At 65.5% G+C, this 57404-nt stretch carries 52 protein-coding genes and 1 pseudogene (1 of these 53 running past the window's edge); 36 read left to right on the top strand and 17 right to left on the bottom strand.

The window, feature by feature from the left end; all coding sequences use genetic code 11:
• Together QM712_RS25360 and QM712_RS25355 are read left to right on the top strand one after the other, a co-directional pair.
• A protein-coding gene (locus QM712_RS25360) for a sulfatase-like hydrolase/transferase (RefSeq protein ID WP_415025886.1) crosses the window boundary here: on the top strand, positions 1–1523 show its 3' portion. 190 nt of this gene lie to the left of the window's left edge; the window shows 1523 of its 1713 coding nt (coding positions 191–1713); its start codon lies beyond the left edge, outside the window; its stop codon occupies positions 1521–1523.
• Positions 1524–1663: 140 nt separating this feature from the next.
• Complete coding sequence (locus QM712_RS25355) at positions 1664–2056, top strand: rhodanese-like domain-containing protein (RefSeq protein ID WP_415025885.1); 393 nt, start codon at positions 1664–1666, stop codon at positions 2054–2056.
• Positions 2057–2100: 44 nt separating this feature from the next.
• Here the strand turns inward: QM712_RS25355 and QM712_RS25350 are convergent, their stop codons facing one another.
• Together QM712_RS25350 and QM712_RS25345 are read right to left on the bottom strand one after the other, a co-directional pair.
• Positions 2101–3660 carry a glycine betaine ABC transporter substrate-binding protein gene (locus QM712_RS25350; RefSeq protein WP_415025884.1) on the bottom strand — a complete coding sequence of 520 codons (1560 nt, stop codon included), beginning with the start codon at positions 3658–3660 and terminating at the stop codon, positions 2101–2103.
• Entirely contained in the window at positions 3657–4439 is a 783-nt protein-coding gene (locus QM712_RS25345; protein ID WP_415025883.1) for an ATP-binding cassette domain-containing protein, read from the bottom strand. Before QM712_RS25345 ends, QM712_RS25350 begins: the two co-directional genes overlap by 4 nt.
• 134 nt (positions 4440–4573) lie before the next feature.
• Between QM712_RS25345 and QM712_RS25340 the strand changes: the two genes are divergently transcribed.
• Both QM712_RS25340 and QM712_RS25335 read left to right on the top strand, forming a co-directional pair.
• Positions 4574–5389, top strand: a complete 816-nt coding sequence (locus QM712_RS25340) for an ABC transporter ATP-binding protein (RefSeq protein ID WP_415025882.1) — start codon at positions 4574–4576, stop codon at positions 5387–5389.
• Positions 5389–6177: an ABC transporter permease gene (locus QM712_RS25335; RefSeq protein ID WP_415025881.1), complete on the top strand. Its 789-nt coding sequence runs from the start codon at positions 5389–5391 to the stop codon at positions 6175–6177. Before QM712_RS25340 ends, QM712_RS25335 begins: the two co-directional genes overlap by 1 nt.
• 48 nt (positions 6178–6225) lie before the next feature.
• On the opposite strand, the gene QM712_RS25330 is transcribed toward QM712_RS25335, so the two are convergent.
• A complete protein-coding gene (locus tag QM712_RS25330) occupies positions 6226–6675 on the bottom strand; it encodes a cupin domain-containing protein (protein ID WP_415025880.1) in 450 nt (149 codons plus the stop codon).
• A 135-nt stretch (positions 6676–6810) separates the two neighbouring features.
• Between QM712_RS25330 and QM712_RS25325 the strand changes: the two genes are divergently transcribed.
• From QM712_RS25325 to QM712_RS25235, 19 genes and pseudogenes are all read left to right on the top strand, one after another.
• Positions 6811–7836 (top strand): ABC transporter substrate-binding protein, encoded by a 1026-nt coding sequence (locus QM712_RS25325; protein ID WP_415025879.1) that lies wholly within the window; start codon positions 6811–6813, stop codon positions 7834–7836.
• A 29-nt stretch (positions 7837–7865) separates the two neighbouring features.
• Positions 7866–8570, top strand: a complete 705-nt coding sequence (locus tag QM712_RS25320) for an NUDIX hydrolase (RefSeq protein ID WP_415025878.1) — start codon at positions 7866–7868, stop codon at positions 8568–8570.
• Between the two features lie 220 nt (positions 8571–8790).
• Entirely contained in the window at positions 8791–9558 is a 768-nt protein-coding gene (locus tag QM712_RS25315) for an ABC transporter ATP-binding protein (RefSeq protein WP_415025877.1), read from the top strand.
• 6 nt (positions 9559–9564) lie between these two features.
• Complete coding sequence (locus QM712_RS25310; RefSeq protein ID WP_415025876.1) at positions 9565–10269, top strand: ABC transporter ATP-binding protein; 705 nt, start codon at positions 9565–9567, stop codon at positions 10267–10269.
• A gap of 18 nt (positions 10270–10287) precedes the next feature.
• Positions 10288–11169 carry a branched-chain amino acid ABC transporter permease gene (locus QM712_RS25305; protein WP_415025875.1) on the top strand — a complete coding sequence of 294 codons (882 nt, stop codon included), beginning with the start codon at positions 10288–10290 and terminating at the stop codon, positions 11167–11169.
• Positions 11166–12183 (top strand): annotated as a pseudogene (locus tag QM712_RS25300) (branched-chain amino acid ABC transporter permease); the annotation flags it as partial. The gene QM712_RS25305 and the pseudogene QM712_RS25300, both read left to right, overlap by 4 nt.
• Entirely contained in the window at positions 12146–13069 is a 924-nt protein-coding gene (locus QM712_RS25295; protein ID WP_415025874.1) for a polyphosphate kinase 2 family protein, read from the top strand. The pseudogene QM712_RS25300 and the gene QM712_RS25295, both read left to right, overlap by 38 nt.
• Before the next feature lie 100 nt (positions 13070–13169).
• Positions 13170–13433, top strand: a complete 264-nt coding sequence (locus QM712_RS25290) for a DUF3551 domain-containing protein (RefSeq protein ID WP_415025873.1) — start codon at positions 13170–13172, stop codon at positions 13431–13433.
• A 658-nt stretch (positions 13434–14091) separates the two neighbouring features.
• Entirely contained in the window at positions 14092–16431 is a 2340-nt protein-coding gene (locus QM712_RS25285; RefSeq protein ID WP_415025872.1) for a mechanosensitive ion channel domain-containing protein, read from the top strand.
• Between the two features lie 102 nt (positions 16432–16533).
• Positions 16534–17544, top strand: a complete 1011-nt coding sequence (locus QM712_RS25280; protein WP_415025889.1) for a tripartite tricarboxylate transporter substrate-binding protein — start codon at positions 16534–16536, stop codon at positions 17542–17544.
• Positions 17545–17696: 152 nt separating this feature from the next.
• Positions 17697–19349: an NAD-dependent malic enzyme gene (locus QM712_RS25275; protein WP_415025871.1), complete on the top strand. Its 1653-nt coding sequence runs from the start codon at positions 17697–17699 to the stop codon at positions 19347–19349.
• Positions 19350–19662: 313 nt separating this feature from the next.
• Complete coding sequence (locus tag QM712_RS25270; RefSeq protein WP_415025870.1) at positions 19663–20055, top strand: BlaI/MecI/CopY family transcriptional regulator; 393 nt, start codon at positions 19663–19665, stop codon at positions 20053–20055.
• On the top strand, positions 20052–22568 hold the full coding sequence (locus QM712_RS25265) for a M56 family metallopeptidase (protein ID WP_415025869.1): 2517 nt from the start codon (positions 20052–20054) through the stop codon (positions 22566–22568). The genes QM712_RS25270 and QM712_RS25265 overlap by 4 nt, the downstream gene beginning before the upstream one ends.
• Positions 22508–24640: a serine hydrolase gene (locus tag QM712_RS25260; RefSeq protein WP_415025868.1), complete on the top strand. Its 2133-nt coding sequence runs from the start codon at positions 22508–22510 to the stop codon at positions 24638–24640. The genes QM712_RS25265 and QM712_RS25260 overlap by 61 nt, the downstream gene beginning before the upstream one ends.
• 182 nt (positions 24641–24822) lie before the next feature.
• Positions 24823–26304, top strand: coding sequence for a DUF1800 domain-containing protein (locus QM712_RS25255; protein WP_415025867.1), 1482 nt, complete (start codon positions 24823–24825; stop codon positions 26302–26304).
• A gap of 2 nt (positions 26305–26306) precedes the next feature.
• Positions 26307–27557 (top strand): DUF1501 domain-containing protein, encoded by a 1251-nt coding sequence (locus QM712_RS25250; protein WP_415025866.1) that lies wholly within the window; start codon positions 26307–26309, stop codon positions 27555–27557.
• 33 nt (positions 27558–27590) lie between these two features.
• Complete coding sequence (locus QM712_RS25245) at positions 27591–27758, top strand: hypothetical protein (protein ID WP_415025865.1); 168 nt, start codon at positions 27591–27593, stop codon at positions 27756–27758.
• 152 nt (positions 27759–27910) lie between these two features.
• The gene (locus tag QM712_RS25240) at positions 27911–28453 is read left to right on the top strand and encodes a septal ring lytic transglycosylase RlpA family protein (RefSeq protein ID WP_415025864.1); all 543 of its coding nucleotides are present in this window, start codon (positions 27911–27913) and stop codon (positions 28451–28453) included.
• A 108-nt stretch (positions 28454–28561) separates the two neighbouring features.
• The gene (locus QM712_RS25235) at positions 28562–28717 is read left to right on the top strand and encodes a hypothetical protein (protein ID WP_415025863.1); all 156 of its coding nucleotides are present in this window, start codon (positions 28562–28564) and stop codon (positions 28715–28717) included.
• Positions 28718–28977: 260 nt separating this feature from the next.
• On the opposite strand, the gene QM712_RS25230 is transcribed toward QM712_RS25235, so the two are convergent.
• The 3 genes from QM712_RS25230 to QM712_RS25220 all read right to left on the bottom strand — a co-directional run bounded on the left by QM712_RS25230 (position 28978) and on the right by QM712_RS25220 (position 32475).
• On the bottom strand, positions 28978–29283 hold the full coding sequence (locus QM712_RS25230) for a hypothetical protein (RefSeq protein ID WP_415025862.1): 306 nt from the start codon (positions 29281–29283) through the stop codon (positions 28978–28980).
• A 100-nt stretch (positions 29284–29383) separates the two neighbouring features.
• Positions 29384–29659: a hypothetical protein gene (locus QM712_RS25225; RefSeq protein WP_415025861.1), complete on the bottom strand. Its 276-nt coding sequence runs from the start codon at positions 29657–29659 to the stop codon at positions 29384–29386.
• A gap of 125 nt (positions 29660–29784) precedes the next feature.
• Entirely contained in the window at positions 29785–32475 is a 2691-nt protein-coding gene (locus QM712_RS25220; protein ID WP_415025860.1) for a flavin-containing monooxygenase, read from the bottom strand.
• A 228-nt stretch (positions 32476–32703) separates the two neighbouring features.
• Here QM712_RS25220 and QM712_RS25215 point away from each other — a divergent pair, with 228 nt between their 5' ends.
• A complete protein-coding gene (locus tag QM712_RS25215) occupies positions 32704–32913 on the top strand; it encodes a hypothetical protein (protein ID WP_415025859.1) in 210 nt (69 codons plus the stop codon).
• Positions 32914–32983: 70 nt separating this feature from the next.
• On the top strand, positions 32984–34444 hold the full coding sequence (locus QM712_RS25210) for a carboxylesterase/lipase family protein (RefSeq protein ID WP_415025858.1): 1461 nt from the start codon (positions 32984–32986) through the stop codon (positions 34442–34444).
• 22 nt (positions 34445–34466) lie between these two features.
• Here QM712_RS25210 and QM712_RS25205 read toward each other — a convergent pair whose 3' ends face one another.
• Positions 34467–34664: a hypothetical protein gene (locus QM712_RS25205; protein ID WP_415025857.1), complete on the bottom strand. Its 198-nt coding sequence runs from the start codon at positions 34662–34664 to the stop codon at positions 34467–34469.
• 141 nt (positions 34665–34805) lie between these two features.
• Between QM712_RS25205 and QM712_RS25200 the strand changes: the two genes are divergently transcribed.
• On the top strand, positions 34806–35603 hold the full coding sequence (locus tag QM712_RS25200; protein WP_415025856.1) for a DODA-type extradiol aromatic ring-opening family dioxygenase: 798 nt from the start codon (positions 34806–34808) through the stop codon (positions 35601–35603).
• 215 nt (positions 35604–35818) lie between these two features.
• On the opposite strand, the gene QM712_RS25195 is transcribed toward QM712_RS25200, so the two are convergent.
• The 3 genes from QM712_RS25195 to glgC are packed head-to-tail and all read right to left on the bottom strand — an operon-like array spanning position 35819 to position 38833.
• A complete protein-coding gene (locus tag QM712_RS25195) occupies positions 35819–36079 on the bottom strand; it encodes a SemiSWEET transporter (protein WP_415025855.1) in 261 nt (86 codons plus the stop codon).
• Positions 36080–36116: 37 nt separating this feature from the next.
• The gene (gene glgA, locus QM712_RS25190) at positions 36117–37574 is read right to left on the bottom strand and encodes a glycogen synthase GlgA (RefSeq protein ID WP_415025854.1); all 1458 of its coding nucleotides are present in this window, start codon (positions 37572–37574) and stop codon (positions 36117–36119) included.
• On the bottom strand, positions 37571–38833 hold the full coding sequence (gene glgC / locus QM712_RS25185) for a glucose-1-phosphate adenylyltransferase (protein WP_415025853.1): 1263 nt from the start codon (positions 38831–38833) through the stop codon (positions 37571–37573). The genes glgA and glgC overlap by 4 nt, the downstream gene beginning before the upstream one ends.
• Positions 38834–39199: 366 nt before the next feature.
• Here glgC and QM712_RS25180 point away from each other — a divergent pair, with 366 nt between their 5' ends.
• Positions 39200–39649, top strand: a complete 450-nt coding sequence (locus QM712_RS25180) for a hypothetical protein (protein WP_415025852.1) — start codon at positions 39200–39202, stop codon at positions 39647–39649.
• A 126-nt stretch (positions 39650–39775) separates the two neighbouring features.
• On the opposite strand, the gene QM712_RS25175 is transcribed toward QM712_RS25180, so the two are convergent.
• Positions 39776–40765 carry an ABC transporter substrate-binding protein gene (locus QM712_RS25175; protein ID WP_415025851.1) on the bottom strand — a complete coding sequence of 330 codons (990 nt, stop codon included), beginning with the start codon at positions 40763–40765 and terminating at the stop codon, positions 39776–39778.
• Positions 40766–41336: 571 nt separating this feature from the next.
• Here QM712_RS25175 and QM712_RS25170 point away from each other — a divergent pair.
• The 9 genes from QM712_RS25170 (at position 41337) to QM712_RS25130 (ending at position 50424) form a co-directional block, all read left to right on the top strand.
• On the top strand, positions 41337–42437 hold the full coding sequence (locus QM712_RS25170; protein WP_415025850.1) for an ABC transporter substrate-binding protein: 1101 nt from the start codon (positions 41337–41339) through the stop codon (positions 42435–42437).
• Positions 42415–43437 (top strand): ABC transporter permease, encoded by a 1023-nt coding sequence (locus QM712_RS25165; RefSeq protein WP_415025849.1) that lies wholly within the window; start codon positions 42415–42417, stop codon positions 43435–43437. Before QM712_RS25170 ends, QM712_RS25165 begins: the two co-directional genes overlap by 23 nt.
• On the top strand, positions 43431–44231 hold the full coding sequence (locus tag QM712_RS25160) for an ABC transporter ATP-binding protein (RefSeq protein WP_415025848.1): 801 nt from the start codon (positions 43431–43433) through the stop codon (positions 44229–44231). The genes QM712_RS25165 and QM712_RS25160 overlap by 7 nt, the downstream gene beginning before the upstream one ends.
• A complete protein-coding gene (locus QM712_RS25155) occupies positions 44225–45397 on the top strand; it encodes an acyl-CoA dehydrogenase family protein (RefSeq protein WP_415025847.1) in 1173 nt (390 codons plus the stop codon). The genes QM712_RS25160 and QM712_RS25155 overlap by 7 nt, the downstream gene beginning before the upstream one ends.
• 21 nt (positions 45398–45418) lie before the next feature.
• Positions 45419–46519: an LLM class flavin-dependent oxidoreductase gene (locus QM712_RS25150; RefSeq protein WP_415025846.1), complete on the top strand. Its 1101-nt coding sequence runs from the start codon at positions 45419–45421 to the stop codon at positions 46517–46519.
• A complete protein-coding gene (locus QM712_RS25145) occupies positions 46516–47454 on the top strand; it encodes an ABC transporter substrate-binding protein (protein ID WP_415025845.1) in 939 nt (312 codons plus the stop codon). Before QM712_RS25150 ends, QM712_RS25145 begins: the two co-directional genes overlap by 4 nt.
• 322 nt (positions 47455–47776) lie before the next feature.
• Complete coding sequence (locus QM712_RS25140; protein ID WP_415025844.1) at positions 47777–48622, top strand: CmcJ/NvfI family oxidoreductase; 846 nt, start codon at positions 47777–47779, stop codon at positions 48620–48622.
• 103 nt (positions 48623–48725) lie between these two features.
• Positions 48726–49037, top strand: a complete 312-nt coding sequence (locus QM712_RS25135) for a septal ring lytic transglycosylase RlpA family protein (RefSeq protein ID WP_415025843.1) — start codon at positions 48726–48728, stop codon at positions 49035–49037.
• 217 nt (positions 49038–49254) lie between these two features.
• Entirely contained in the window at positions 49255–50424 is a 1170-nt protein-coding gene (locus QM712_RS25130; protein ID WP_415025842.1) for a Gfo/Idh/MocA family protein, read from the top strand.
• 298 nt (positions 50425–50722) lie between these two features.
• Here QM712_RS25130 and QM712_RS25125 read toward each other — a convergent pair whose 3' ends face one another.
• The 6 genes from QM712_RS25125 to QM712_RS25100 form a co-directional block, all read right to left on the bottom strand.
• Positions 50723–52033, bottom strand: a complete 1311-nt coding sequence (locus QM712_RS25125; protein WP_415025841.1) for an ABC transporter substrate-binding protein — start codon at positions 52031–52033, stop codon at positions 50723–50725.
• Positions 52034–52218: 185 nt separating this feature from the next.
• Positions 52219–53460 (bottom strand): ABC transporter substrate-binding protein, encoded by a 1242-nt coding sequence (locus tag QM712_RS25120; RefSeq protein ID WP_415025840.1) that lies wholly within the window; start codon positions 53458–53460, stop codon positions 52219–52221.
• Between the two features lie 40 nt (positions 53461–53500).
• Positions 53501–54982, bottom strand: coding sequence for an ATP-binding cassette domain-containing protein (locus QM712_RS25115; RefSeq protein WP_415025839.1), 1482 nt, complete (start codon positions 54980–54982; stop codon positions 53501–53503).
• Complete coding sequence (locus QM712_RS25110) at positions 54982–55908, bottom strand: branched-chain amino acid ABC transporter permease (RefSeq protein ID WP_415025838.1); 927 nt, start codon at positions 55906–55908, stop codon at positions 54982–54984. Before QM712_RS25110 ends, QM712_RS25115 begins: the two co-directional genes overlap by 1 nt.
• A 1-nt stretch (position 55909) precedes the next feature.
• Positions 55910–56785 carry a branched-chain amino acid ABC transporter permease gene (locus tag QM712_RS25105; RefSeq protein WP_415025837.1) on the bottom strand — a complete coding sequence of 292 codons (876 nt, stop codon included), beginning with the start codon at positions 56783–56785 and terminating at the stop codon, positions 55910–55912.
• Positions 56786–56887: 102 nt separating this feature from the next.
• A partial coding sequence (locus QM712_RS25100) for an ABC transporter substrate-binding protein (RefSeq protein ID WP_415025836.1) occupies positions 56888–57404 on the bottom strand: 517 nt, incomplete at its 5' end.

Here is a 57404-nt window from a genome sequence, read left to right as displayed (position 1 = left end):
TCTGGATCACGCTGCTGCGGCGACCCGCCTTGTCGGGCGCGCTGTCGCTGACCATGGTCGTCGTCCTGGTGCTGCTGTCGCGCCTCAAGCACGACGTGGTGCAGATGACGGTGAACTTCATCGATCTGATGATGATCGACCGCGACACCGTCGCCTTCCTGTTCACGATCTTTCCGAACCTGCGCTGGTCGGTGATCGGAGCGGGCCTGGTCACGCTGCCGCTGATGTATGCGTTGTGGTGGCTCGATCCGTTTCGCATCCGCCGCCTGCCGGCGCTCGCGTCCATGCTGGCGTGCCTCGCCGCGCTCGTCGGCTATTCGATCAGCCATCCCGACGAGGCCTGGCGCGGCTATTACGACGACGGCTACCTCTCGAAATTCTTCCGCTCCGGCGTCACCGCGGTCGCCGACTTCGCGCAATTCGGCTTCATGGAGTCGGCCGCCTCGACCAACGAGTACCTCAACGTGCCCTTGGTCGACGCCTGCCATCCCGCCGGCCGCCGGCCCAACATCGTCATGATCCATGATGAATCCAGCTTCGACATCCGGGCCGCGCAGGGCATCAAGGTGCCGCCCGGCTATGGCAGCCATTTCAAGTCCTATGACGGCAGGGAGCGCGCCTTCCTTGCCGAGAGCAATGGCGGACCGAGCTGGTTCACCGAATACAACGTGCTCGCGGGCCTCTCCTCGCGCTCGTTCGGCCGCTTCGCCTATTTCGTGACGCGCATCGCATCGGGCCGCGTCGAGCGTGGCCTGCCGCTGGCGCTTCGCCGCTGCGGCTACGACACCGCATCGCTCTATCCCGCAAATGGCGGCTTCATGGGCGCACGCAGCTTCCAGACGACGACGGGGATCGAGCGCTTCTTCGATTCGAAGGATCTCGGCGCGAAGGATGTCGAACCGGACTCCTTCTTCTACGACAAGGCGCTCCAGTTGATGGGGCAGCAGCCGTCGAACAAGCCGCTGTTCACCTTCATCTATCTCGGCGCCAATCATTTTCCTTGGGAGACTCGTTTCCGTCCGGACTTGATGCGGAACTGGCGCGCGCCGGGCAATACACCGGCGATCGACGAATATCTGCGCCGCCAGGCGATGAGCGCCGAGCAGTACAAGGCCTTCGTCGCGGATCTGAAGAAGGCGTTTCCCGGAAAACCCTTCCTGATCGTGCGCTATGGCGACCATCAGCCGGAATTCGCGCCGCAGATTCTCGAGCCCGGGCTCGATGAAGGCGCCATCGGCAAGAAGCTCGACGATTACGATCCCCGCCTCTATGCGACCTATTACGCGATCGATGCCGTCAATTTCGAGCCGGTGAAGAGCGACGCCGTGATGGATACGATCGACGGTCCCTATCTGCCGCTGGTGATCCAGGAAGCCGCCGGCATTCCGCTCGATCCGTCCTTCGCCGAGCAGAAGGAGATCATGCTTCGCTGCAAGGGCATCTTCTACGGCTGCAAGGACGGCGCGGAGGCGCGGCGGCTGAACCGGTTGCTGATCAATGCGGGGATGATCCGGGGGCTTTAGCCGCCCGACGAGGGTCGATGCGTGCCGGGTGTCGATGCCGCATCTTCGCGCTCTCCTCATCCGAACGAAGGACGCGAAGCCGAGGCGATGCCGGTTAAGGGGAGGCATTCGACCAACCCGCGATCCTAAGGAGAATTTCATTGGCAATTTCCGTGAAGCAGATGCTAGAGGCCGCCAACGCCGTCGTGCGGAAGATCACGCCGGACGAGGCAAAGGAGATGATCTGGAACGGCAGCGTTCTCGTGCTCGACGTGCGCGATGCGCCGGAGATCGAGAAAAGCGGCAAGGTTCAGGGCGCGCTGAATGTCTCCCGCGGCATGCTGGAGTTTCGTGCTGATCCCGACTCGCCCTATCACGACAAGGCCTTCGCCAAGGACAAGGCCGTGATCCTCTATTGTGCCTCCGGCGGCCGTTCCGCCCTGGCCGGCAAGCTGCTTCAGGACATGGGCTACAGCCGCGTCTACAATGTCGGCGGCTTCAAGGATTGGGTCGACGCAGGCGGCGCCGTCGAGAAGCCGGCCGGGCAGGGATAAAGGGCGCGCAAGAGCAGTACGCCGGCGCCGGGGACAGGAGTATCCTAGCGCCGGCCGATCTTCTCCCACAGCCATCTCGCCACCAGATCCGGTGACGAATTCGCGTCGTTGCCGCTGGCCCGCAGATTGGCTTCGCGCATCGTGGCGATGTCGATGCTGCCGAGCAGCGGTCTCAGCGCCGCCTGCAACCGCTCGTCGCCGGCGCGCTTCGGCGCCAGCAGCAGGATGGCGTCATAGGGCGGGATCGCGTGCCGGGGATCGTCGAGCGCGACGAGATCGTATTTCGCGATCAGCCCGTCGCTGGTGTAGCCCGCGATCACGTCGACATCGCCGCTGGCGACGGCCGCATACATGAAGTCCGGCTGCATCTGGCGTTGCGCGCGGAACTGAAGGCCGTAGGTCTTCTGCAGGGCGGCCCATTCGGGACGCGAGAAGAATTCGTAGTCGCCTGCGATCGACAGCGTCGATGCGTTCGTGGCGAGGTCGGCGATGCTGCGGATGCCGAGCGCTTCGGCGCGCTTCCTGGGGATCACCAACGCATAGGCATTCTCGAAGCCGAGTTCGCCGAGCAGGGTGATGTTCTCCCGGGCGAGCGTGGCCTTCAATTCCGCAAGCAACTCCGCGCGCGGCTTGATGTCGGCCCGGTGCAACTGGTTGGCCCAGAGCGTGCCGGAGTAATCGACATAGAGATCGATATCGCCGGCCTTCAGCGCCTCGAAGATCACGCTCGAGCCGAGGCCTGCGCGCGTGGTGGCGGAGAGTCCGGCCGCCTGCAGACGCTCCCTGAGCAGAGCGGACAGCACATATTGCTCGGCGAACGTCTTGGCGCCGACGACATAGCTCTGCGACGTGCGTGCCATCGTCGGCACCAGCGTCGCGGCGACCAGCGCCGCGATCCCGGCCACGCCGAGCCCGGTGCGCAGGCAGCTGCGGCGGTGCAGCCCGTTCTCGATCAGGCCGAGCAATTGATCGACGGCGAGTGCGAGCAGGGCGGATGCAAGACAGCCGAACAGCACGAACACCCAGTTCTGGGTCTGCAGGCCGGCGAAGATGTAGTTGCCGAGGCTGGTCTGCCCGATCGGCGTCGACAGCGTCGCGGTACCGATGACCCAGACCGCGGCGGTGCGGATGCCAGCCATCATCACCGGCAGCGCCAGCGGCAGCTCGACCATCACGAGCGACTGGCGCGGCGTCATTCCGACGCCCTTGGCTGCCTCGATCAGGGCTGGGTCGATGCCGTTCAACCCGGTGATGCCGTTGCGCAGGACCGGCAGCATCGAGTAGAGCGCGAGCGCCAGCATCGCCGGCAGGAAACCGAAGGCGGAGAAGGAGAAGCCGAACCAGGCGAGCGTGACCGAGGCCGTCGCCAGCAGCAGCGGATAGAACAGCGCCAGCAGCGCCAGTCCCGGCACGGTCTGCACGATACTTGCGAGAGCGAGCAGGACGGCGCGCGGCGTGGGACGGTTACGCGTCAGGATCGCGAGCGGCAGGCTGACGACGAGGCCGAGCGCGAGCGCGGCCAGACTCACGCGCACGTGGTTGCCGAGATAATCGGGCAGGTGCGACAGCGCCTCGCTCCAGCGCGGATCGGTCAGCAGGCTCATGCCGGACCGCTCTGCGGCAGCAATGTGTTCAATCGCTCGACCTGCCGGCGCGGCGTGCGCAACAGCTCCAGCACATAGTCGTCGCGGCTCTTCGACAACTCGGCCGGCGTGCCGAGCCCGAGCAGTCGCCCGCCGCGCATCACCGCGATGCGGTCGGCGAGCAGGATCGCTTCCGTCATGTCATGGGTGATCATCACGGTGGTCAGGCCGAGCTTGCGATGCAATTCGCGAAAATCCTCGCCGAGCGCATCACGGGTGAGGGGATCGAGCGCCCCGAACGGCTCGTCCATCAGAACGATGCGGGGCCCGGCCGCCAGCGCGCGCGCCACGCCGACGCGCTGGCGCTGGCCGCCGGACAGCGCCTCGGGCAGCCGGTCGCGATGTGCATCACGATCGAGCTGAACGAGCGCCAGCAGCTCGTCGACGCGCTTGGCGATGTTCGCGGCCGGCATGCCCAGCAGTCGGGGCGTGATCCCGATATTGTCGGCAACGCTCAGATGCGGGAACAGGCCGCCGCTCTGGAAGACGTAACCGATCCGGCGCCGCAGGGCGACCGGATCGAGGGTGGCGATATCCTCACCCTCGACCGTGATGGTGCCGCCGTCCGCCTCGATCAAACGATTGGCCAGGCGCAGCAGCGTCGTCTTGCCCGAGCCCGATCCGCCGACGATGGCCAGAAACTCGCTCTCGGCGATGTCGAGGGACACGTCGTCCACGGCCTTCACCGGCCCGAAGCTCTTTCTGACATGCGCGTAGCCGATCATCGGTTTGGAAGGCATCGGGCGGGGCTCTCTTGCTCACCTTCGGGAGGCGAGTGAAAGGGATGACGAGCCCCATGCCTAGCACGCCCGGCCGGTTGATTGAACTTGGCCGCGTGAGAGGCTAAGGCATCCTCCGGGTTTGGAGGAAGCACATGACGACGCCCACGGCGGTGGCGCTGCAAGATGCCAAGGTTGCGTTCCGGCTGGGGGACGGTCGGGTCTATACGGCGGTCGAGAAGGCACATCTCACGGTCGCGCAGGGCGAGTTCGTCGCCATTGTCGGTCCAACGGGCTGCGGAAAATCCACACTCCTGAACGTCGCAGCGGGCCTCCTGACGCCGGCCGCCGGCAGCGTGACGATATTCGACCGGCCGCTTGCCGGTCTCAACCGGGATGCCGGCTACCTGTTCCAGGCCGACGCCTTGTTCCCCTGGAAAACCGCGCTGGACAATGTCGCGATCGGGCTCGAGATCAAGGGCACGCCGCGCGCCGAGGCGCTGCCGCGCGCGCAGAAATGGCTTGCTTCCGTCGGTCTCGGCGCCTTCGCGGGACGCTATCCGCACATGCTCTCAGGCGGCCAGCGCAAGCGCGTGGCGCTGGCGCAGGTGCTGATCCGTGATCCGAAGATCCTGCTGATGGACGAGCCATTCGGGCCGCTCGACGCGCAGACCCGGCAGGTGATGGGCAATCTGCTGCTCGATCTCTGGAATGCCGACCGCAAGGCGGTGCTGTTCGTGACCCATGATCTCGAAGAGGCGATCGCGCTCGCCGACAGGGTCGTGATCATGTCGGCCGGGCCATCGTCGCGCATCATCGGCGACTGGCGCGTGACGCTGCCGCGCCCACGCGACATCTTCGAGGTCCGGCTGGACAAGGATTTCCATGCGCTCCACCGCGAGATCTGGGGCGTACTCAAGGACGAGGTGATGAAGGGCTACGCGCAATCCACCCAGGCGGAGGCAATATGATGTCGCGCGTGACACTGCTTGCGTTGCAAGTGCTGGTCGCCGTCGTCGGCATCGCGATGTGGCAGGTGCTGTCGAGCGTACCGGTGTTCGGCAAGATCCTGCTGCCGCCGTTCTTCTTCTCCAATCCGGTCGACGTGTTCAGCCAGATCGTGAAGTGGTTCGCGAGCGGCGTGATCTGGAAGCATTTGGCGATCACGCTCTGGGAATCCATCCTTGCCTTCGTGATCGGTTCGGTCGGCGGCGTGCTGGTCGGCTTCTGGTTCGCGCGCCAGCCGCTGGTCGCCGCGGTGTTCGATCCCTACGTGAAGATGGCGAACGCTCTGCCGCGGGTCGTGCTCGCGCCGATCTTCGCGCTGTGGCTTGGCCTCGGCATCTGGTCCAAGGTCGCTCTCGGCGTGACGCTGGTGTTCTTCATCGTATTCTTCAACGTCTACCAGGGCGTCAAGGAGGTCAGCCGCACGGTGCTCGACAACGGCCGCATGCTCGGCATGAGCGAGCGGCAGTTGATGCAGCACGTCTATTGGCCGTCGGCGCTGTCGTGGATGTTTTCTTCGCTGCACACCTCGGTCGGCTTCGCCGTGGTCGGTGCGGTCGTCGGCGAATATCTGGGATCGGCGGCGGGGCTCGGCTATCTGATCCAGCAGGCCGAGGGCGTGTTCGACGTTGCCGGCGTGTTCGCCGGCATGTTCGTGCTGTCGGCCTTCGTCATCCTGATCGATCTGGGCGTCACGCTGGTGGAGCGGCGACTTCTGGTGTGGCGGCCGACCACGTCGGACGGACGCGGCTAGTTGCGAGACGGTAGCCCGCGCATCGGCGCGGGCCCCGCGCGTGATGGCTCAGTCCAGCAGCTTGACGTCGTCGGGGGCCTGAGGCGGCGTCTTGATCGCGATCGCCTTGACCTGTCCGCTGATCGGCTTGGTGCCGCCGTGCGGCGTGCCCTTCGGAATGATGACGAGATCGCCCGGCTTGACCGTCACTTCCTTGTCGCCGAGCCAGATCGTCCCGGTCCCGTCCAGGATGTACTGGATCTCGTTGGTGTTGGCATGCAGGTGCTTCGGCACGTTGCCGACCTGGATCGACACGGTCGAACCGTCGGCGGTCATGAACGTCTTGGATCGGTATCCGACCTTGTTGGCAGGGCCGAGTGCCTCGCCTTCCATTTCGCCGGTATGAATGATCTGCGCGGTGATGCTCTCCGCGGCGAGCGCCGGCCGGAGCAGGTGGGTCGCGCCGCATCCGGCGGCAAAGGCGGCGGCGATCGACAGCCCGGCAGCAAGGCGATTCATGGACGTTCTCCCCGTTTAGAAGTGTTGTTGTGCGCGCATGCTATTGCGCCGAAAGGTCCATGGCCAGAGTTTCCGGTTGCGCTTCTCAAGCCGGGTGCACTGCATTATGGTGCGCCGGCCGAACGGAGGAAACCAATGAAGAACACGATTGCCAGGCTCGCCGGCGCGCTGCTCGCGCTGACGCTCACCACCGGTTTTGCGGCGGCGCAAAGCAAGGTCACGATCGCGGTCGGTGGCGGCGCCTGCCTGTGCTATTTGCCGACGGTGCTGGCCAAGCAGCTCGGCGAATACGAGAAGGCGGGCCTCAAGGTCGAGCTCGTGGACCTCAAAGGCGGTTCGGACGCGTTGAAGGCCGTGCTCGGCGGCAGCGCCGACGTCGTCTCCGGCTATTTCGACCATTGCGTCAATCTGGCGGCCAAGAAGCAGGAGCTCCAGGCTTTCGTGGTCTATGACCGCTATCCCGGCCTCGTGCTGGTGGTCGCGCCGTCGCGCACGAACGACATCAAGTCGGTCAAGGATCTCGCCGGCAAGAAAGTCGGCGTCAGCGCGCCGGGCTCCTCCACCGATTTCTTCCTGAAATATCTCCTGAAGAAGAACGGGCTCGATCCCGCCGGCACAGCCGTGATCGGCGTCGGCCTCGGTGCCACGGCGGTCGCTGCGATGGAGCAGGGGCAGCTCGACGCGGCCGTGATGCTCGATCCGTCCGTCACCGTGCTCCAGGGCAGCCACAAGGACCTGCGCATCCTCAGCGACACCCGTACGCAGAAGGACACGCTCGAGACGTTCGGTGGCGAATATCCGGGCGGCGCGCTGTATTCGACCGCGGCCTGGGTGGCCGGCCACGAGAAGGAGACGCAGGCGCTCACCAACGCGATGCTCGCCACGCTCGCCTGGATCCATTCGCATTCGCCCGAGGAGATCATGGCGAAGATGCCCGACGAGATGGTCGGCAAGAACAAGGATCTCTATCTCGCCGCCCTGAAGAACACGATCCCGATGTTTTCCGAGACCGGCAAGATGGATCCGAAGGGTGCGGACGCGGTGCTCGCGGTGTTCAGCGTCGGATCGCCGGAGGTGGCGAACGCCAAGATCGACGTCACCAAGACCTTCACCAACAGGTTCGTCGACCAGGCCAAGAAGACCACGGGGAGCGCCAAATAACTGACGCGAACGCGTTGTAATCAGGCGTCATGACCTCTCCGATCATCCACCGCGTCACGACGCTCGATCTTGCCGTCCGGCCGATGATCTGGCCATTCGCCGAAGAGCGGCGCGCCGATATCGCCGCTCATTTCGCCGAGAAGCAGCGCGAGCTGCCCAGGATGTGGAACGGCCGCGTCCTGCTGGGGCGGGATGCGGTGTTTGCGGATGGTCATCTCTCGGCGACCTATTTCGAGACCGATTTCGCGAGCTTCCTCGCCTGGCGCGATTGGGGCTTTCCGGATCCGGCCGTGTTCAACGGTTTCGGCATGGGCGCGCTGCGGACCTCCGACGGCGCCTTCGTGATGGGGGAAATGGCGCGGCACACGGCCAATGCGGGCCGCATCTATTTTCCCTCGGGCACGCCCGATCTGGACGACATCAGGGACGGCAGGCTCGACATCCCCGGCAGTGTCGCCCGCGAGATCGAGGAAGAGACCGGCCTGACCGCCGCCGACTACGTTGTGGAGCCGGGCTGGTACTGCATCGTCTCCGGCCGTGCGATCGCGATGATCCAGATCCTCGATCTGGATATGCCGGGCGAAGCGATCCGCACCCGGATCGAAGGCAATCTTGCGCTCCAGGACGAGGCCGAGCTTTCGGCCATTCACCTCGTGCGCGCGACTGGCGATCTCACGCCGACCATGCCGCGCTTTGTCACGGCCTTCGTCGAGCAGCAGTTCGCCGCGCGCTGACGCGCGAGACTTGACATCGCACCTCGCAGCCCATGTGATGGGTGAAAAGCAAAGACAAGAAGAATGCGATGCACAATCGTCGAGGGAGGTTCAGATGCGCATGCGCATGGTTGCCTGCTTTCTTCGTGGGCCGCCGATCGCAGTTTCCGTGACGCATTCGACCGTTCTAGTGCGGCGCAAGGTCGTGCCGCTGCCACGCACCTGCTAGCGGAGAGCGCCGGTGCTGGAGGTCAACGGGCTGGTGAAGCGGTTCGGCGGCTTCACGGCCGTCAACAGCGTATCGTTCAGGGTCGATCAAGGCGAGATCCTCGGCCTGATCGGGCCCAACGGCTCGGGCAAGAGCACCATCTTCAACATGCTTTCCGGCACGCTGGCGCCGACAGCCGGATCCATCCTGTTCGCCGGCCATGAGATCGCAGGCCTGGCGCCGCACCGGATCATCAACCGCGGCATCGGCCGCACCTTCCAGATCCCGCGCCCGTTTCGCCGCCTGACCATTTTCGAGAACGTCACGCTCGCCGGATTCTATGGGCAGGGGCGGCAGAGCCGTGCCAGGGCAGAGGAGGCAGCGGAGCGCTCGCTCGCGATGGTGGGCTTACCGACCGATCGTCACGCCGGTGTCGACGGCCTGGGAGCCGCCGGCCTGAAGAAGCTCGAACTGGCCAAGGCGCTCGCCACCGCGCCGAAATTGCTGCTTGCCGACGAGAGCCTCGGCGGCCTCGACGAGACGGAAATGGATCAGGCGGCCGACATGCTGCGCAACATCCGCGACGAACTCGGCATCACCATCATCTGGGTCGAGCACATCATGGGCGTGCTGATGCGGGTGGTCGACCGGGTCATGGTGCTCGACCATGGCGAGAAGATTTCCGAGGGATTGCCGAGTGCGGTTGCCGGCGATCCCAGGGTGATCGAGGTCTATCTCGGCACCGATGCCGGGACCACGCAAGCCGCGGCCGCTGAAGCGCGCCGCCGCGCGGGAGGCTAGCCGGCGATGCTGGAGTTGCGGTCGGTCAACGCCGGATATGGTCATTTCCAGGCACTGTTCGACGTCGATCTCGACGTGAAGGCCGGCGAGGCGATCGGTGTCATCGGTCCGAACGGCGCCGGCAAGACCACGCTGATGCGCGTCATCTCCGGCCTGATCCGCCCTTCGCGCGGGACCATCAGCATGGACGGCGTCGATGTTCTGGCGACGCCGCCCCACAGGATCGTCAGTCTCGGAATCGCGCATGTGCCGGAGAACCGCAGGCTGTTTCCGCAGCTTTCGGTCGACGACAATCTCAAGATGGGCGCATTCATGAAAGAGGCGCGCGCTCGCTATTCCGAACGGCTGGAGGTCGTGTTCGATCTGTTTCCGCGCCTGAAGGAGCGCCGCCGTCAGATGGCGGGCACGATGTCCGGCGGCGAGCAACAGATGTGCGCGATCGGCCGCGCGTTGATGTCAGATCCGAAGCTGCTGCTGCTCGACGAGCCTTCGGCAGGGCTCGCGCCCGTGGTGGTGCAGCAGGTGTTCGAACTCGTGAGACGAATCCGCGCGCGCGGTCTGACGGTGCTGATCGTCGAACAGAACGTGCAGCAGGTGCTGCGCGTGGTCGATCGTGCCTACCTGATCGAAGCCGGCACGATCCGCAGCTCCGGCACGTCGGCCGAGATGCTGGCGAACGACACGGTCAAGGAAGCTTATCTCGGTGTGTGAGCGGGCAGGCAGAAGACGATGCAGGCATTCCTGGACATCTTCGACATCTATCTGCTGGAAGCCGTGATCAACGGCATCCTGCTCGGTGGCGTGCTGGCGCTGCTCGCGCTCGGGCTCAACCTGATCTTCGGCGTGATCGACGTGACCTGGATCTGTTACGCGGAACTCGTGATGATCGGCATGTACGCCATGTACTTCCTGGTGCAGTACTATGGCGTCAGCTATTTCATCGCCGCGCCCCTCACCATCCTGCTGGTGGCGGCGCTCGGTGCGCTCCTGCACTATCTCGTGATCGCGCCGCTGCTGGCCGCGCCTCCCATCAACCAGCTGCTCGCGACCGGCGGGGTTCTGTTCGTGCTGCAGAGCTTCGCGACGGTCGCCTTCGGCGTCGACTTTCGTAATCTCGGCATCCGCCTGCCGGTGCTCGCATTCGGCGACATGAATTTCAGCTATGCGCGGCTCCTGTCCTTCCTGGCCGCGCTGGTCGGCATGATCGCGGTCTACCTGTTCATGACCCGCACCTTCACTGGCACCGCGATCCGCGCGATTTCGCAGGACCGGCAGATCATGGCGCTGATGGGCGTCGACACGAAGCGGATCTATCTCGTCACCTCGGCCCTCGGCGGCGCGCTGGCCGGGCTCGCCGCCTGCCTGCTGGTGCTGCAATACGACGTGCATCCCTTCGTCGGGCTGTCGTTCGGGCCGATCACGTTCCTGATCTGTGTTCTCGGAGGCCTCGGCAATTTCATCGGCGGCTTCATCGCCGCCTTCGTGTTCGCCGAGATTATCTCGCTCGGCGGCCTGTTCTCCGACCTCGAATGGGGCTACGTGCTGGCCTTCGCATTCTTCATCGTCATGATGTTCATCCGGCCCGCGGGCCTGCTCGCGAGGCGTCGATGACGGGGCAGGGACGGCTCGTGGCGTGGACGATCGCGCTTGCCGCGCTGATTGCTCTGCCTTTCCTCCATCGCGACCCCTATCATCTGCACATCCTCGTGCTGATCCTGATCTGGTCGTTCGCCTATACGTCGTGGTCGGTGATGGGACGGTTCGGCCTCGTTTCCCTCGGCCATGGCGGCTTCATGGGAATCGGGGCCTACGTCACCGCGCTGTTGTGGAACCATCTCGGCCTGTCGCCGTGGATCGGCATTCCCGTCAGCATGTTTGCGGCCGGTGTGCTGGCCCTGGTCGTCGGCTATCCCTGTTTCCGCTTTCGCATCACCGGCCACTATTTCGTGCTGGTGACGCTGGCGCTCTCCGGGATCGTCCTCCAGGTCATCACGGCCACGCGCGACTACACCGGCGGCTCGCTCGGCTATACGCCCAACCGTGCACCGGGAAACAAGCTCGCCGCGCTGCAGTTCGACGACAAGACGACCTGGTATCTGATCGCGCTTGCGGTCTGGCTGGGCGGAATCGCGATATGGCACTGGGTTGACCGCAGCATGAGCCGCCATGCACTCGAGGCGATCTCCGAGGACGAGGACGCGGCGGCCGCGGCAGGCGTGGATGTGACCGCGGAGAAACTGAAGATCACGCTGGTCAGCGCGCTGATGACGGCGCTGGCCGGCGCCATCTACTGCCAGTACCAGATGTTCATCACGCCCGACACCGTCAGCGGCATCGCGGTGTCGCTCCAGATGGTGTTCGCGGCGATCGTCGGCGGCCTCTACGTCTCGCTGGGGCCGACCGTCGGAGCGATCATCACCATCCTGCTCGCCGAAGCCCTCCGGATCGGCTTCGGCACCCGGGCGGTCGGCTGGGACAACCTCGTCTACGGCGTGCTGCTCGTGCTTTTCATCATATTCCTTCCGAAGGGCATCCTTGGTAGCCTGCTGGATCGATTGAAGCCGCAACGCAAGGTATCTCCTAGCTCATGAGCAAAAAGCCGTCCAAATCGCTCGCCGAACAACTCGACCGCTACATCACGCCGTTCCGCTACGACGGGACCGGCAAGTTTCACCTGAAGGAGCACAAGACCAACGAGAAGGGCGATCTCGACAAGGAAGAGGCGCAGGCCATCCTCGACGCCAACAAGAAGCACCTCGTCGACTTCCAGGAGAAGCTCTATGCCCAGGACCGCTGGTCGCTGCTGATCGTGCTCCAGGGCATGGACGCAGGCGGCAAGGACTCCGCGATCAAGGCGATCTTCGAAGGCATCAACCCGCAGGGCTGCGAGGTCCATTCGTTCAAGCAGCCGAGCACCAAGGAGCTCAATCACGACTTTCTCTGGCGTCACGTGATCGCGCTGCCGGAACGCGGCCATATCGGCATCTTCAACCGTTCGCACTACGAAGAATGCCTGGTGACGCGTGTACATCCGGAGGTCCTCGCCAAGGAGAAGCTTCCGCAGAAGGTCCTGACCAAGGACATCTGGAAGGAAAGGTTCGAGGACATTTCCAGCTTCGAGCGTTATCTCACGCGCAACGGCACCGTGGTCCTGAAGTTCTTTCTCAATCTCTCCAAGGAGGAGCAGCGCGAACGCTTCCTCGACCGGCTGGAAGACCCGGCCAAGCTGTGGAAGTTCTCCATGGACGACATCAAGGAGCGCGCGCTGTGGCCGCGCTACCAGGCCGTCTACCAGGACATCGTCCGGCATACCTCGACATCCCACGCGCCCTGGTACGTCGTGCCGGCCGACCACAAATGGTTCGCACGGGTCGTGATCGGATCGGTCATCGTCGCTGCCCTCGAGCGGCTCGATCTGCATTTTCCCCGTGCCGACAAGGCCTCGCTGGCGGAGTTCGCGGAGGTGCGCAAGGCGCTGGAGCGCGAAGGCAAGGGGCGCGGCAAGCGCTGATCTCCGCGCAGGCTGCCGCACGGCCGATGGCGGGCTTTGATGCCCTCCGCGGTTGCTCTAGGGTGACGCTGCCAAAATTCGTTTTCGATTCGAGGTTGCCGTGATCAAGTCCGCTCTCGTGATGTCCGCGCTTGCTGCGCTTCTGTCGTTTGCTCCCGCGCAGGCACAGACCTACGATCCCAGTCATCCGGTCTGCCTGCATGTCTTCGGCGAGCTTGAGGGCGAGCGGATGGATTGCGTATTTTCCTCGCTCGCACAATGCGGGGCCGCCGCATCGGGGCGGCCGGCGACCTGCCTAATCAATCCCTATTTCACACGCGCTTCCGAGGTTCGTCCGACGAAGCCGCGGCGGATCGTTCGCTAGATTGCAGCATCGTATTCGCATCGGCAGAGCTGAGCGCGTCCACGTCGTGACGTGACGCCGGTTGCAGAAGCGTTCGGCATCGGGAACACGTTTCCAAATGTGATTTTTGCAATGGTGTTCCTGCTTGACAGTTTTATGTCGCAGGAGGAGCATGCCCTTGGTCGCAGACAAGCGACACGTCGAACACAAGAGCAAGGGGAGGTCTATGACTCCACCTCCGCAAATCCAGCCGCGTTGATTGCGATGGATCGCGTTCGGACTATCGCATAGCGGCGAAATCCGCGAACGGCACGCCGGGACAAGGTACAAGCGGGCTGCATCAGTGAGGCAAAGCCCCTTACCTTCCCGGCGGCGTATCTTGTCAGGGCGTCCTCACCTTATCCTTCTCCCATCCGCGATCGCGCTGCCATTTCCCGTCTCGTTGCGACCGCTCCTGCGTTTCCTGCGCGTCCCGAACATCGCCGCTCTGCGATCTGGCGCTTGACCACGCGGGAACTCGCGGTTCCCGTTCCTCCGCTGCGGCAAATGCCAAGAGAATGTCGTCTCATTGGCAAACTTCCGACACAGGATCGGGGCGAATAGCGATGATCCGACATGACGATGCGCACCGGCGGTGTCAGTCCACCCCGCCAGGGCGCATCTTTTTTAGGGAATCATCGTGTCGCACAAGCTTGCCCAGGCGTTTCTCGCCGTTCTCTTTCTCGCAATCTCGTCTCTGTCCATCGCCCGCGCCGAGCCGCCAGCGCCGGCCGCGACCAGTGCCGCCGCATTGTCGCCGGACGAGGCGAAGCGTGCGCTGGACACGCTTCAGGACGATCAGAAGCGCGCGCAGATGATCGACACGTTGCGCGCGATCGCCAACGCGTCGGGCCCGCAGCAGCCGCCGGTTCCGGCCCCCGCGCAGAAGTCTCCGATACCGCTGTCCGCCGACAGCCTCGGCGCGCAACTGCTCCTCACCGTGTCCGAACAGATCGGCGACATCTCGCGCGAGATCGCCGGGATGGCCCGGACACTGACTCATTTCCCGGCGTTCTATTACTGGATCGTACGGACCGCGAATGATCCCACGGCCTACGATCTCCTGATCGAGATCGCCTGGAAACTGGCGCTGGTGTTCGGCTGCGCGTTCTCTGCGGAATGGGTGATCTTCCGGCTGATCCGGCGTCCGGTCGCCTTCCTGGAGACGCGCGTGCCGCAGACCGCGCGGCTGCCGATACAGGCGCTTCCGATCGCTGATCCGCCGTCGTCGGCGGCAGACGTCACGGCTGCGCCTGATTTGCACAAGCGCCGCCACAGCCTGGCGCGGGTGTGGCAGTTGCTGTTGCGGCTGCCGTTCGTGCTCGGACGCCTCGCGCTCGAATTGCTGCCGGTGTTCGTCTTCGTCGGCGTGGCCACCGCTTTGCTCGGAACCGAGATCGGGGATCCCGTCACCGCGCGTCTCGTGATGCTCGCGGTCGTGAACGCCTATGCGTTCTCGCGCGGGCTCATCTGCGTCGTCCGCGCGCTGGCCGGCCCGTTCGGCCTGTTTCCGGTACGCGCCGAGACGGCCGCCTACATCGAGATCTGGGCGCGCCGCATCGTCGGCGTCGGCGTGTCAGGCATCGCCTTCGCGAATGTGGCGTTGCTGCTCGGCCTGCATCCCGCCGGCTATGCCGCGCTGTTGCGCATGGTGATGCTGGTCGTGCATCTCTTCGTCGTCGTCATCATCCTGCAATGCCGCCGTCAGGTGGCGGAGGCCATCCGTGCTCCCGCCGACCGGCAGGGAATTTCAGCGCGTCTGCGCAACCGCATCGCCGGCGGTTGGCACTATCTCGCGATCGCGCTCGATCTGGCGCTGTGGGCGGTCTGGGCGCTGAACATCCGCAACGGCTACTCGCTGCTGCTGCAATATTTCGTCGGCACGGTCGCCGTGGCGCTCGTCACGCGCGTTGCCATCATGGTGACGCTGAGCCTGATCGATCGCGGCTTCCGGATCAATCCGGAGATCCTCCAGCGCTTCCCCGGGCTCGAGATCCGCGCCAACCGCTATCTGCCGCTGCTGCGCAAGGTCGTCGCGGGCGTCATCGCCTTCATCGGCTTCGTCGCCGTGCTCGAGGTCTGGGGCGTCGATGCCATCGTCTGGTTCTACGGCGGCCAGATCGGCAGCCGGCTGCTCTCGGCCGTGGTGACGATCGGCATCGCCGCCGCCATCGCCGCGGCGATCTGGGAGGCGAGCAACGCGCTGATGGACCGCCAGATCAATACGCTGTCGCGGGACGGGCACTACGCCCGCGCCGCACGCTTGCGCACGTTCCAGCCGATGCTGCGAACGGCACTGCTCTGTCTGATCGCCACGGTCGTCGGCCTCACGGCGCTCAGCGAGATCGGCGTCAACGTCGCGCCGTTGCTGGCGGGTGCCGGCATTGTCGGCATCGCCATCGGTTTCGGCTCGCAGAAACTGGTGCAGGACCTCATCACCGGCCTGTTCCTGCTGCTGGAGAACACGGTCCAGGTCGGCGACACCGTCAGCGTGTCGGGCCTGACCGGCGTGGTCGAGAACGTCTCGATCCGCACCATCCGCCTGCGCGCCGGCGACGGCGCCGTTCACATCGTGCCGTTCAGCGCGGTCACGACCATCACCAATGCCAGTCGCGGCGCCGGCAACGCCTCGGTCAGCGTCAACGTCGCTTACAAGGAAGACACCGACCGCGCCGGGCAGATCCTCAAGGACATCGTCGAGGAGATGCGCCGCGAGCCGGAATTCCGGGCGCTGATACGCGGGGATCTCGAACTCTGGGGTGTGGACAAGGTCGATGGCGCGATGGTGTCGATCGTCGGCCAGATCCGCTGCACCGAATCGGGCCGCTGGCCGGTGCAGCGCGAGTTCAATCGCCGCATGAAGCTGCGCTTCCAGCAGAACGGGATCGAGGTCGCTTCCGCCGCCCAGACCATCCTGATGCAGATCGCACCGCCCGCCGACGCGGCTACTCATCTCACGCCGCGGCGGGCGACCGGATAGTCGGTCGGCAAATTTCCGGCTTGCCTCCGTCGATCGGGCAGCGTTCACTCCGCCTCCAGCCTGCAGACGACATGCGGGCAGCGTGAAGAGGGGTGGGAGATGGTGCGGGGGCTGTGGGCCGGATTGCGCGGCCGAATGATCGACTGTGCGCTGATCGTTTGCGCGCTGATCGGATGTACGGCGTTGGCGACGCCGGCCGGGGCCGAGCCGTTTCCCTCGCGCCCGATCACACTCGTGGTGCCGTTCGCGGCAGGCGGGCCGACCGATACGCTGGCGCGGATCCTGTCCGAACGGATCGCGGCCGAACTGCACACCACGATCGTGGTCGAGAATGTCGCCGGCGCCTCCGGCAGCATCGCGGGGGCCCGCGTTGCACGTGCAGCCCCGGACGGCACGACGATCACGATCGGCCATTGGGGTACGCATGTGCTGAACGGCGCGATCTTCAAGCTGCCCTACGACGTCGTCGCGGATTTCGAGCCGGTCGCGATGATCGCGATGGGAACTCAACTCATCGTCGGGCGAAAGTCGCTCGAAGCCGGCAATCTGAAGGAGCTGATCGCCTGGCTGAAGGCCAACCCCGGCAAGGCCACCGCCGGAACGGCCGGTGCGGGAACGGGCGCGCATGTCGCCGGCGTCTTCTTCAAGGAGAAGACCGGCACCGACTTCCAGTTCGTGCCCTATCGCGGTGCCGGGCCCGCCATGATCGATCTCGTCGCGGGCCAGATCGACATCATGTTCGACCAGGCCTCGAACTCGCTGCCGCAGGTCAAGAACGGTGCGATCAAGGCGTTCGCGGTGACGTCGCCGACGCGGCTCGCATCGGCGCCTGACGTTCCAACCGTGGACGAGGCGGGCCTGCCCGGCCTCTACATCTCCTACTGGCACGGTGTCTGGGCACCGAAGAACACACCGAAGGACATCGTGGCGAAGCTCAACGCGGCCATCGTCACCGCGCTTGCCGAACCTTCGGTCAAGCAGCGCTTTGCCGAATTGGGACAGGAGATTCCGTCGCCCGACCAGCAGACACCCGCGGCACTCGGAGCTTTCCAGAAGGCGGAGACCGAGAAATGGTGGCCGGTCGTCAAGGCCGCCGACATCAAGCCGGAGTAATTGTCTCGCGCGCTCTTCCACGTCCCGAGACGCGCGACAATCTCGCTGCGGTGCGAGATCACAATCGGTCCACGAGTTTCTACGTCCTTGATCTCGGGTGAGTGCTGGCAGACAATGCGTGCCCTTCAATAAAAAACGTTCCGGGGGAATTCGTGAATAGACCTGCTCGGGTCAGCGCCCAATCGACACCAACCGATTCCGCAAATGGCATGGCGCTGTTGCGCGATCCCCTCATCAACAAGGGTACCGCATTCACCGAGGCGGAGCGCGCGGCGCTCGGCCTGCGTGGCCTTCTGCCGCCCTGCGTGCTGACGATGGAGATGCAGGTCGAGCGTGTGCTCACCAATCTGCGCACGCTGCCGACGGACCTCGAGAAATACGTCGCGCTCAATGCGCTGCACGACCGTAACGAGACGCTGTTCTTTCGTGTCATCATCGACAACATCGACGAGATCCAGCCGATCATCTACACGCCCACGGTCGGGCTCGCCTGCCAGAAGTACGGCCTGATCTTCCAGCGGCCGCGCGGCATGTTCATCTCCTCGCGCGATCGCGGTCAGATCGCGGAAATCCTCAAGAACTGGCCCTATCCGGCGAAGCTGATCGTCGTCACCGACGGCGAGCGCATCCTGGGGCTTGGCGATCTCGGTGCCAACGGCATGGGTATCCCGGTCGGCAAGCTCTCGCTCTATTCGGCCTGCGCCGGCGTGCATCCCGAGCACTGCCTGCCGATCGTGCTCGATGTCGGCACCAACAACGAGGAATTGCTCAACGATCCCTATTATCTGGGCCTGCGCGAGCGGCGGCTCACGGGCGAGGCCTATGACAGCTTCGTCGATGAGTTCATGCAGGCCGCGCGCAAGACCTTTCCCGGCGTGCTGATCCAGTTCGAGGATTTCGCCAATCACTCGGCGTTCAAGCTGCTGCACAAATATCGCGACGAAGCCTGCGTCTTCAACGACGACATCCAGGGCACGGCGGCGGTGGCACTCGCGGGTCTGTTCTCGGCGTTGCGCATCACGGGCGGCAAGCTGAGGGACCAGCGCATCCTGTTCCTCGGTGCGGGGGAGGCGGCAACCGGCATCGCGGACCTCGTCGTCTCCGCCATGATGGCGGAGGGAGCCTCCGAGGCCGAAGCACTCCGGCGCAACTGGCTTGTGGACTCCCGCGGCCTCGTCGTTGCCGGCCGCGCCGGCCTGTCCGGCCACAAGCTCCGCTATGCGCACACGGATCAGGACCAGATCGCGGACTTCCTGACCGCGATCCGGACGCTGAAGCCGACGGCGATCATCGGCGTTGCCGCGGTCGGCGGCGCCTTTACGCCCGAGGTGCTGAGGGCGATGGCCGAACTCAACGAACAGCCGATCGTGTTCGCGCTGTCCAACCCGACCTCGAAGGCCGAGTGCTCGGCGGAGGACGCCTATCGCTATACCGAGGGCCGCGCGCTGTTTGCCTGTGGCAGTCCATACGACCCGGTGAAGCTCAACGGCCGTACCTTCGTGCCGCGCCAGGGCAACAATTCCTACATCTTCCCCGGTGTCGGTCTCGGTGTCATCGCCAGCCGCTCGCGGTTGGTGACCGACGAGATGTTCATGGCCGCCGCGCACACACTTGCGAATTCCGTCGGCACGGACGACCTCGCGCAGGGGAGCCTCTATCCCGCGCTGCCGCGCATCCGCGAGGTCTCGGCCCGGATTGCCGTCGCGGTCGCAGACGTCGCTTATCAGCGCGGGCTGGCGGACGGACCCGCACCCAACGACGTGAAGGGTCTGGTCCAGTCGCAGATGTACGATCCCGCGTACTGACGTCGCCAAGCCCGAACGGCGCGGTTTGCGCGCCGGCACTCCCATATCTCGCGGCCGGGCTCGTCCCGGTCATCCACGCTTCGCAGATGGCGCGACGAACCTGGATAAGGGGGGCTTTCGTCCCCGCAGGCGGGGCAGGCCGGGCATGGTGACCTGTCAGGTTCTCAGGCCGTTTGATCGGCGGGGCGACCCGCCGGATCGCGAACAGGTCAGCGGCGATACCAGTTCAGATGGAATCGCCGTTGTGCCGCGCGGTCGCATATGCGACAGTCTGTAGCGTTACAAGAAAACTCAATCCGCAAGGTTAGATGCCATGGACGATCGTTTGCCCGAACTGGGCGACCTCGAGCGCGAGGTCATGCAATTGGTTTGGGCTCACGGTCCGGTGACGGCCGAGGTCGTGCGTGAACGGCTGTCGCGGCGTCTGAAGGAATCCACGGTTCGCACGGTGCTGCGCCGGCTCGAGGAAAAGGGCTATGCTCGCCACACCGTGGACGGACGCACCTATGTCTACCATGCGGCCGAAGAACGAGCGCGGGTCGCGGCCAAGGCCGTGCAACGTATCGTCGACTGGTTCTGCAACGGCTCGATCGAAGAAGTTCTCGTCGGCATGGTGGACAATGCGATGCTCGACCAGCAGCAATTGCGCACGCTGGCCGATCAGGTGGCCAAGGCGAAGAAGGCGAGGGGAGTGAAGAAAGAATGATCGCAACTCTGGCGGAGGCGGCGCTACGCTCCTTTGTGCTGGGCGGCGTCGTTTGGTTCGGTCTCATCCTGTTTCGCGTGCGCAACCCGCACGTCCACATGACGGCGTGGGTCGTCGTGCTGCTGGCATCTCTGGCGATGCCTGTCGTGATGCACTGGCCGACGCTGACGATCGACAGGCTGCCCTTGTCCGTACCGATGGCGGACGATCTCTGGCCGGCCGACCTTTCGATCCTTGAAGCGCCGCAGCCGATCTCGCCCGGCGCGGTCGCGACACCGCCGGCTCGAAGCGGTGTGGCGATCGATTGGTGGCTGGTCGCGACGATCGCTTATGCCGTCGTTGCCGGCTTCCTGCTGCTGCGTCTGGCGGTCGGCCTCGGCCTGACCTGGCGCCTGGTGCGCGCGGCGCAGCCGATGAGGGGCACGCAGTTCGTCGGCGCCGACGTGCGCGTCAGCCGCGATGTCGGCGGTCCCGTCACCTTCGGATCGACCATTCTGGTACCGCCGCAATTTATCGGCTGGGATGCGAAGAAGCGCCTCGCGGTTCTCGCGCACGAAGGTGCGCATGTGGCCAACCGCGACTTCTACGTCCTGCTGCTGGCGTCGCTCAATCGTGCGTTGTTCTGGTTCAGCCCGTTCTCGTGGTGGCAGCTCACGCGTCTGGCCGAGCTTGCCGAGATCATCAGCGACGCTCAAGCGATCGAGGTGATCGACGACCGGCTGTCCTATGCCGAAATCCTGCTCGAGGTCGCGACCGGCGTGAAGCCGCGCCCGGTGGAGCTTGCGATGGCGCGAGCCTCGACCGTGCGGGCCCGCGTCGAGCGCATCATCGCTGCCGCCGCCATGCCTGCGGCGATGAGCCGGCGCAAGCGGCTATGGATCATAACGGCGATCGTACCGGCCGTCGTCGTGTCCGCGGGCATGATTGCCTACCGTGCGCCGGATTCCATGCCCGCCACCGCCGCCGTGGATCTCGGCGAGGCGCCGGCCCAGCATTATCGGCCCTTCGTCAACTTCTACGCGATGGGGCCGGCTTCCGTGTTCGCGATCTTCCGTGAGGGCGACGTTCTCTATGGGCAGCTCACCGGGCAGCGCAGGCTGCGCCTGACGGTCGGCAACGACGGAATTGCCTCCTACGCGGCCTCGTCCGGCGAGATCACGTTCCCGGTCGAGGCTGAGCGCCGGTCCTCCGAACTGAAGTTGCGCATGAACGGCCGCGAGGTGCGTGCGGTTCGCCTCGTCGAGATGCCGGCGGTCGCCGCCGATCCGGCATCGCTCGATCAATATGCCGGCTGGTACAAGGTTGCGCCGGATCGCGTGCTGACGGTGCGTCGTGACGGCGACGGGCTTCAGGCACAGGAATCCGTGCTGGGCCGCGCGACGCTGCTTGCCGAAGGCGCTGACGCGTTCTCCATTCGCGGCGAAAATCTCCTCATCTTCCTGCGCGACGAGCAGGCGAAGGTGACGCGCGTCCTGCTTCAGAACGCGGTCGCCGGTGCCCGCATCGCGCCCCGGATCGACGCAGCGGCGGCGAAGGCGATCGAGGCGGACTTCGCGCGCCGGATCGCCGAAGTCCCGGATCGCTTCAGGGAGCAGGTCCCGGTCGCCGGCGGCAAGGAAGCGATCCTGCGCGGCATCGAGGATCTGCGCCGCGGCACGCCGAACTACGATCGCATGAGCGCGCCGCTCGCCGCCAAGGTCCATCGCCAGCTGGACGAACTGCACGCGACCTTCCTCGCGCTCGGCGGGGTGGAGTCGATCTTCTTCCGCGGCGTCGGCCCCGGCGGCTACGACATCTACGGCGCGAAGTTCGAGAACGGATCGGCGGAATTCCGCCTGCTGCTCGAGGCCGACGGCAAGGCCGGCGACGTGATCTTCCGGCCCGATGGCAATGACGAACTCGGCGGCATCGTGCCTTGCTCGGAGGAGGCAAGCGTGCGCGGTCGCGCCGGCACGTCGCCGATCCGGATCATGGTCTATAACGAGATGGCCGACGACATCCAGATCTTCAATCTCGACGCCGACGGTAACCGAAGGACCGAGAGTGTCGTCAGACCTAACGCGTCCTGGGCCGGCCTGACCACCGTGACCAATCCGTGGATGATCGCCGACAAGTCGGGTCGATGCATGGAGATCCTGCTGCCGGGCCGGCAGACGCGCTTTCACAACGTCGAGGCGACGAACCTGGGCGCACGGCCCGGACACGCCGCACGTCGCGCCGTTCCGATCGCCAATGGCGAGGACATGCTGCGCCGCTACATCGAAGGCGTCGGCAAGGGACAGCCGGATTACGAGCACATGACATCGGAAGTGGCCAACATCACGCGTCAGCAGCTTCCCTTCGACCAGGCCATCCTGGCGCGGCTCGGTGCATTGCGTGCGGTTTCGTTCCGCGGTGTCACCGCGCTCGACAGCGACATCTATGTCGCTCAATTCGCCAACGGTTCGGCGGAGTGGCGCATCGGTGTGCGGAACGACACGATCACGAAGATCGCGCTCGGGCCGAATTACTAGCGATTCCCTTCGTCGCTGGAATGCCTGTTCGGTTGGACCGTGGTTTCTGCGGAGACGCCGGGATGAGACTCGTCGCATCGATGTGGGCACTTCCAGTCGTGCTCTGCTTGTCGGGGCCGGCGCCGGCCGATGAGCTTGCGACGCCCGTCGATGCGGGAAGCGCAGGCTTCTCGGCCGCGCGTCTGGCGCGGATCGCGCCATGGTATCGGGCGCGCTTCGATGCTTTCCCGCCATCGGCGGGCCTCACCCCCGGTGCCGTCGTCGCCATCGCGAAGGGCGGCAAGCTCGCCTATCTGCAGGCCATCGGATATCAGGACCGCGCCAAGACCATTCCGATGAAGACCGATTCGATCTTCTGGATCGCCTCGATGTCCAAGCCGGTGACCAGCGTTGCCGCCATGATTCTCGTCGATGACGGCAAGCTCGATCTCGACGCTCCCGTCTCGCAGTATCTGCCCGAACTTGCGAACATGCGTGTCGCGTTGCAGACCACCGATCCCGTCACGGGCAAAACGGACTACGGGCTCGGCTGGCCGACGCCGCCAAAGCGCGCGATGACGGTCCGCGATCTGCTCCGGCATACGTCCGGCCTGATCTATCCGGAGATGGACTTCGCCTACCCGGAGCAGAGCGTTGCGGACACAGCCACCGCGGTCGGCGTTCGAGCCATCCACGGTCTCTATGGTCTGAGGGCCGTGTACCGCCGCGACAGGACGCTGGCCGATTTCGTCGCCAGTCTCGCCGGTCTGCCGCTCGCGCATGAGCCCGGTGAGGCCCACGAATATGGCTGGAGTGCCGATGTTCTCGGCCGCGTCGTCGAAGTGGTGTCGGGCCAACCTTTCGACCAGTTCCTGCAGAACCGGATTTTTACGCCGCTGCACATGGTCGACACCGGCTTTTATGTGCCGGAAGCGAAACGCGATCGTCTCGTCGACGCTCCCATGCCGGAACGGCCGCCGATTTGGGATGTCACGACACCGCCGAAGCTGTTTGCCGGCGGTGGCGGACTGGTTTCGACCGCGCCCGACTATCTCCGGTTTTGCCAGATGCTTCTGAACGGCGGCGAACTCGATGGGGTCCGCGTGCTCAGCCCGCAAGCCGTGAAGGACATGAGGACGAACGCGCTGCCGCCGGATACGCGAATCTTTGGAGGTGACGAGGTCGGCGTGCGTGCCGGGACAACCTTTGGCCTCGGCTTCGCAATCCGCATCGATCCGGTTCACAGCTGGGTACCGGGCGCGCCTGGAAGCTTCTCCTGGGCCGGACTTTGGGGCACTTATTTCTGGATCGATCCGGCGCAGCAATTGATCGGGCTGCAGATGATCCAGGCGACGCCCGGAAGCAAAGCGCGTCTGGCGCTGATTCCCCCGGGGATCAATCATCTCGTTTATGGCGCGTTGGCGGTCGCCGAACCGCTCCCTTCCGCGCCGCCAGTCGCTCCGGTGAGCCTGCGCCCCGAAGCGCTTGCCGATTATGTCGGGACCTATGACTTCGGCTTCACGGTGAGCGCGCACGACAGGCAAGGGCTGGCCGACGGCAGGAATGGATGGGTTGGTATCGAAACATACGTCGCCATGGAGCAGGGTGGCCTCAGGATCGACAGGCCGGCCCCAGGGAGCCCTGCAATCAAGGCCGGTTTGACCGCGGGCGATCTCATCACCGAACTTGATGACGTTCCCCTCGAGGGCCTCCCGCTCGCCGACGTCCTGGCCAGAATACAAGGCTTTGTCGGTACGACCCTCAGGATGAAGATCGTTCGCAAGGGGCAGGACGATGCACTTGAACTCGGGGTCGTGAGGTCGGCTCGGCACGCCAACGCGGTTCACCTCAGTCTTCATGTCGCGCAAGGCAAGCTGGTCGCGGAAGCGACTGGCATCTGGCCGTTGCTCGAATTCGAAAAGGGCAGGATGACGCCGTTTCTCGCGCTATCCCGCGACGAATTCGTCGCGGATGACGGCGATCGCAGCCGCATCGCTTTCGTCAGGGACGCCGAAGGTAAGGTCTCCGGACTTGTCCTGAATTCGGGACCTTCGGAGCTCAGGGCCGCGCTGATCACACCAGTGCCCGAATAGCGAAGGCGCCGCCGCCGCGGTGTGCGGTGCGCTGAAGCGGGAAGTCCGGCGCGCCGCGGCTGTCCCCCAATCCGCGCTTGTCCGGATTGGTTTTAAGTGCTACGAATTGTAGCATTACGGTTCGTACCGGACATGGCCCATTCTGCTGCGTGCGATGGGCTCGAAGGGATCGGGCATCCGCCATGAGCAATTCCGCAAAGGCCGAAGCTGTGCTGGCCCTCAATCGGTTCGGAATGGGGCCGCGACCGGGCTCAATTGCGGCGGTGGGGGCCGACCCGCGCGGTGCGTTGATCGCCGAACTCGACCGGTCACTGATCCTGACCGCCGCTGCCGACCTGCCCTCGAGCGCGAAAGCCTATCGCACCGTCGCCGATGCCAATGCACGCCGAACGGCGCGCGCGAAACAGGCGCAGCAGCAGGCAAAGAAGCTGCAGATCGCTGCTTCATCGGCAGCCGCCACGGGCGACCAGAACAATCAGCCTCAAGCGCAAACGCAGGCACCAGCACAGGGGCAAGACAAGGATGTTGTCGAGATGGCCGCGAAGCAGGCGGCCGATGCCGTTCCCGATCCCGGTCGTCCCATCTATCTGCAGGAGGCCAAGCTGCGCACCGAGGCGGCGCTCGCCGCCGATATCGGTTTCGCCGAGCGGCTGGTGTGGTTCTGGTCGAACCATTTCTGCGTTTCGGCCAACAGGATCCAGAGCATGTCCGGCGCCTATGAGCGCGAAGCCGTTCGCGCGCATACGCTCGGCCGTTTTGTCGATCTCCTGCTGGCCGTCGAGGGCCATCCGGCAATGCTGTTCTATCTCGACAATCTCGGTTCGATGGGAGCGAACTCGATCGCCGGCATCAATCGCAGCAGCGGACTCAACGAGAACTTCGCGCGCGAGGTCATGGAGCTGCATACGCTCGGCGTGCGCACCGGCTACACCCAGGACGACGTGATCAGCTTCGCCAACGTCCTGACCGGCTGGACACTCCTGCCGCCGGGCGCCGATCCCCAGCATGGCGGCGAGTTCACCTTCAACCCGCGGCTCCACGAGCCCGGCGCTCAGACCGTGCTCGGCAGGCGTTACGAGCAGGAGGATGTCGAACAGGGGCGCGCCGTGCTGCGCGACCTCGCGGCGCATCCGGCAACCGCGACCCACGTCGCGACCAAGCTCGCGCGCCATTTCGTGGCGGACGAGCCCTCACCGGTGCTCGTCGAGCAGATGGCGAAGACTTATCGCGACACCGAGGGCGATCTCAAGGCGGTCGCGATTGCGATGGTATCGTCGGACGAGGCGTGGCGTGGGCCGCCCTCGAAACTCAAGCGCCCCGGCGAATGGGTTGTCGGGATGGTGCGCGCAGCCGGGATCACGGTCGTCGACCCCGCACGCTACACCGGAGGACAGGAGCTGCTCGGCGAGGCGCTGTGGCGTCCGCCGGCGCCCAAAGGATATCCCGACGACGAAGCAAGCTGGATCGACGGCGTCGGTCGGCGGCTCGACGTTGCCAACAATTTTGCCGAACGCATCGCGGGCACGGCCGATCCGCAGGGCATCATTGAGGACGTCTTCGCATCCGAGATAGCGCCCGAGGTGAAGCAGGCGGTCGGCCGCGCCGAGAGCCGGCAGCAGGCGTTGGCCCTGTTGTTCATGTCGGCGGATTTTCAGAGGAGGTGAGCATGAGCTTCGTCAGTCACCTGCCGACGCGGCGCGAGCTTCTCGTCGGCTCCGGAGCGCTGTTCGCATGGAGCCAGATGCCGCGGCTCGCGCGCGCCGAAGGGCGCGATCCGCGTCTGCTGGTCATCGTTCTGCGCGGTGCGCTCGATGGATTGGGCGCGGTCGCGCCCGTCGGCGATCCCGACTGGGTATCGTTGCGCGGCGACCGCGCGCTGCTGCTGGACGGCAAGCCGCCCGCGCTGCCGCTCGATTCCTTCTTCGCGCTCAATCCGGCGATGCCGAACCTGCATCGGCTCTACAAGAGCGGCAAGGCCTCGATCGTCCACGCCGCCGCGTCGCCCTATCGCGAGCGCTCGCATTTCGACGGTCAGGACGTGCTGGAGAGCGGTTTCGCCAAACCGGGCGCGACCGGCTCGGGATGGCTCAATCGTGCGCTGCTCGCGCTGGAATCGGGCGGGCGTGTCGATCCGCGCGGCAGCCGCGCGCTCGGCATCGGTTCGGTGACGCCGCTGGTGGTGCGCGGGTCGGCGCCGGTGATGACCTGGGTGCCGCAGAAATTGCTGCCGGCGAGTGCTGATACGCAGAGCCGCCTGCTGGATCTCTACCAGCACACCGACGCAAAGCTCGCGACGGTGCTTCAGGCGCGCATGAAGCTGGCATCGCTCGGCGGCGCGGCCGGTATCGGTGATCCGATGTCGGACGATCCGACGCTGGTTGCGCCCGGCATCGCGCGGGTGCGCGCTTACTTCGCCGAAGCCGCCGGCACCGCCGCGCGCTATCTCGCCAAGCCCGATGGTCCTCGCGTCGGCGCCATGGGCTTTGTCGGCTGGGATACGCACATCGCCGAAGGCGCGGCGTCGGGGCAGCTCTATAATCTGCTCGGCGCACTCGACGGCGCGTTTGCCGCGATCGAAAGCAACATGGGCGATGCCTGGCGCGAGACGGTCGTGGCCGTGGTCACCGAGTTCGGTCGCACCGCGCGCATCAACGGCACGCAGGGCACGGATCACGGCACCGGCACGGTCGCCTTCCTCGTTGGCGGCGCACTCGCCGGTGGTCGCGTGATCGCGGATTGGCCGGGATTGAAGCCGGCGCAGTTGTTCGAGGACCGCGACCTCAAGCCGACGACGGATCTACGCGCCGTGTTGAAGGGCTTGCTGAGGGATCATCTGTGCGTCGAGGAGAATGCCCTCGCCGAGGCGGTCTTCCCCGGCAGCGCGGATGTCAAGGCGATGGATGGTCTCGTCGGCTGACGGCGCGGCCATCGCAAATGCATCGAGGCGATGATGTGCACACTGACGCAACGGGAGCTCGATTTTCTCCTCAGCCTGAGGACGGGCTGGCGGCGGCTCTATCGGCGCGAATTGGCGCGGCTGTTGAAGGGCGGTGTCGAGGTTGAGGAAACCTGGCCTGACATGCCGCGAACCATCATCTGGCGCGCTGTTTCCAGCTGATTTTCCCGGCTCTGTCTCGATTCAGGACAGATGGGTGTTGTGAAAGCGCCACAGGCGCCGCGAAACGGTAGCGGCCCTCCCGCCGCTTTTCTTCCGACAAGATTCCGCCCCCGTTGCCCACCGAAACTCAGGGGCATTCGGAGGGGCGTCTCATGTCTCGCAATGCACGTGCCGAAAGTGCCCGGATAGTCCTCGCAATCTCGCACCGCCCGCCGGTCCGGCTGTTGCTCGCCGTGGTCGGCGCCGCATCGCTCGCCGCCTGTGCGCAATCGCCCGTCGGTCGCCAGAAGGCCGATCTCGGCATCAGCCGTCAGGCCGCGGTCGAGCGGCCTCACAGGGTTCAGTCCGTGGCGGCCCTGCATCCGCGGCCGGTCAGCCGGGTGCGTGTGCCTGACACCGCCGACAGCGCCACGCGGACAGCCTCGCACGGCGTTGCGAGCTTCTACTCGGATACGGAGACCGCGAGCGGCGAGAAGTTCGACAAGAACGAACTGACCGCGGCCCATCCCACCCTGCCATTCGGCACCAAGCTGCGCGTGACGGATCTCTCCTCCGGCCGCTTCGTGACCGTCAGGGTCAACGATCGCGGACCCTATGTCCGCGGGCGGGTCGTCGACATCTCGCCGTCCGCGGCGGAGGCGCTTGGCATGGTCGACAAGGGCGTCGCCAATGTCAGGCTCGACGTCGTTCAGTAGACCTCGCCGATCGGGATCGGCGTCACGGGTTTAACTTTAACCGGCTGTTAGCCGCTCTGGCCCACCATGGGTACCCTGACAAAACGGGGCTCTTGGGGAGACGGCGGCTTGAACACGATCCAGTATCTCGAAGATCAGGCCGCACGCGCCGAGCGGCTGGCCAAGCGGCTCACGGATATGCCGACCATCGAGAAACTCCTGACCTTCGCCGGCGACCGCCGCCGTGAGATCGAGGTCATCGCCCGCAAATACCATCGCGCCTGATTTCCAAACCATGCACTGATTGCATTCCCCCTCGCGCCGGAGCGGGGAACTTCCTCTCGTCTTCCGCGTCATGACAATGATCGAAGAGGAGGAGGACATCATGGGTTTTGGAAGAGGTGCTTTGCTTTGGTTGCTTGGTGTGCCGCTGCCGGTGATCCTGCTGCTGGCATTGTTCTGGCACCACTAAGGTGTCACGCGAAAAGCGCCGCGGAAGCGGCGCTTTTTTGTTGCTCGCGAAATCCGATCGCGACGGTCTGCGCTCAGCTATGGCTTTCGACGAACTCGCTGAGATGGTCGGGCAAGGTCACGCCATCGATGTCGCATCGCGCCCGGATCTCGCTGGCGACCTCGGTCGAGATGTCCTCCATCCAGTGCTCGAACGTGTTGAACGAGATCACCTTGATGGGGTCGTGGAAGCAGCCGCTCACCAGCTCCCTGATGGTGGCTTCGAGGTCGCTTCGCTCGACGCGGATTTCAGTCGCCTTGTCGCGGCGATCGATCACCACGAACAACGTCTGATCCGCGCCATAGGGCACGGCGAAGTATTGCACGCTGGCGTCAAGCATCGGGGGGCGTCCTGGCTTGCGATCCCAGACAACGGAAACGACCGGAAGAAGGTTCCTGTCGTCGCGCGGTCCATTATTCAGGCGCCGCACTTGCCTGCGTTCAGAGAAATTCCCTGAGCCGCGCCAGTTCGGTGATGTGTTCGGCCGACAGCACTTCGGTGACCAATGGCGGCTGCGGCGCCGTGTGGATTTCATAGAGATGCCTGGTGACCTCCGGCTTCTCCATGAAAGCCGAGATGCACGCATCGAGGGTATCTTCGATCAGGTGGTAGGACGCGCGGTCCGGCCGGCGCCGGTTTCCGAGCGAGGGCCATTTGTGCAGTACGGCGAATGCGCCGAAGTCGACTTTTGAGTCCGTAACCGACGCTTCACCCATATCCTGCCTCACGCAAAAGAGAGCCCCAGCACGCAACTCGCTTGCCGGGGCTCATACATCTGGCTGCATCTCGAAGTCGCAACACCAACGCGATGGACCGGAAAAGGTTCCCGGCCGATCCGTCGCTAGCTCGCGGCCGCAGCGATCTTGTGCCCCGGGCTGTCATGACCGCGGTCGTTCTCGCCGCTGCGCCGGACCTCCGGCGGCAGCCCGGCGAAACGCCGCAAGGCTTCGGCCATCTTCACCCGGCCGGACACTCCGGTGATGACCACGTCGACCATCGCGAAGGACGAGTGGAAGTGTCCGTGTGCGCCGAGCTGTTCGACCGGGACGCCCGCGGCCGCCATCGCGTCGGCATAGGCCACGCCCTCGTCACGCAACGGGTCGAACTCGCAGGTGACCACGAAGGCCGGCGGCAGGCCCGCGACCTTGCCGCGGAGCGGCGAGACGCGCGGGTCGGTGCGGTCGGCCGGCGAGCAGTAGAGGTCCCAGAACCAGTACATCAGCGACCGCGTCAGGAAATAGCCGACCGCATTGTCGTTGTAGGATGGCCGGTCGAAGGTGCAGTCGGTGACCGGGCATACCAGGAGCTGGCCGGCGATCTCGGGGCCGCCGCGATCGCGCGCGAGTTGGCAGGTGACCGCGGCGATGTTGCCGCCGGCGCTCCAGCCCGCGACCAGCACCGGGCCCGGCTTGCCGCCAAGCTCGGCTGCGTGGTCGGCGATCCAGCGCGTCGCCGCGTAACCGTCCTCGGCCGCCGTCGGGAAGCGATGCTCCGGCGCGTGGCGATAGCCGACGCTGACGAAGATCATGCCGGTCCTGCGCACCATGTCGCGGCAGAACGGTTCGTCGGACTGTTCGTCGCCGAGCACCCAGCCGCCGCCATGGAAATAGACCACGACGGGATGCGGCCCGGGCGTTGAGGGCCGATACAGCCGATAGGGCAGCGGACCGTCGGTGCCGGGCAGTACGCCGTCGACGATGTCGCCGATGGGTCGTCCCGCGGGGCGGCCCTTGTTGAACTCGTCGACGAAGGCGCGCGCGCCGATGGCGCCCATCGATTCGATCGGAGGCAGGTTCAATTGCCCCAGCAGGTTCAGCACCAGGCGCACGTCCGGTTGCAAGCGCACGATCTCGCCGTCATTGCACTGCGCCGCGACGTCGGGGCCGGTCAGCCTGAAGCCGAGCATGCCTCGGCCGACGACCTCGTCGCAGATGCTGCGATACGGACCCACACCGCCGGTGTAGGGCATCAGCGCGTGGACCTTGCCGGGGACGTTGGCGCCCGTGTACCAGGTGTTGGCGAGCCGATGCAGCGTCAGCATCGCGCAATCGGCCATGTGCCGCCCCCAGCCTGCCTGTGCGGTCGCGGTGGCCTCCATCGTGGTGAAGCCCGTATCGCGCAATGCCGCGAGCCGGTCGACCACCCAATCGACATGCTGTTCGATCGACACCGCCATGTTCGACAGCACCGAGGGGCTGCCGGGACCGGTGATCATGAAGAAGTTCGGAAAGCCCTCGACTGTCAGCCCGAGATAGGTCTGCGGCCCCTGCGCCCAGACATCGGAGAGCGATTTGCCGCCGCGGCCGGTGATCGGATGCACCGCTCGGATCGCGCCGGTCATCGCATCGAAGCCGGTCGCGAACACGATCACGTCGACGTCCACGCTGCGCTTGTCCGTGGCGATGCTGCGTGCCGAAATCGCCTTGATCGGCTCCTGGCGCAGATTGACCAGCGTGACGTTCGGCCGGTTGTAGGTCGCGTAGTAGTTGGTATCGAGGCAGGGACGCTTGGCGCCGAAGGGATGATCGTGCGGCGTGAGCGCGGCGGCAAGTTCAGGATCCTTGACCGCGGCGCGGATTTTCTCCCGGAACAGCTCGGAGACGAGATTGTTGCCATCGACGTCGACGCCCTGATCAGCCCAGAGCTGCGTGAGGATGTAGACGAGATCGCCCTTGCTCCACGCGTCCTCGAACCGCGCACGGCGTTCGGCCTCGCTCAATTGCCAGCTCACGGCCATCTGCTGCGGATAGGGAACGCCGGTCATCGACTGCCGCGCCTGCTCGCGATAGGCCGCGCGGTCGGTGCGCAGCAGGTCCGCGCGATCCGACGGTGAGGGACCGTTGTGCGCAGGCAGCGCGAAATTCGGCGTGCGCTGGAAGACGGTCAGATGCGCGGCCTGCTCGGCGATCAGAGGGATCGACTGGATGCCCGAGGAGCCCGTGCCGATGACGGCGACGCGCTTGCCGGCGAGATCGACACCGTCATGCGGCCAGCGCCCGGTGAAATAGACCTCGCCCCTGAAATCCGCGATGCCGTCGATCTCCGGCGGCTTCGGCGCGGAGAGACAGCCGGTCGCCATGATGTAGTAGCGGCAGGACACCGGCGCGCCGTTGTCGGTGGTGAGCTGCCAGCGTTCGGACGCATCGTCCCATTTCGCTTCCGTGACCTTGGTCTTGAAGCGAATGTCGCGCCTGAGGTCATAGCGGTCGGCGACGAAGCCGAGATAACGCAGGATCTCGGGCTGGGTCGCGTACTTCTCCGACCACGTCCAGTCCGTATCCAGGTCGGGGTCGAACGTGTAGCTATAGTCGATCGTCTGGATGTCGCAGCGCGCGCCGGGATAACGGTTCCAGTACCAGGTGCCGCCGACATCGCCGGCCTCTTCGAGCGCGACCGTCGAAAAGCCGGCCTTGCGCAGGCGATGCAGAAGGTAGAGGCCGGCAAATCCGGCACCGACGACGGCAACGTCGACCTGTTGAGCTTTTCCGCTCGTCGTCTCAGAGGCACGTGTTGCGACCTGTGCGTCAGGCATGGCATTCCTCCCGTGCGTTTTGTTTTGCCGGCAGGCTATCGCCACAGGCCCGGCTTGTCATCAGCACAGGTGCAATCTTCGGTAGTCGTTTGCGGCGTCTTCGTGGCCGCGCGAAGGTTGCGGCGATACACGCATCGCAACGCACAATCACCAGTGATTCTCCGGGCTAATCAGGTGGGATCCTTCTGTGTATGTTGAGGTTCCGCGCGTGCGTACCGACCAGGCGTCATGACAGAGCTGAGCGAGCGAACCAAAGCGAACATGGACGTGGTCCTGGAGGAGACGTGCCGCCAGCTGCCGCACGGGGGCGATCACGACAGCCGCAGGTTCATCGCCGAGCGCCTGATCGAAGCCGCGCAATCCGGCCGCTCCACACTCGGTGAACTCGGTATCGTCGCGCGCCGCGCGCTGGCCGAACTCACCGGCAACGGCAATTAGCGCCAGGCTTGCTTCGCCGACGGCCGCGGACGTAGTCTGACCGGGACATTTCCGCGCCGAGACATCCAGAATGCGGCCCTTGCTTGCGCTCGTTGCGGCCTTCGCGTTGCTATGCCGCGCCGGCCCCGTCGACGCCCAGCCGGTCGGACAGTTTCCGTTCGCCTTGACGCGCGAGGGACAGATGCTCGGCGCCGTCGAAGGCGAGGTCGCATCGTTCAAGGGCCTTGCCTACGCTGCGCCCCCGGTAGGGCCGTTGCGCTGGCGCCCGCCGCAGGCGACGTCCGCGAGCCCGGACATGCGCACCGCCTATGATTACGGAGCGCCTTGCCTGCAGCCCTCGATGCCGGGCGCGAGCGAGGATTGTCTCACGCTCAACGTGTTTCGCCCCTTCGGGGTCGATGGCCCGCTGCCGGTGATGGTGTTCATTCATGGTGGCGGCTTCGTCACGGGCACCGTCAACGATCCGCTGTTCGACGGCGCGAAACTCGCGCAGGCCGGCCTCATCGTGGTGACGCTGAACTTCCGCCTCGGGGCACTCGGCTGGCTGGTACATTCCGGACTGTCGGAGGGCGGCTCCGGCAATTACGGCCTGATGGACCAGATCGCGGCACTGCGATGGGTTCACGACAACATCGCGGCCTTCGGCGGCGATCCCGGCAACGTCACGCTGTTCGGCACCGGATCCGGAGCGACCTCGATCGCGCTGCTGATGTTGTGCGCGCAATCGCGCGATCTGTTTCACAAAGCCATCCTGCAATCGGTGCCCGCGCGTGCGCGATTGCGCTCGGCGCAGGAGGCGGAGACGCAGGGCAAACGGTTCATCGCTTCACTTGGGCCGGACGCCGATCCGCGCGCGACCACGCCTGCACGCGTGCTCGTTGCCGAGAGAAGCCTGCTTGCAGGATCCTCGCGAAGCTTCACTCCGGCGATGGACGGAGGTCTGGTGACGGAAGACGTCGCCGGGGGCTTCGCGGCGGGACACGAAAGCCGCATTCCCCTCATGATCGGCGCGAACGATGACGAGACCCGCTTCGACGGCGAGCTCGACATCAAGGAGGAGCTTGCATCGTCGGGGACTACGATCGAGGGCCTGCGACAGCTCTATCCCGACGTCGCCAGGCCATCGGAACTGGCCGCGAGGTTCTACACCGACAAGGTCTTCTCCGAACCGGCGCGATTGCTGGCGCGTCTGCACGCGGCGGCGGGCGCTCCGACCTTTCGCTACCGCTTTGCCTACATCCCCGAGGCCCGGCGCGGAAATCCCGACGCCGGCCACGGGCGGGAGCTGCAGTTCATCTTCGGCGTGGAAGGCCTGCCGGGTGCCGGCATCTTCTCGCGGCATGATCGCGAGGTCGCAAGCCGCATGCGCGCCTACTGGACCAACTTCGCGAAGAGCGGCGATCCCAACGGTCCAGACCTGCCGCGATGGGATGCGGCGGCCGGCGGCGATCGCCTGCTGCTGATCACGAACGAGAGCATGTCGAGCGGCGACGATCCCTGGTCGGATCGCCTCGACCGGCTTGCGCGCTGACGTCCGAAGGAGTTGGCCGGTCTCAGGCCGCCAGTTCGACGCGGGGCGCGGGCGTCAGGCGGTCCTCTTCCAGATAGTCCATCGCGCCGTCCTTCTCGACGGCGTAGAACTGCAGGCCTTCCCGCGACCTGAAGGCGGCGCGGACGACCCCGCGGCGACCCCTGTCACTGTTGACCACATCCCCCAGCGCAAACTTCTTCATCTCACGACCCGTTGTCATCTGGCCGATTCCTCCGGCCCCACGGGGGATTTTGAAAGGCAAATCGTTAACGACTTGCTAACCATGCCGGTTTGCCTATGCTCCCCGCCGTCGCGCGGCTCCTGTACGCGCTCATGTCGCAACGAGATCAGCCTTTCGCTCATGACGCGATTTCCGACCCTCTTCCTGTCGCATGGCGGCGGTCCCTGGCCGTTCATGGAGGACAGGCGGGTGCAATATGCCAGGACCGCCGAAGCGTTCGCGCGGCTGCCGCAACGTCTGCCGGCGCAGCCGAAGGCGGTGCTCGTGATCACCGGGCACTGGGAGGCCGAAGCGTTCACGGTGTCGACCTCGCCGCATCCGCCGATGGTCTACGACTATTACGGCTTCCCCGAGCACACCTATCACCTGAAATATCCGGCGCCGGGCATGCCCGCGCTTGCCGCAGAGGTGAAGGCGCTGCTCGCGCGTGCCGGTCTCGACTGCCGGGAAGATGCCAATCAGGGTTTTGACCACGGCACTTTCGTGCCGCTCGGCTTGATGTATCCGAACGCGGACATGCCGATCGTGCTGCTGTCGCTGAGGTCGAGTTACGACGCAGCCGAGCACATCAGGGCCGGTGCGGCGATCGCTTCGCTGCGGGACGAGGGAATCCTGATCGTCGGCAGCGGGCTCACCTACCACAACATGCGCGGTTTCGGCCGGACGGAATCCAAGCCGGTCTCCTACGACTTCGAAGCCTATCTGAACGAGGCCATCAGCCATCCGGATGCGGCGCGCCGCAATGCCATGCTGGTCGACTGGCAGAACGCGCCGAGCGCGCGCCTTGCCCATCCGCGCGAAGACCACCTGCTGCCGCTGATGGTGGCCGCCGGTGCCGCCGGCAACGACGTCGGCCATCGTGTTTTCGTCGACGAGGTCGCGAACGTGGCGATGGCGTCGTACGCGTTCGGCGGCTGACTTTGCCGGCCCGGAGACCGGGCCGGCGCAAAATCCCGAAAACAACCCCATGCACAGTAGAACTGTCCGGTCGGCCGCGATGCCGCAGACGGTCCCGGAGGCATTTGACACGTCGGGCAAAACACCCGCAAAATTCGATCATGGCGCCTGGTGGCCGGACGCTGGATCGAGGCGTCCTCGCCGGACAGGCTGCGGGCCGAACGAGGTGAGGGGTGTCACCCGTATTTCAGCTTCATCACCAGAATCCCGCCGGCAAGCAGCATGGTGATGGCATTGGCGGCGACCAGCGGGGCATCGCCGCAGAGCACGCCGTAGACGAGCCAAAGGGCGAGGCCCAGCATCATGACCAGGAACATGCCGAGCGAGATGTCGCCGGCCGAACGGGTCTTCCACACCTTGATGAATTGCGGCGCGTAGGCAATCGTGGTGCAGGTCGCGGCGGCAAAGCCGATCAGCTTGATTGCGAAGGGGTCCATGCCTTGCGCTATAGCATGGATTCGACGCCGCGATGCTTCAGGCGTTGCGGCCCGTGACGATGCCGCGATAGAGCGCGGCATAATCGCCCGCGCGATTGCGCCAGGACACGTCGGTCGAAAGCCCGCTCAGCTGCAGCCGCCGCCACGTCAGCTTGTCGTGGTAGGTGACGTTGGCCTTGCGCAAGGTGCCCGCCAGCGCATCGGCCGTCACGGGTGCGAACTGGAAGCCGGTGGCGTCGTGGCCGGACGTGCCGGCCTCACCGATGTCGACGATGGTATCCGCAAGGCCGCCGACGCGGGACACGATCGGCACGGCGCCGTAGCGCAGCGCGCAAAGCTGAGTCAGGCCGCACGGCTCGAACCGCGACGGCACGACGAGCGCATCCGAGCCGGCCTGGATCAGATGCGCCAGGATCTCGTCATAGCCGATGACGACGCCGATCCGTCCGGGGTGCGCGCGTGCCGCGGCCTGGTAGCGATCCTGGAGATCGCGCTCGCCGCTGCCGAGCAGCGCGAGCTGCATGCCTTCGCCGAGGATGGTCGGAATGGCCTCGAGCAAGAGATCGAGACCCTTCTGCCAGGACAGGCGGCTGATGACGCCGAGCAGGGGCGTGTCCGCCGCGGAATCCAGGTTGAATTGCTGCTGAAGCACCGCCTTGTTCGCGGCCCGGAATGCGAGATCGCCGGCGCCGAAGCGATAGGCGATGTGCGGGTCGGTCTGCGGATTCCAGACCGAGATGTCGATGCCGTTGAGGATGCCGCTCAGCACGTCCGCGCGCTCGCGCAGCAGACCGCCGAGCCCCATGCCGCCTTCGTCGCTCTGAATCTCGCGCGCGTAGGTCGGCGACACCGTGGTGATACGATCGGAAAACTGCAGGCCCGCCTTGAGGAAGCTGATGCCGCCGAAATATTCCAGTCCGTTGACGTTGAACGCGCCCCAGGGCAGGCCGATCGTGCCGATCAGCTCGCGCGGGAACGTGCCTTGATAGGCCATGTTGTGAATGGTCATCACGGTGCCCGGCCGCGGCCGGTCGTCGTAGTGCAGGTAGGCCGGCGCGAGTCCCGCCTGCCAGTCGTGGGCGTGCACGATGTCGGGCACGAAGGCGGGGACCAGGCCGTGGCCGATATCGGCGGCCACGCGGGACAATGCGGCGAAGCGCACGCCGTTGTCCGGCCAGTCGACGCCATCGGCGGTGACGTAGGGGTTGCCCGGCCGTTCGTACAAATGCGGCACGTCGAGCACGAAGAGGTCGAGGCCGTCGCGCGATCCCGCGAGCAGGCGGCCCGGTCCGCCGAAATAATCCGGCCAGCGCCGGATTTCTTCCGCGCCCGCAAGGAGCCGCATCACGTCCGGATAGCCCGGCATCAGCGTGCGCATCTCGACGCCATGCGCCTTCAGCGCAATCGGCAGCGCGCCCGCGACATCTGCCAGGCCGCCGGTCTTCACGATGGGGTAGACTTCCGAGGCGACCGCGAGGACGCGAACAGGCGTCATGTATTGAGCCTGTCGATCATCGGCTGGGTGATGAGCGTGATGCCCTGCTCGGTGGTTCGGAAGTGCCGGGCGTCGAATTCGGGATCCTCGCCGACGACGAGGCCCTCGGGAATTTCAACGCCGCGGTCGATCACGACGTTCTTCAGCCGGGCGCCGCGACCGACCGAGACATAGGGCATGATCACGGCATTCTCGACATTGGCGTAGGAGTTGATGCGGACGCCGGTGAATAGCAGCGACCGACGCAGCGAGGCGCCCGAGATGATGCAGCCGCCGGACACCAGCGAACTCACGGCCTGGCCACGCCGGCTCTCTTCATCATGGACGAACTTGGCGGGCGGCGTGATCTCGACATAGGACCAGATCGGCCACGCACGGTCGAACAGATCGAGCTCCGGCACCACGTCGGTGAGATCGATGTTGGCGGCCCAATAGGCATCGACCGTGCCGACGTCGCGCCAGTAGGAGCGGGGATCGCTGCCGGAGCGGACGCAGGAGGTCGAGAACTGGTGTGCGATCGCGCGGCCGTTCTTGACGATGTAGGGGATGATGTCCTTGCCGAAATCGTGGTTCGAGTTCGGATCTTCCGCGTCGCGCTTGAGCTCGTCGTAGAGGAACTTGGCGTCGAACACGTAGATGCCCATGCTGGCGAGCGAGACGTCCGGCTTGCCCGGCATCGGCGGTGGATCGGCGGGCTTCTCCAGGAACGACTGGATCCAGCCGTTCTCGTCGATATGCATGATGCCGAAGCCCGAGGATTCCGCGCGCGGCATTTCGAGACAGCCGACCGTGACGTCGGCGCCGCTCTCGACATGCTGGCGCAGCATCACCTCGTAATCCATCTTGTAGATGTGGTCGCCCGCTAGCACCACGATGAAGCGGGCGTTGTGGGATTCGATGATGTCGATGTTCTGGTAGACCGCATCCGCCGTGCCGACATACCACATGTTCTCGGAGACGCGCTGACTGGCCGGCAGGATATCGAAGCTCTCGTTGCGCTCGGGACGGAAGAAGTTCCAGCCCATCTGCAGATGCCTGATCAGGCTGTGAGCCTTGTACTGGGTGGCAACCGCGATGCGGCGGATGCCGGAATTGACCGCGTTGGACAGCGCGAAATCGATGATGCGGGACTTGCCGCCGAAATAGACCGCAGGCTTGGCCCGCCGGTCGGTCAGCTCAAGGAGCCGGCTGCCGCGTCCGCCAGCCAGGACGAACGCCAACGCCTGACGGGCGAGCGGCTCACTACCGACGGCACTCATGTCATCCTCCCACACTCTGGCGCGCGCCCGAGCCTTCGCAAGGCGCCTCTCGGCCGCGCAGCATTGGAACCGATAGTAACGGTACGGATAGTAAATCGGGAAGGAGGTTGTTGGTTGCGACCGCGCGGGAAGCTTAATGCTTTGCCGGGGTCCGTGGCCTCGGCGCGGGCGCCGGCAGGGTCCCGGGTTTTGTCGCCCCGCTGTCACATGCGCACGGCGCGCGGGCATTGCACCGACCGCAATCGAGCCATGCGAGGTTCGCTTTGTGCGTCGCACGCAAAATCCGGGCTTTGACCCGGCACAGGGATGCCCGATCATGCGCCAGCGATCCTTTTCCAGGTGAAAACATCAGAGAGGAGGAAGACGATGAGCAAGTGGAAATTGGCAATGGCCTGCTTGCTGGCCGGCGCAGCGCTGGCCGGCCCATGGGAGCACGCCTCGGCGGCCCCGCTTCCCACCCATGTCGCGACCATGAAGGCCGCGGCGGGCGACGATGTCACCCCGGTGCAATGGCACGGCAGGGGCTGGGGCGGCGGCTTGGGATGGGGGATCGGCGGCCTCGCGGCCGGCGCGATCATCGGCGGCGCGATCGCCAGCAGCGCGCCCTACGGCTATTACGGCGGCGGACCTTACTACGGCGGCTATGGATATCCGGGGCCGGGCTATGGTTATGGCTATGCGCCGGCCTATTACAGCTACGGGCCCCGCTACGCCTATCCCGGATATTATCGGCCGTATCGCCGCTATTATGGCTACGGCTACGGCTACCGGCCGTACCGGGTCTATCACCGTCCCTATTACGGCGGATATTGGTGATCGCCTCGCCCCGCTAGAGCGAGAACCAGACGATCACGCTCATGCAGGCGAGATGCGCGAGCACGATCGCGGCGAGATGCAACGGGCCGGCTTTGAGGCGAAGCCTGCGCATCTCGCCGTCTCCGCTCAGTTCGATCCTGCGGCCGCCGCCGTGAAGCTGCGGTCGACGGCCTGGTTGACGTCGAGCTTCTTCGGCAGGATGCCGTAGCGCGTGGAACGGTCGGAGGCCTCCTGCACTTCTCTCACGACGTTCTCGTCGATGACGATCGGGCTGGTGCGCTGCGCTGTATAGGCTGACAGCAGCACGTCCTCGGGCAGCTTGGTGAGCTCGGCCGTGCTCCTGGCGTATTCGCCGAGATGGTCCAATGACCACAACCGCGCCTTGTTCAAGCGTTGCAGCAGGTCCTGCACCGCGGCGCGCTTGGTCGCGATGGCGCTGTCGGAGGCCACGATGAAGGTGATGGTCGGCGTCAGGCCTTCGCCGTCCGCGATCACGCGGGCCTTGTCCTTCAATGTCGCGAACGAGACGTAGGGCTCCCACACCGCCCAGGCGTCGATCGAGCCCGCCACCAGAGCGACCTTGGCGTCGACGGGACCGAGCGGCGCGAAGGTCGCGTCGGCGGAGTTGATCTGCGCCTTCTCCAGCGTCGCGTCGATCAGGAATTGTCCCCAGCCGGCGCGGGTGCCGGCGATGCGCTTGCCCTTGAGGTCGGCGGCCGACTTGATCGACGAATCCTGGCGCACCAGGATCGCCTGGGTCCTCGCGTCCGACTTCGTGCCGCCGATCGCCTTGATCGGCGCGCCGGCGGCGTAGACCGACAGGAAGGAGAGATCGCCGGTATAGCCGACGTCGAGAGCGCCGGCGTTGAGTGCTTCGAGGATCGGCGCAGCGGCGGGAAACTCGGCCCATTCGATCTTGTAGGGCAGGTCCTTAGCATAGCCGGAGATTTCGAGCAGCGAGCGGTTGCCGCCCTTCTGGTCGCCGACACGCAGCACGACCGTGTCGGCCGCGAACGAGGCGGCGGCCGTCGACAGGGTGATGGCCGCGGCAAGGAGCGATGCGGCGAGCCGGCGTGCGAGGGAGTGATCGCCGGGATGATCCGGGTGGGTGCTCATGTGTGTCTCGTCTCCAGCGTAAGCGCTCACGCCACGTGAGCGGAGGATGCAACGGGACAATGAAGTCTATGAGCGCGCGAGACGCAGTCAATGAAATGGCCAACCGAATTGCGCGCGTGCCGGGCAAGGACGTTTCACGCCGTGCGCTTCGATCAGCACACGACGTGCGCGCACCTCGAAATGCCGCTGAACAGTGCAGATGAGGCAGAGGCTTCGGCCAACCAGGCGGGACGAGCCCGGCCGCGACGAGCCGGAGGCTTGGGCGCCTTCAGTGCCGGAGCGGTCGTTCGGCAAACTCACGGCACGCCGCAAGTTGGACGATACCGTTGAAAAATCGTTGCATCGCTTGCGTGCGCCGTCGTGGAGAGAATGACCTTCGCGCGCGCAACATTCGAAATTCCATTTCATTGACGCTGCTGCGATCGCGCCACATGATTTGGAGATCAATGTAAGGAGGCGGCTGAAGCGCCTCTGAAATTTTTTTCTTTGAACGCAGCTCCGTTTGGAACGCGCGCATCGCGAGGTGCGTCCGTGCGAGGCGGAGCTATGGGAAATGCAGGAGCGGACGCAGATGGATCATCAGGACAAGCGCGGCAGATCGGGGCTCGACCGGCGACATCTGCTCCAGGCCGGACTTGCGGCGGCATTCGCCGCGCCGCTCGGCGCATGGGGCGCGCAGGCTTTCGCGCCGCGCGCGGTCGCCACCGGCGTCGACTTCTCGGAGTTTCCGTTGTGCCGGACGGCGTCCGATGGGCCCGCGCTCACCGGTGCACCGCGCAAGCTGAAACTGTCGTGGAACGCCGGCGCGGTCTGCCTGACGCCGCTGCCCGTCGCGATCGAGCACGGCTTCTTCCAGAAGCAGAATCTCGACGTCGAGCTGGTCAACTATTCCGGTTCGACCGACCAGCTGCTCGAGGCGATCGCGACCGGCAAGAGCGATGCCGGCCTCGGCATGGCGCTGCGCTGGCTGAAGCCGCTGGAGCAGGGCTTCGACGTCAAGATCGCCGCCGGCACCCATGGCGGCTGCATGCGCGTCTTGACCCGCACCGATTCCGGGGTGAGCAAGCTCGCCGATCTCAAGGGCAAGATCGTCGCGGTCGGCGATCTCGCCGGTCCCGACAAGAATTTCTTCTCGATCCAGCTCGCCAAGCTCGGCATCGATCCGAACAAGGAGGTCGATTGGCGCGCCTATCCGGGCAATTTGCTCAACGTCGCGGTGGAGAAGGGCGAGGTGCAGGCGTTCCTGTCGTCCGATCCGCTGGCCTATCTCTGGCTGAAGGACACCCAGTACAAGGAAGTCGCGTCCAATCTCGACGGCGAGTACCGCGACAAGAGCTGCTGCATCGTCGGCCTGCGCGGCAGCCTGGTGCGCGAGGAGCCGCACGTCGCGCGCGCGATCACGCAGGCGCTGCTCGACGCCGCGATGTTCACGTCGCAGAACCCGGCCGTGGCGGCCAAGTCGTTCCAGCCCTATGCGCCCAAGACGGCGACCATCGCCGATATCGAGGGCATGGTGCGCTACCACACCCATCACCATCATCCCGTCGGCGAAGTGCTGAAGCGCGAGTTGAAGGCCTATGCCGACGATCTGAAGAGCGTGCAGGTCTTCAAGCAGAGCACCGATACCGCCAAATTCGCGGAGCGCATCTATGTCGACGTATTCGCTGTCTGACGGTCTCGCCTCCGGTGCGCCGCGGGTCTCGCGCGCGCCGTGGCTCACAGGCTGGGTGAAGGATGCCGGCATCGGCGTCCTCGCCAGCGCCACCTGGATCGCCTTCGGGGCGGCCTGCCTGTGGTGGGAGGATGTCGGCGACTGGTCGCGGACTTACTCCCTCGGCATCGCCGCCTTCGTCATCGCCGCTTTCGTGCTTTTCGGAACCGTCGGTGCCGACTATCTCGGCTCGGCCGGCCGGGCCTTGCGCAAGCGCACGCCCTGGCTGGTCGCGATCGGCACGTTCCTGACCCTGTGGGAGGTCGCGACCGCGAAGTTCGCCTGGCTGCCGCTGCCGTTCTTCCCACCGCCGCAGGCGATCATCGAGGTCTACACCGACGACCTGCCCAAGCTGCTCGACAGCGTCTTCGCGTCGGTGAAGCTCCAGCTCGGCGGCTACATCATCGGCGCGGTGGTGGGCTTCCTGACCGGCGTCTCGATCGGCTGGTCGCGCGCGGTCGGCTATTGGGTGCATCCGGTGCTGCGCTTCATCGGTCCGCTGCCGGCGACGGCGTGGCTGCCGATCGCCTTCTTTACGTTCCCGTCGAGCTGGAGCGCCTCCACCTTCCTGATCGCGCTCGCAACCGGCTTCCCCGTCACCGTGCTCACATGGTCGGGCGTCGCCAGCGTCAGCAACGCCTACTACGACGTCGCGCGCACGCTGGGAGCAAAGCCGTCCTTCCTGGTGCTGAAGGTCGCGATCCCCGCGGCGCTCCCGCACGTCTTCGTCGGCCTGTTCATGGGGCTCGGCTCGTCCTTCGCCGTGCTGGTCGTCGCCGAGATGATCGGCGTCAAGGCCGGGCTCGGCTGGTACCTGCAATGGGCGCAGGGCTGGGCGGCCTACGCCAACATGTATGCGGCGCTGATCGTGATGTCGCTGCTCTGCTCCGGCGCGATCACGCTGCTGTTCTCGATACGCGATCGCCTGCTGGTCTGGCAGAAGGGAACCGTCAAATGGTAGCCGCAGCCGCACTCGCCGACATCGCGCCGCCTCTGGCCGCCGGCGCCGCTCTCGACATCGACCAGGTCAGCCACGCCTTCGACATCGACGGTGCCGAATTGCCGGTGCTCAGCGACGTCAGCATCGCGGTCGAGCCGGGCGAATTCGTCGCGCTGCTCGGCCCCTCCGGATGCGGCAAGTCGACATTGCTGCGGCTCGTCGCGGGTCTCGACAGGCCGAGGGCAGGTGTACTGCGCGAGGACGAGGCCCGCATCACGCGTCCGCATCCCTCACGGGTGGTCGTGTTCCAGGACCCGACCCTGTTTCCCTGGCGCACGGTCTGGGACAACGTCGCGCTCGGGCTGGAGGCGCAGGGCATCCTCAAGACGCAGCGCCAGCGCGTCGACGACGCGCTCGATCTGGTCGGGCTCGCGTCCTTCCGCAACGCCTATCCGCACCAGCTCTCCGGCGGCATGGCGCAGCGCGTCGCGCTGGCGCGGGCGCTGGTGAACGATCCCAAGATCCTCATCCTCGACGAGCCGCTCGGCAAGCTCGACTCGCTGACCCGCATCACCATGCAGGCCGAACTCGTCTCGCTCTGGCAGCGCAAGGGCTTCACCACGCTGCTGGTGACCCACGACGCCGAAGAGGCGCTGGTGCTCGCGAACCGCGTCATCGTGTTCAGCGATCGTCCGGCCAAGGTGAAGGCCGACATCCGGGTCGACCGGCCCTATCCGCGCCATCGCGGTGATCCCTATCTGGCGGATCTGCGCCGGCAGATCCTCGGCCTGCTGGGGCTCGACGCCACGTGGTGACGTCGGCAGCCCAGGGCCGGCCAGTTCACGGCGAGCCGGATCACGTCGCGCGCGCCGAGGCGCTGGCCGAACGGTTCGCCGCCCGCGCCGCCGAACACGACCGCAGCGGCAGCTTCCCGTTCGATAATTTCCGCGAGTTGTCCGAGGCGGGGCTGCTGTCGCTGACGGTGCCGGCGGCTCACGGCGGGGCGGGGGCGGGCGCACGCTACGCCGCGCGCGTGATCGGCATCATCGGCAAGGCCGATGCGTCGACGGCGCTGGTGCTTTCGATGCACTACATCAATCATCTGGTGATGGGGCGCAGCTCGTCCTGGCCCTCGAAACTGTCGCGCAAGCTCGCGCGCGAGACCGTCGAGGGGCTTTCGCTCATCAATGCGCTGCGCGTCGAGCCCGAGCTCGGTTCGCCGTCGCGCGGCGGCCTGCCGGCGACGATCGCGCGGCGCACCGAGACCGGCTGGCGCCTGAGCGGCCACAAGATCTACTCGACCGGCTCGCCGATCCTGAAATGGTACCTTGTCTGGGCACGGACGGACGAAGCAGAGCCGCGCGTCGGTCAATTCCTGGTCCCGGCCGGTCTGCCGGGCACGCGGATCGTCGAGACCTGGGATCATCACGGCCTGCGCGCCAGCGGCAGCCACGACGTGGTCTTCGACGACGTCGTGATTCCGCTCGATTCCGAGGTCGATGTACGCCGGCCCGCGGACTGGCGCGCGCCCGACGCCACGCATGCGACCGTCCACACCGTCTTCGTCGCCGCGATCTATGACGGCATCGCGCGCGCGGCGCGCGACTGGCTGATCACGTTCCTGAAGCAGCGCACGCCCGCCAGCCTCGGCGCGCCGCTCGCCACCTTGCCGCGCGCGCAGGAGGTTCTCGGTGCGATCGAGGCGCGCCTTGCGGTGAACGCGCGGCTGATCGCCTCGTTTGCCGACGACTTCGACGACGGCGTCGCGCTGTCCGCCGCCGAGTCCAACGTCATCAAGCTGACCGTGACCAACAACGCCGTCGCAGCGGTCGAGGACGCGCTGTCGCTCACCGGCAATCACGGCCTCAGCCGCGCCAATCCGCTGGAGCGGCACTATCGCGACGTCCTGTGCGGCCGCGTGCACACGCCGCAGGACGATGCCACCCGCATCGGCCTCGGGCGTGCCGCGCTCGGACTCTGAAAAAACAACAGGGAGACGACCATGTCGATCGAGTTCATCGGCTACATCAGCAACAACAACTCGTCCGAGACCATCGTCCGCGAGGGTCCGATCCTCGATCCCACCCATATCGAGACGGTGGCGAAGGCGCACGAAAACGCCGGTTTCGATCGCGCGCTGCTGGCGTTCCATTCGACCACGCCGGACAGCCTTCAGGTTGCCCAGCACGTCCTCAACGTCACCGACCGCCTGAACGTGCTGATCGCGCAGCGCCCGGGCTTCACCGCGCCGACGCTGCTGGCCCGGCAGTTCGCCGCACTCGACCAGTTCTCCCGCGGGCGCGTCGCACTCCACGTCATCACCGGCGGCAATGCCACCGAGCTTCGGCAGGACGGCAACACGCTCGACGACAAGGACGAGCGTTACGCCCGCACGTCCGAATTCCTCGACATCGTCCGCCTGGAATGGACCAGCGACAAGCCGTTCTCCTACAGGGGCAAGTACTATCAGGTCGAGAACGCCGTCTCGCTGGTGAAGCCCTATCGTCCCGAAGGCATCCGCATCTATTTCGGAGGCGCCTCGGACGCCGCGATCGACGTTGCCGGCAAGCATGCCGACACGTTCGCGCTGTGGGGCGAATCCTACGCGCAGGTGCGCGACGTGACCTCGCGCGTCCACAACGCCGCCATCAGGCAGAACCGCCCGACGCCACGCTTCAGCCTCTCGGTACGGCCGATCATCGCGCCGACCGAGAAGCAGGCCTGGGAGAAGGCCGAGGCGATCCTCGCGCGCGCGGCGGCGCTGCAGGACAAGACCGGCTATCGCAAGCCGGCCGACGGCCATGCCACGGCCGGCGCACGCCGTCTGCTCGCGCTTGCGGACCAGGGCACGCGCATCGACAAGCGTCTATGGACCGAGATCGCCAAGCTCACCGGCGCCAACAGCAACACCACTGCGCTGGTCGGCACGCCCGAGCAGGTCGCGGAGGTCTTCGGCGACTACTACGATCTCGGCATCACGCATTTCCTGATCCGCGGCTTCGATCCGCTGATCGATGCGATCGAATACGGCCGCGAGCTGATCCCGCTGACGCGCAAGCTGATCGCGGAACGGCAGGTCGCCCGCGGCGAGGCCGCGGAATGATCCGCATCGTGCTGGCCGGCGCGCTGCTGTTCGCGTCGCTGGCGCAGGCCGCGGCGCAGACGACGCTGCGTGTCGGCGACCAGAAGGGCAATTCGCAGGCCGTGATGGAGGCGGCCGGCGTGCTGAAGGACGTCCCGTACAAGATCGAGTGGAAGGAGTTCCCGGCCGCCGCGCCGCTGCTCGAAGCGCTCAGCGCCGGTGCGATCGAGACCGGCCTGGTCGGCGATGCGCCGTTCACCTTCGCGGCCGCGTCCGGTGCACCGGTCAGGGCGATCGCGGCCGTGCGGCAGACCGGGGAGGGGCTTGCCATTCTCGTCCCCGAGAATTCGCCGATCAAGACGTTCGATGACCTGCGCGGCAAGAAGATCGCGACCGGCCGTGGTTCGATCGGGCATCAACTGATCCTCGCCGCGCTCGAGAAGAAGGGCTGGGGCGCGTCCGATCTGCAGATCGCCTTCCTGGCGCCCTCGGATGCCAAGATCGCCTACACGCAGGGTTCGGTGGATGCGTGGTCGACCTGGGAGCCCTATGTCAGCCAGGAGGAGGTGCTGTTCAAATCGCGCCGCGTCCTCACGTCGGAGGGCTTGACGCCGGGCCTGAGCTTCCAGGTCGCGCGGCCGGACGCGATCCGTGACAAGCGCGCGGAGCTGACCGACTTCATCCGGCGCCTCGTCGCGGCGCGGGCGTGGTCGCTGACCAACGTCAACGGCTATGCCGAGACCTGGGGCAAGCTCATGAACATCCCGACCGCCGTGCCGCAGAACTGGCTGTCGCGGGCCAAGATACGGATCGCGCCGATCGATGACTCCGTGGTCTCGGATGAACAGAGCACGATCGATCTCTATTTCCGGTCGGGCCTGATCAAGCAGAAGCTGGACGCTGCCGCGATCGTCGATCGTTCCTTTGCGGATGCGATCGCGAAGGCCGGATTGTAAGTTTCATTTCGTCTCCCGCATGCGGCGCCGGTCCTCTTCCCGTGCGGGGGAGCGTGCCCCGCCGCGCGACGGTGAGGGTTCTGTCTTGGCGCGCGCAGGGTTCTTGCGAGCGCGTTTGCGGAATGCAGGCGATTCACCCGCGCTTCACGCGACCTTCTCCCACAGGGAGAGAAGGGGAGCAGCGCACGATGGGGTCGCCGCGGAATGTTTCTTCTGCGCTTTGAAGCCGTGACAACAAGCTCATTGCTATTTGCATCGCCTCCCTTGCGGTGCGATGCAGCTCGGCAAAAATCAAGCAGACGACCACATCGGGAGACCGGCCATGGGCCTGCAAGAAACAAGAATTGAATCGCTTCCCTTCGTCACTGCCGAACTCAACTATCTCGCGCCTGTCTCGGGCAAGCCGCGCACCTACGCGTTCGATCCGCCGCCGGGCGAGCCGAAGAGCACCTCGCTGCCGGAGCCGCACCAGGTGCCGATCTTCGATGCGCGCCTGATCGCCGAGAACATCTCGCTCGACCGCGAGGGCTTCGCGCTGGTGCGCCATCCGACCCAGGTGAAGGATTTCTACAACGATGCCGAGGTGAGGGCGGTCTACTATCCCGCGGTCGAGGCGTTCCTGCGTGCGACCCTGAAGGCGGACCGCGTCTTCATCTTCGACCATACCGTGCGCAGGCGCGTCGAAGGCGCTCCCGACATTCGCGATGGCGGCCCGCGCCAGCCCGCGACGCGCGTCCATGTCGATCAGACCGCCGTCTCCGGCGCCAACCGCGTGCGCGAGCATCTGCCTGACGAGGCCGAGGAACTGCTGAAGGGCCGCGTGCAGGTGATCAATCTCTGGCGGCCGATCCGCGGTCCCCTGCGCGATTCGCCGCTGGCGATGGCCGACGGCACGACCGTCGCGCCGGATGATCTCGTGGCCTCCGACCTCATCTATCCCAATCGGCGCGGCGAGACCTATTCGGTGAAGTACAATCCGAACCACCGCTGGTTCTATTTCCCCGAGATGACGCCGGAGGAGGCGCTGCTGCTCAAGTGCTACGACTCCGCCACCGACGGCCGCACCCGCTTCGGGCCGCATACCGCCTTCATCGACCCGACCACCCCTGCCGACGCCGCGCCGCGGGAAAGCATCGAGGTCCGCACGCTGGTCTTTCACAAACAGTAACAATCTTTGATGGCACCGCCGGACGGAGTCCGGCGGTGCCACGGGAACTCCGGGAACAAATCAGACGTTTCAGCGCCGGGCAGGGTTAACCGGGAGCGGTGCTGTGCGTGCGCAGTATGTATTGTTTTGCCTGGCCACCTTTTCACTTTCAGCAATTTCCGGGGCACACGCCGAAAGCGGACTGGCCTCGTATTACGGATACGGAAAAGCGAGCAAGAGCGGTGAACTCACCTGCGCGCACCGGACCCGTCCCTTCGGCAGCGTGCTGAGGGTGTCCTACAGCGGACGCACGATCCAGTGCCGCGTGAACGATCGCGGTCCCTTCATCCGCGGCCGCATCGTCGATCTGTCCATCCCCGCAGCCCGTGCGCTCGGCATGATGAGTGCAGGCGTCGTGCGCGTCTCGGTGGAGTAGGTGCCAGTTAGCATCGAGACCGGTGACGGTCTTGATCTTCGGGAGCCGTGCCGTTGCGTGGTGTGCCGGGCACGAAGCCATAGCCGGGTCCTTCATCCTTCGAGACGCGCGTCCGCGCGCCTCGGGTTGAGGGAGCGGGTGGCGTCGCCTGCACGATCAGGATCGAACCCGGCTCGAATTCGCTATATTGTCCCTCAAAAGCAAAGTGAGGGGCGCCATGGCGAGGATCAGGGTCGGGCTCGTGGGCTGCGGCTTCGTGTCGGAGCTGCACATGTATGCGTTCCGGCGGGTCTACGGCGTCGATGTCGAGGTCGCGGCGGTGGCCGCGCGCGGCGACCATGTCCTGGACTTCGCGCGCCGTCATACCATTCCCCGCAGCTATCGCAGCTTTGCCGAGCTGATCGCGGATGGCGAGCTCGACGTGATCGACATCTGTACGCCGCCCAATCTCCATGCCGAGATGATCGTCGCGGCCATGCGAGCCGGCAAACACGTCATCTGCGAAAAGCCCTTTGCCGGCTATTTCGGCCGCGAGAGCGATCCGAAGCCGATCGGCAGGCATGTGCCGAAGTCCCTGATGTACGAGCGCGTGATCGCGGAAATGGACGCGACCCGCGCCGCGATCGAGCGCACGGGAAAGCTCTTCATGTATGCCGAGGACTGGATCTACGCGCCCGCGGTGACCAAGACCGCGGAAATCATCAGAGCGACCAAGGACAAGATCCTGTTCATGAAGGGCGAGGAAAGCCATTCCGGCTCGCACGCGGCCCATGCCGCGCAATGGGGGATGACCGGTGGCGGCTCGCTGATCCGTATGGGATGCCACCCGCTCTCCGCCGTGCTCTACCTCAAGCAGGTCGAGGCGAAGGCGCGGGACGAAACCATCCGCGTCGCCAGCGTCACCTGCGATGTCGGCAACGTCACGGCCAGCCTCAAGCCGGAGGAGCGTGCCTTCATCAAGGCCAATCCCGTCGACGTCGAGGACTGGGGCACGCTGACGGCGACGTTTTCCGACGGCACCAAGGCCACCGTGTTCTCCGGCGACATGATCATGGGCGGGGTGCGCAACCTGATCGAGACCTACACGTCCGGCGGTTCGCTGTTCGCCAACATCACGCCGAATACGCATCTGATGAGCTACCAGACCAGCGAGGAGAAGCTCGCGAGCGTCTACATCACCGAAAAAGTCGATCGCAAGACCGGCTGGCAATATGTCTGCCTCGAGGAGGAGTGGACGCGCGGCTATCTGCAGGAGATCCAGGATTTCATGGAATGCGCGGCCACGGGACGGCAGCCGCTGTCGGACCTGGCGCTGGCCTATGAGACGATCAAGGTGAACTATGCCGGCTATTGGGCGGCGGAAGATGGGCGCCGCGTGGCGCTGTAGGGAGCTGGCGGCGCCGTAGTTCACCGCGCCCGGCTTGCGCGCCATGCGATCGCAGGGGATGAATTGAGAGAGCGCGACGACGCTCGGCCTGCATGGTTGGAACCACCCGCCCAGGGCGGACTCCTCGCCATGAGGATTTGATGTTTCGCCGCGAAAGGCCACCTCATCCCGAGGGCCCGCCGCAGGCGGGCGTCTCGAAGGATGGCGGCAGGCGAGCGCTCAGCCACATTCGCCTTGATACGTGATGGGCCTGCTTGCGGAGCGAGACAGCACAATCCCAGCCGTGGCCGCGACGCCGCTACGCTCCGTAGGTCGATCCTTTCGGCAGCGGGAACACCGGTTCCTGCGTCCGGATGTTGGTCGGCCACACCACGGAAATGTGCTCGCCGGCGTTCTGCATCACCACCGGCGTCGAGCGCTCGTTCTGGCCGGAGAGCGGCGTGCCCGGCGGAAAGAACTTTACGCCATAGCCCTGGATGGTGCCGCCGGCGGGGATGTCGACGTCGAGCGCGGCCTTGCGGATCGCTTCGGGTTCGAAGCTGCCGTATTTCTCCTTTGCGACGGGCAGCACGTTGTTGAGCAGCACCCATGTCTGGTTGAAGCCCATCGAGCAATGCGGCGGCACATCGGTGGCGCCGGTCTTGGCCTGGTAGCGCGTGACCATGGTCTTGATCAGGTCGCCCATTCCAGGCGCGAGCTTGGCGGGATCGAGCAGTTGCGCCGGGACCGGATCGATGTTGCAGAAATTGTCGATGTCGGAGCCGAAGGTAGCGCGCAGCTTGTCGAGCTGGCTGTAGCCGGCCCCTGCGCCGAACAGCATCTTGAAGCGCAGGCCGCTTTCGCGCGCCTGGCGCAGGAACAGCGTGATGTCGGGATTGTAGCCGGCGTGCGAGATCACGTCGGCCTTGGCGCGCTTGATCTTGGTCACGAGTACCGAAAGATCGGGCGCGGAAGCGGAATAGCCCTCGCGCAGCACGACCTGGATGCCGGCCTGCCTGGCATAGGCCTCGTCCGCTGCGGCGACGCCGGCGCCATAGGGCCCGTCCTCGTGGATCAGCGCGACCTTGACGTCCTTCGGGTCCATTCCGAGCTTGGCTTTCGCGTGTTCGGTGAGGAAGCCGGCGAATGCCTCGCCATACTGATCGGAGTGAATCTGCGCGCGGAAGACATATTGCAGGTTCTTGTCCTTGAATACGGCGGTCGAGACCGCGGTCGTGATCCAGAGGATCTTCTTCTGCTGCTCCGCCTTGGCCGCCATCGGCACCGCATGCGCGCTGGAAAAGACGCCGTCGATGATGTCGATCTTCTCCTGGTTGATCAGGCGCTCGACCTCGTTGATGGCGACATCCGCCTTGCTTTGGGAGTCCGCGGCAATGGGGACGATTCTGGTCTTGCCGCCGATGCCGCCCTTTTCGTTGACGAGGTCGATCGCGATCTGCGTGCCGATCGAGGATGCAACCGAGCCGCCCGCGGCAAACGGGCCGGTCAGGTCGAAGATCACGCCCATGCGCAGCGTTTCGGCTTGGGCTTGCGCCCGGGTCCAATCGAGGCTGAGTGCGGCGGCGGCAGCCGCCGAGGTCTTCAGCAGTGTCCTGCGTGAAGTCGGCATCCTATCCTCCCTCAAAACCGTCCGATGATTGGTCTTGTTGTTTTTGCGAAGTATTGGGAGGGGGAACCCGAAAGTCAACAATGGCCCGGCCGACACGCGGCGGGCCGCGGCACACAACGCATGTGCGAAAAGAGAAAGCCCATCGCTCCGCGGGGAGCGATGGGCTCGTTGCCGGCGTCGGTCGATTACTGCGACAGCTTCACGAAGTTCGGAAACTTCATCTTTCCTTCCGCGATCTTTTCCGGCCAGACCGTGATCTGCTTTCCGTCCTGCCACTGGAAGACGAGACCGGTGACGGTGCCGGGACCGGACTTGATGCCGTGGGTGAACTCGTCGTCCTTGCCGTAGAACTGGATCTGGCCGATCGTTCCCTCGAAATTGGTCTTCTCCATCTCGGCGACCATCTTGTCGGGATCGGTCGAGCCGGCGCGCTTGATCGCGTCGGTGATGATGTAGACTTCGTCATAGGCGGTATAGCCGGTGTAGGCCGGCGGCGTGCCGAACTTGGCCTTGAAGGCGGCCGCGAACGGTTTCGTCTTCGAGGTCACGGCGACGTCGGGCGTCGCCACCGCGAGCGAGGGCACGCCGTCGGCGGCGCCATTGGTATCTTTCCAGAACGTCGGGCTCAGCGCCTGCGCGCTGATGCCGAACATCGGGATCGGCACCTGCTGGTTCTTCCACTGCACCGTCGGCTGCACGCCGACATGCGAGATGCCGGTCACGATGACGTCCGGCTTCTTGCTCTCGATGTTGTTGAAGATCGGCGTGAAGTCGGTGGTGTCTGGCGAGAAGCGCACGTGCTCGACGACCTTGAGGCCGGCCTTGGGCAGGCAGGCCTCGTAGCCGACGTCGAGCGGCTTGGTCCAGGCGGCGTCCTCGCTCATGATCGCGGCCGTCTTGAACTTGAGCTTGTCGACGAGAAGGTCCTTGGCGGCATCGCAGACGATCTGGGCTTGCGCGGCCGAAGTCAGGTAGCCGTGGAAGGTGTACTTGTTCTTCTCGTAGTCGTTGTGAACGGCCTTGGTGATCTCGTTCGACGCGGCGCCTGGCGTGATCAAAGGCATCTTCAGCCGCGCGGCCCAGGGCTCGAGCGCCAGCACGACCTCGCTGATGTAGCTGGCGATCACCGCCGAGACCTTGTCCTCGCTCACCGCGCGCTGGAAGGCGCGCACGGAATCCGCCGACGAGCTCTTGTTGTCGTAGGTGACGATCTCGACCTTGCGGCCGAGAATGCCGCCCTTGGCGTTGATCTCGTCGGCCGCGATCTGCGCGCCGCCGGGCGTCGCGGCACCCGCGATCGACTGCACCTCGGCGATGACGCCGATCTTGATCGGATCGTTCGACTGCGCATAGGCGGGGGCGGCGAGGCACAGCGCCAGCGCCGAGGCGAGGAAGAGGCTGTTGTTCAGGCTTTTCGATGATCGCATGGTCGTTTCCCTTTCCTTGTTTTGTTTTTTGCTGAGCGAACTAGAGAAAATCGGCGCCGGCCTCCACGGCGAAACGGCCCGGGTCGCCTTCCCAGACGATCCGGGCATGTTCGAGCACATAAACGCGGTCGGCATGGGGCAGCGCAAAGGTCACGTTCTGCTCTCCGAGCAGCACCGTGATCGAAGTGGTCTGCCGCAGCTTCTCCAGCGCCTTGGACAGGAGCTCGAGGATGACGGGGGCGAGGCCCAGCGTCGGCTCGTCCAGGATCAGGATCTGCGGTTGCATCATCAGGGCGCGGCCGATCGCGAGCATCTGCTGCTCGCCGCCCGAGAGCGTCTGTGCCAGCTGGCCCTGGCGCTCCTTCAGGATCGGAAACAGCTCGAACAGCCACGCAAGCTGCGCGGCGCGCTTGTCGTCGGCCAGATGCTGGCCGCCGAGATCGAGATTTTCCCGCACCGTCATCTCGCCGAACAGCTCGCGCGATTCCGGGCATTGCACGAGGCCGCTGCGGGCGATCTTCGCGGGGCTCGTGCCGCGCAGGTTCTCGCCGCCGCGCACGATCTCGCCGGTATAGGGCAGGAATCCGGAGATGGTATTGAACAGCGTGGTCTTGCCGGCGCCGTTGAGGCCGACGACGGAGACGAACTCACCCTCGTGGACGTGGATCGAGACGTTCTCCAGCGCCTGCGCCTTGCCGTAATGGACGCTGACATTCTCGACCTGGAGCAGCGGCGTCTTGTCCTTGAAGCTGGTTTCCGGCCGCGCATGGGTCTCGATCGCGCCGCCGAGATAGACCCGGCGCACGGTCTCGTTCTTCATGACGTCGTCGGCCTTGCCAGTGACGATCTCCTCGCCGAGATACATCGCGAGCACGCGGTCGACGAGCGCAGCGACGCTCTTGACGTTGTGGTCGACCAGCATCACCGCGCGGCCCTCGTCGCGAAAGCTGCGGATCAGGTCGGAGAAGACGTCGACCTCGGCCCGCGTCAGGCCGGCGAAGGGTTCGTCCACCAGCACGACCTTGGGGTCGCGTGCGATCGCTTTCGCGAGCTCGAGCCGGCGCAGATCGGCGAACGGCAATGTCGGCGGGCGGCGGTTCATCACCGCGCCGAGCCCGACGCGGTCGGCGATCCATTTGGCGCGCTCGACCAGCGCCTTGTCGGGAAACAGCATGAACAGGCTGTCCGGAAGCAGCGCGACCATGATGTTTTCGAGCACCGTCTGCCGGTTCAGCGGCCGCGAATGCTGGAACACCATGCCGAAGCCTTTTCGCGCGATCTTGTGCGCGGGAAGGCCGGCGACGTTCTCGCCTTCGAAGATGACCTCGCCGGCGGACGGGCGTTCGATCCCCATCACGCTCTTCATCGCGGTCGACTTGCCCGAGCCGTTCGGCCCGATCAGGCCGAAGATCTCGCCGCCATTGACCTCGAAGCCGAGGTTCTTGACCGCGGTCAGTCCGCCGAAGCGCTTGGTGAGGCCGCGGACTTCGAGCACGGCCCGGTTTGAAACCCGTTGATCCATCACGAACGCGCCTCACGCGAGAGGGCCGCCCCGAGGAAGCCGCCGGGGAAGAACAGCACGACGAGGAGGGCGACCGCCGAGACGATGAAGGTCGCGAGTTCGCCGGTCGGCCGCAGGAATTCGCCGGCGACGATCAGGAAGATCGCCCCAAGGGCGGCGCCAAGCACGGTGCGGCGGCCGCCGAGCACGGCCGCGACGATCACGTTCACGCCGACCGCGACGTCGACGACGGTGCCGACCGAAGCCGTGCCGAAGTAGAATACGAGGAGCGCGCCGGACAGGCCCGAGAAGAACGCGCTGACGACGAAGGCGGCGAGCTTGTGCTTGACGATGTTGAAGCCGAGCGCACCCGCCTGCACCGGGTCCTGCCCGCTGGCCTGCAGCACCAGCCCGATCGGCGATTGCGACAGGCCGTAGAGGATGGCCGCCGACACCGTCATGAAGCCGAGCGCGATCCAGTAATTGGTGCCGGCATTGATGGTGATGACGTCGGGGATCGTCAGGCCGATCTCGCCGCCGGTGAGGTCGGCGAACACGACGATGAAGTTCTGCAGCATCAGGACCGCGACCAGCGTGGTCAGGCCGAAATACGGGCCGCGCACGCGAAGCGCGGGCAGCGCGAGCACGAGCCCGGCGACGACCGAGGCGAGCGCGCCGAGCAGGATGCAAAGATAGACCGACCATCCGAACTGGGCGTTCAGGATGCCGGCGGTGTAGGCGCCGACGCCGATCAGGAAGGTCGGGCCGAAATTGACCTCGCCGGCGAAGCCGAACAACAGGTCCCAGGCCATCGCGAACACGCCGAAATAGAAGGCGACCGTGAGCAGGCCCAGCACATAGCCGGAGACGTAGAGCGGCAGCGTCGCCGCGATGACGACGAGCGCGATCGAGATGAAGAACAGGCGCGACGTGAAGAAGGTGGACATCTCAGCGCCTCCCGAGAAGGCCCTGGGGCCGGATGTACATCACGAACACGAGGAGCAGCAGCGCCGGGATGGTGCGGTAGGCCGGCGAGACCAGATATGCCGTCAGGGTCTCGAGATAGCCGACCACGAAAGCCGCGATCAGCGAGCCGGAGACGCTGCCGAGGCCGCCGAGCACGACGATGGAGAACGCGCTCGCCGTCAGCGGCCCCACGCTGTAGGAGCTGACGCCGAGAAACATTCCGAGCAGGACGCCGGCGATGCCGGCGAGGATGCCGTAGATCGCCCACACCACGATGTAGATGCTGGTGAGCTCGAGGCCGAGCAGTGTGACGCCGCGCGGATTCATCGAAGCCGCCAGCACCGCCTTGCCGGTGCGGGTGCGGTTCACCAGCAGCCACAGCAGCGCGATGACGAGGCAGCACACGATCGCGGTGAAGATCTCGTTCGAGGGGGTGCGGACGCCGAGGACGTCGACGACGCCTTCGACGATCGGCAGCACGGTCTTGGCGTTGTTGGTGAAGAAATAGGCGATCAGCTCCTGGATCATGATGCCCCACAACAGCGTGCCGGTGAGGACGAAGATCTCCTTCTCCTCATTCGGAATGCGGCGGGAATCCTGGATCGGCTTCACCACGGCGAAATAGGTGGCGAAGGCGGCGACGAGGGCGACCGCGACCCCGATCAGCGCGCCGGCATAGGTGCCGACGCCGAGGATGCTGGCGGCGGCCCAGGCGGCCACCGCTGCCGCCACCATGATGGCACCGTGGGAGAGATTGAGCACGCCGGAGACGCCGAAGATCAGCGTGAAGCCGGTGGCGCCGAGAGCGTAGAGGGCGCTGATGGCGAAGCCATCGATCAGGATCTGGAAAGCTCGCATCTATGATTGGCCGGATGGCAGCCGGGCTGCCGCTTTGAGGGAACGTGCTGCGGCAGGCCGCATGCGGAAGCTCCCGGGAGATCGTCCCGGGAGCATGTCCTGCTAGTTGCTGAGCTTGATGAAGCTCGGGAACTTGACGTCGACCTTGGCGACGTCCTTGGGCCAGACCGCCATCTGCTTGCCGTCCTGCCATTGCAGCATCAGCCCGGTGATCAGACCCTTGCCGTATTTGATCGAGTGGGTGAACGGATCGTCCTTGCCGTAGAACTGGACGCGGCCGATGGTGCCTTCCCAATCGGTCTTCTCGAGCGCATCGACCAGCTTGTCGGCGTCGGTCGAGCCGGCGCGCTTCACGGCGTCGGCGATGTAGTAGACTTCGTCATAGGCGGTGTAGCCGGCATAGGACGGGTAGTTGCCGAACTTTTTCTTGAAGTTCTCCGCGAAGGGCACTGATTTCGGTGTTACCGCGACGCCGGGACCGGAGACGCCCTGGTAGAGCACGCCTTCGGCGGCCTGGTTGGTATCCTTGCCGAAGGTCTCGTTGGTCGCCTGCGAGGAGATGCCGAACATCGGGATCGGCACCTGCTGGTTCTTCCACTGCACCGTCGGCTGCACGCCG

This window comes from Bradyrhizobium sp. (assembly GCF_047605465.1).
Taxonomy (GTDB): Bacteria; Pseudomonadota; Alphaproteobacteria; order Rhizobiales; family Xanthobacteraceae; genus Bradyrhizobium.
This window is presented reverse-complemented; position numbering and strand designations above follow the sequence as displayed.

Bases quoted from the DNA above. Each gene is read 5' to 3' on its own strand.
- QM712_RS25350 (WP_415025884.1), bottom strand. From the start codon at position 3,660: ATGAGCCTGCTGACCGATCCGCGCTGGAGCGAGGCGCTGTCGCACCTG.
- QM712_RS25345 (WP_415025883.1), bottom strand. From the start codon at position 4,439: ATGCCTTCCAAACCGATGATCGGCTACGCGCATGTCAGAAAGAGCTTC.
- QM712_RS25340 (WP_415025882.1), top strand. From the start codon at position 4,574: ATGACGACGCCCACGGCGGTGGCGCTGCAAGATGCCAAGGTTGCGTTC.
- QM712_RS25335 (WP_415025881.1), top strand. From the start codon at position 5,389: ATGTCGCGCGTGACACTGCTTGCGTTGCAAGTGCTGGTCGCCGTCGTC.
- QM712_RS25330 (WP_415025880.1), bottom strand. From the start codon at position 6,675: ATGAATCGCCTTGCTGCCGGGCTGTCGATCGCCGCCGCCTTTGCCGCC.
- QM712_RS25325 (WP_415025879.1), top strand. From the start codon at position 6,811: ATGAAGAACACGATTGCCAGGCTCGCCGGCGCGCTGCTCGCGCTGACG.
- QM712_RS25320 (WP_415025878.1), top strand. From the start codon at position 7,866: ATGACCTCTCCGATCATCCACCGCGTCACGACGCTCGATCTTGCCGTC.
- QM712_RS25310 (WP_415025876.1), top strand. From the start codon at position 9,565: ATGCTGGAGTTGCGGTCGGTCAACGCCGGATATGGTCATTTCCAGGCA.
- QM712_RS25305 (WP_415025875.1), top strand. From the start codon at position 10,288: ATGCAGGCATTCCTGGACATCTTCGACATCTATCTGCTGGAAGCCGTG.
- QM712_RS25295 (WP_415025874.1), top strand. From the start codon at position 12,146: ATGAGCAAAAAGCCGTCCAAATCGCTCGCCGAACAACTCGACCGCTAC.
- QM712_RS25270 (WP_415025870.1), top strand. From the start codon at position 19,663: ATGGACGATCGTTTGCCCGAACTGGGCGACCTCGAGCGCGAGGTCATG.
- QM712_RS25265 (WP_415025869.1), top strand. From the start codon at position 20,052: ATGATCGCAACTCTGGCGGAGGCGGCGCTACGCTCCTTTGTGCTGGGC.
- QM712_RS25255 (WP_415025867.1), top strand. From the start codon at position 24,823: ATGAGCAATTCCGCAAAGGCCGAAGCTGTGCTGGCCCTCAATCGGTTC.
- QM712_RS25250 (WP_415025866.1), top strand. From the start codon at position 26,307: ATGAGCTTCGTCAGTCACCTGCCGACGCGGCGCGAGCTTCTCGTCGGC.
- QM712_RS25245 (WP_415025865.1), top strand. From the start codon at position 27,591: ATGTGCACACTGACGCAACGGGAGCTCGATTTTCTCCTCAGCCTGAGG.
- QM712_RS25240 (WP_415025864.1), top strand. From the start codon at position 27,911: ATGTCTCGCAATGCACGTGCCGAAAGTGCCCGGATAGTCCTCGCAATC.
- QM712_RS25230 (WP_415025862.1), bottom strand. From the start codon at position 29,283: ATGCTTGACGCCAGCGTGCAATACTTCGCCGTGCCCTATGGCGCGGAT.
- QM712_RS25225 (WP_415025861.1), bottom strand. From the start codon at position 29,659: ATGGGTGAAGCGTCGGTTACGGACTCAAAAGTCGACTTCGGCGCATTC.
- QM712_RS25220 (WP_415025860.1), bottom strand. From the start codon at position 32,475: ATGCCTGACGCACAGGTCGCAACACGTGCCTCTGAGACGACGAGCGGA.
- QM712_RS25215 (WP_415025859.1), top strand. From the start codon at position 32,704: ATGACAGAGCTGAGCGAGCGAACCAAAGCGAACATGGACGTGGTCCTG.
- QM712_RS25210 (WP_415025858.1), top strand. From the start codon at position 32,984: ATGCGGCCCTTGCTTGCGCTCGTTGCGGCCTTCGCGTTGCTATGCCGC.
- QM712_RS25205 (WP_415025857.1), bottom strand. From the start codon at position 34,664: ATGACAACGGGTCGTGAGATGAAGAAGTTTGCGCTGGGGGATGTGGTC.
- QM712_RS25200 (WP_415025856.1), top strand. From the start codon at position 34,806: ATGACGCGATTTCCGACCCTCTTCCTGTCGCATGGCGGCGGTCCCTGG.
- QM712_RS25195 (WP_415025855.1), bottom strand. From the start codon at position 36,079: ATGGACCCCTTCGCAATCAAGCTGATCGGCTTTGCCGCCGCGACCTGC.
- glgA (WP_415025854.1), bottom strand. From the start codon at position 37,574: ATGACGCCTGTTCGCGTCCTCGCGGTCGCCTCGGAAGTCTACCCCATC.
- glgC (WP_415025853.1), bottom strand. From the start codon at position 38,833: ATGAGTGCCGTCGGTAGTGAGCCGCTCGCCCGTCAGGCGTTGGCGTTC.
- QM712_RS25180 (WP_415025852.1), top strand. From the start codon at position 39,200: ATGAGCAAGTGGAAATTGGCAATGGCCTGCTTGCTGGCCGGCGCAGCG.
- QM712_RS25175 (WP_415025851.1), bottom strand. From the start codon at position 40,765: ATGAGCACCCACCCGGATCATCCCGGCGATCACTCCCTCGCACGCCGG.
- QM712_RS25170 (WP_415025850.1), top strand. From the start codon at position 41,337: ATGGATCATCAGGACAAGCGCGGCAGATCGGGGCTCGACCGGCGACAT.
- QM712_RS25165 (WP_415025849.1), top strand. From the start codon at position 42,415: ATGTCGACGTATTCGCTGTCTGACGGTCTCGCCTCCGGTGCGCCGCGG.
- QM712_RS25160 (WP_415025848.1), top strand. From the start codon at position 43,431: ATGGTAGCCGCAGCCGCACTCGCCGACATCGCGCCGCCTCTGGCCGCC.
- QM712_RS25150 (WP_415025846.1), top strand. From the start codon at position 45,419: ATGTCGATCGAGTTCATCGGCTACATCAGCAACAACAACTCGTCCGAG.
- QM712_RS25145 (WP_415025845.1), top strand. From the start codon at position 46,516: ATGATCCGCATCGTGCTGGCCGGCGCGCTGCTGTTCGCGTCGCTGGCG.
- QM712_RS25140 (WP_415025844.1), top strand. From the start codon at position 47,777: ATGGGCCTGCAAGAAACAAGAATTGAATCGCTTCCCTTCGTCACTGCC.
- QM712_RS25130 (WP_415025842.1), top strand. From the start codon at position 49,255: ATGGCGAGGATCAGGGTCGGGCTCGTGGGCTGCGGCTTCGTGTCGGAG.
- QM712_RS25125 (WP_415025841.1), bottom strand. From the start codon at position 52,033: ATGCCGACTTCACGCAGGACACTGCTGAAGACCTCGGCGGCTGCCGCC.
- QM712_RS25120 (WP_415025840.1), bottom strand. From the start codon at position 53,460: ATGCGATCATCGAAAAGCCTGAACAACAGCCTCTTCCTCGCCTCGGCG.
- QM712_RS25115 (WP_415025839.1), bottom strand. From the start codon at position 54,982: ATGGATCAACGGGTTTCAAACCGGGCCGTGCTCGAAGTCCGCGGCCTC.
- QM712_RS25110 (WP_415025838.1), bottom strand. From the start codon at position 55,908: ATGTCCACCTTCTTCACGTCGCGCCTGTTCTTCATCTCGATCGCGCTC.
- QM712_RS25105 (WP_415025837.1), bottom strand. From the start codon at position 56,785: ATGCGAGCTTTCCAGATCCTGATCGATGGCTTCGCCATCAGCGCCCTC.